Source organism: Donghicola mangrovi (assembly GCF_013377535.1).
GTDB classification, from domain to species: domain Bacteria; phylum Pseudomonadota; class Alphaproteobacteria; order Rhodobacterales; family Rhodobacteraceae; genus Donghicola; species Donghicola mangrovi.
The window spans coordinates 1-46291 of record NZ_JABCJE010000016.1 but is presented as its reverse complement, the minus strand read 5'-3'; the positions used below and the strand labels follow the sequence as shown (position 1 = coordinate 46291).

The following is a 46291-nucleotide window of genomic DNA, read 5'->3' as shown; positions in this document are numbered from 1 at the left end:
ATAGCCAAGATTCCGTTATGGCACACTGGGATTTTCGTTCTGGTCGGTTTCCCACCATTCAAATACTGCACTGGCATAGCGAAGGATATCCACGGTCCAACGCTGGACATCATCGGGACAATGGTAAGACGAATCTCGGAAGTCACCGAAGAGCGGCCGCAACATACAGTTCAGACGTGTCCCCGTTTGTGAGTCCCTCAATACATCCTGCGAATATGTCCCCAAGGGATTGAGCCGGGTATTCAGACACACTTCGATCGAGCTGCCACTCGCCGGACCGAACCTGAAAAACACCGCGTTTCCGGGCGCCAGATGTTCGAGTAGCTTTATTCGGGGGTTCGTAACAAGTGCTGACTGAACGGCGTCAAAAAGCATTTGCCTGTTTGGACAATAGGGTTGCTTGAAACTTTCAGGACCACCTCGCAAACGAGAGACAATCTCCCTTTGGAACGGACCAAGTTGAAATAGAATTTTGTTCATCTCTTCAAGCGACCGCGTGAAGTGACCGTGCGATGTCAGGAAGTAAAGTTCGCGAAGCGTCTCGGGGCTTCTGTCGATACTCGCCGAAAGTTCCTCGAATATCTGATCTAGTACGGCGGGGACCATCCCTTGAAAGGGGGAATCTCCCGCTTCAATGGCACGGGTCATTAGTGCCATCCGTGGTTTGAAGGCTTCCGAAGCGTACAGGGCTATCTTCCTTGATGTGAACTACTTCACCAAACTACCGCACAAACCGAAGAGGAGAAGCCATTCGAATTGCTGCCGCGGAAGATCTGTTTTCTGGAAGCGTCGGGGCCGCAGCAGCATCTTTTGCCCACCGCCCACCTGGCGCCTCATCAGCCTGAGCTACGTTAAACCTTGAATGTCCGGACAGCGTAGCTGCGTTGCCGCGTAGCGGCCAGAGACTGAACGGCAGCAACGGGCCGGGAACGACGGCCACTGCTGCGTGCCAAGCGCACGACCCGTCGCGTCTCAGCATAAGACCGCTTCGAGCCCAAAGCCGCCTTAGAGATGGCGCTCAATCTCGGCTACGGCTTCAGCAACATTCAGTTTGGCCGTGTCCAGCTTCACATCTGCCGTAGCCCATGGCGTGTAGTCGCGGGATAGCACCTTTTGCCAGTCGGGTTTTTCGAGGCCGGGCACATCCATCGTGCGTTCTTCGACCCTTGCCCGATGGATCACCGGATCAGAGCAAATGGTTTCAACGCCAAGAATTCTTACCTTTGACCGCTTTGCGGCGGCAGTGAAGATCTCGCGTGTGATCACCCAAGGGTTCACGCAGTCGATAATTGCCGTGTGCCCCAGAGCAAGGTTTGAGGCCGCAAGGGCTGCTGCGATATGGTAGCTTTCTGGACCGATGTCCCGGTCGGGATCAATTTCCCAGATAGCGGCGTCGATCTCATCAATCCGCAGATATACCGCCCCCTTTGCGACCGACAGGGCGCGTGAGATTGTGCTCTTACCAGTTCCCGGCAAGCCTGCGAATGAAATGAGGGTAGCCACAATTATGCCCGTGATGCCTGTTCGTGGTGCTCATCTAGCTCATAGCTGAACGACAGCAAAGTCCGCCAACCGGACATCAATCGGACTTGAGCAATCGAACCGCGATGATCGATCTGGAGGGCTGACTTAGTTCAATCGCAGCTTGGCAAACGAACAGGTGATGAATAGTTCTCAGGGCTTTTTCTGGCCCCGCTGCGCCTCATTCAAGGTGACGAGGGTTGCGCTCAAGCGCGTGAGATCGTGAATGAGGCGTTCTATCTCCTCAGAGCTCCAATCCAGTAGTAGCTCGTGAAAAGCAGGGCCAAAAGACTGCTGCATGGCAACAAGCCTTGTGCGCCCTACCTCTGTGATCTCTACCAGCCTATTGCGCCCGTCGTTTTGATCGCTCCGGACGAAAACCATCTGCTGTGCTGAAAATTTTTGGACCACTTTGGTCACGGCAGGTTGGGTCAGGTTCACGGCTGAGGCGATCTCGGAAATTCGGCTCGGGCCGCTCCTCCGAGCAAGATGGAGAAGCAGACTGAACTGCGCCCAGGTTACATCGTGAGGAACAAGCAGGCTTTCGATCAACGACCGGTACAGGGTGCTGACAACCCCAAGCTGTTGGCCGAACTGTGCGGAAAGCGGCGGGTGTTGCATCGAAACCTCTTGATTTGCATTCCGAGGAATGTAAAAAGCATTCCATGGAATACAAAGTGGGAAATTTTATGCTTAATCGACTTCTTCGAATGCCCCTCTTCGTACACTTGGCGGCAACCTTTCTGGCATTTCTCGGCTTTCACTGGATCAAAGGACGCCTCGACGCCAGCTATGCAGCATCGCTTTATCCGGTTGACTATGCGTCGGGCCAACTGGCGTTCGATGCCAAGCTCATCGAGGCATACTATGCGCATATGATGGATGCCGGGACCCTGCACATCTATTGGCAGACTCAATTCCTCGACTTTGGCTTCATCGCAGCGGTGATGGCCGTCTCGTTGCTGTTGGGAACTTTGGCTGCGCGGCTTGGGGGAAAGATCAACCTACTCGGTGTTTGGAGCTGGCATTTGGGTCGCGCCGCAGCAATTTTAGGTGTGTGCGGCGCCTCATTCGATGTACTCGAAAATCTGCTGTCGTTCGGAATGCTCGCACGCCCTGATGCAATTTCTGCATCTCTTGCGATGATTTACTCAGCCGCAGCGGCTGCGAAGTTCATATTGCTCACGTTGGCAATGTTGGCAGTGCTCATCGCTATTTTGACTGGGGTAGCTGCTCGATTGAACCTCGCCATAGCAAAAGGGCGTTCATAGCTCGACAAGGTGCGGCACTAGGGACCTGGGCCGATACAGACCGGGAAGTCCTTCCCGGATAGGCAACATCGGCGCCTCCCCCAGATGAGCAGACGGCGCTGACGCGGCAGCACGCCGGCGAACTGATCGCGGCATCGCTCGACGCCGTCGTATTTAAGGAGGTCGACTACGCCTCCAAGTTCGCCAGGGATTGCATGGCCGCCTTTGCCGCCGAGTTTAGTCAACGGTTGAACCTGACCAGTCACAGATGAAACACCCCCACGGCAGGTTTGTGGTGGCGGGACTTGCGGAGATTCCGCTGGGCTGCGTTGTCATCAAGGGCCGCGGAGGGACGCTCGCAGAGGTGAAACGCATGTGGGTTGCCCCTGCAGCGCGCAACCTTGGGCTGGCCCGAGAGCAAGAGAATTAATGACGTCCCATATCCGGACCTGTTCTTTGAAAAGAAGCTTTGATCGGACGGGTTCGGGACGTAACGCCGCGCAGTCGCGTGACCGTTTCTGGTCCTGTGTTCTGGCCCCGAGTGGCCCTTGTCGCTCCGCCCTGACGGGTTACATGTCGAGAAACAAAAGGCGGGTTCATGCACAGGCACAGCTTCGAACACGACGGGATCGTCCTGTCCTTCCTTGACGCCGGCGGGGCGGGGCGGCCTCTGGTTGCGCTACACGGGCACTGGATGGGCGCGTCCGATTTTTCTGCGTTGGCCGACGACCTTGCCCCCGATTGGCGCGTGATCGCATTGGACCAGCGCGGGTTCGGAGAGACCGACCACGCCGTGCCACATAGTATGCCCGCCTATGTGTCCGATGTGGTTGCACTTCTGGACCAACTGTCCATCACAGAGCCGGTTCCTGTGGTTGGCCACTCTTTCGGAGGAATTGTTGCCTATCATCTCGCTGCGGCACATCCTGAGCGCATAAGCGCAATGGTCATCGAAGACATCGGTGTGACTATTCAGGACGATTAAGCGACTTATATGGGGGGCTGGGGCGGTACGCACCGCTTGCGTGAAGACCTCGAGGCGCGCCTCGGGCCTCGCCTTGCGCCCTATCTGCAAAACTCGATCCATCGCGTTGCAGACGAATGGGCCCTAAATTTCGAACCTGCGGAGTTCCTGATGTCGGAAAAGGCGACCAATGGCGATCACTGGGCCATCTGGCTGAAAAGCCAGTGCGCGGCGCTCGTCGTCTTGGGGCGTGAAAGCCGCATTTGCGATGCGGCCGAGTTACGGACCATGACACAATGGCGCACCGGCACGACCTTCGCCCAGCTCGAAGCCGGTCACTCGGTCCACATTGATGCCCCCAAAGAGTTCGCGGATCTCCTACGACGGTTTTTGACGGCCTGATCCCTACGACCGGCAGTTTTGTGCGCGATCGGCGACTTTCGGACAGTGGTTTTCCGCACCAAGCACTGAACCACCGCTTTGGGAAAGCCGCACTGCTGCATCGGCGCAGTCCCGACCGGCAGCTCAGGGCCTCCGTTGTCATGGCGGCCCTCTATTCAAATCTCAACAGCCTCTGCGATGGTCAGCGCATCTTCGAGTTCGACGCCGAGGTAGCGAACCGTGCTATCCATTTTCGTATGGCCCAACAAAAGCTGGACCGCGCGGAGGTTGCCAGTTTTTCGGTATATCTGTGCCACCTTGGTCCGCCGCATGGAGTGGGTTCCATAGGCGCTCGGCTCTAAGCCGATTGAGATCACCCATTCACGCACCAGACGAGCGTATTGCCTCGTCGAAATATGCAGACGTTCATGAAAGCGGCCCGGCCACAAATGCTCCGAGCCAATCATCATGGACTCCTCGAGCCAACTCGCGACGGCTTTCCGCGTCCCCTCGGTGATCTCGAAGCTGACAGGTTTGCGGGTTTTGCTCTGGAAGATTGAAGCGCAGTGCTTAACCTGTCCGGCTGCGTAAACGTCAGCAACCTTCAGCTTTACCAGATCGCAGCCCCGTAATTTGCTGTCTATGGCGAGATTGAAGAGCGCCAGTTCGCGTAACTTCTGGGCAATCTCTAGTCGAACCCGGATTGCCCATACGTGTTTCGGCGCAAGCGGGCGCTTCTGGCCGACGATGCGCCCCTTGTTCCAAGCAGGACGGCATGCTCGGATGCCAGGTAGATTTGTAGCTGGCATAGTGGTTCCTCCTCTCCACCACGCCCGCCACATCCTCGGCAGTTTGCCGATACCCGATCATACCAGAATTGCCGGATTTTCGAGAGTGCACGGCAGACCAGAGCCTCCCGAGTTGCGACTTGCCATGTTTGAGCCCGACTTGACCCATTCTGATTTGTCGTTGAGGGTCCGCTCGCAAAAGTTGGAAGTGTTGGAAGTGTAAGTATGATGAAATTGTTTATTCACCCAAAGCGCCATGTTGCATTGTTGGTGGCGATTTTATCTTGGGTCATTGCAGTCTTGGCGTTGTCCGTGACTTTCTTCAGCGCAGACAGTTCACAAGGCCTGTTGCGTGACTTTGACAACCTCTTTGAACGCTGCCGGTTGTCGATCGAAACGAACTCGGAGTTTGATCACGAAGGTCTGGAAGAAACGGAAGTCCTAGCGCGCGATGAAGAGTGGCACCGATCTTACAAACAGCAGGCTTGGATCCGCGCGGGATCTGAACTGTATGCTGTGCTAACGGAGTGGACATCTGCCAACGGCACCACACGGCATGTGTGTAGCGTTAAATTTGCTGATGCAAGCCGTGTTATAGATGAGGTAGAACAGGCACTTCTGTTGCGCCGCTTTTCGATCATACAGACTAAGTTAATCGGAAAGGGCACTCATGACCGTGACAGAAAGCTGTCGCCAATCCCGCCGATGGTGAATGCCGCCTTTCTTCTTTCGACCAAGAACCCGAATGGTTGTCGGGTGATCAACTTTATCACCTTCAATCCTGATGGGACCTATTTCGGCGCGACAACCGGCGAGCAGACAGTCCATCCGTGTAGACCCGAATAGACGCGGCGATCGTGAAAACGCCTCTGAGAGAACGTCAAAGAAGCCATTTAATTCAAAATTCGAACAGGAGCATCGTTTAGCGTCACAGTTCGTGGCATATCGGACTAGGCTGCATTGTGTCTCATTGGTTGGGAGGGGGGACAGCGCCGCGGCTCAGTCCAGTTGGTCAATGTCCAAAAAGGACTGATATGTAGACGCGGTGATACAGACATCTGCCGCATAACGGGTTCGAGCCCGTTTTCCGCTTCCGGCTACCGTGGCCCGAGACGTATAGTTACCCCATGGGGCGCGTTTTCAAATTTCTCATGGTGGTGCTTGCAGTGCTCGTAGCAGCTCTCGCGGCCTATGGCGGAAAGGGTTATGTCGATGCGAAGCTTGCCTCCGATGATCTTCGCATCAGGGCAAACAAGCTGATTGCGGAAGGCCGAAGCGGTGCTGACCTGGGAGCGGAACGCCTCGATTGGCTTTTGCGCGTGCAGGACCCCGCTTTCCTCGACCACGGTGGCGTGGACTTTAACACAGCCGGCGCCGGGGCGACGACAATTTCCCAGTCTGTCGCAAAGCGACTTGCCTTCAAGCAGTTCCAACCCGGGATCGGCAAAGTACGACAGACCGGCTATGCTTTGGGATTGGAGCAGAGCCTGACAAAAGATCAAATCCTTGCACTCTGGCTCGATACCGCTGAAATGGGACGCGGACCGAGTGGCTGGATGACCGGGTTCTTCGAGGCCAGCTTTTTGGTCTTTGGCGTCCCGCCGTCCGAGGTAACGGATACAGAGTTTTTGCGACTGGTCGCCGTGCTGATTGCGCCTGCGTCCTTCGATTTGCTGCAGGGCGATGAGAAGCTTGTAGATCGGACGGAGCGCATTGAGCGCATGCTCCAAGGTGATTGCGCGCCATTAGATCACGGCGACGTTTGGCTGGAAGGTTGCCGGTGACTGGCATCTTTGGTCGCATTGGCGGCCTAACCGTCCAATTGACCTCACGAGCATGAGAATGACCGTTTTTGCGACCCGAAGATGTAAAGAAATGTTCCGCATGAGATTGATGGGTGGACCTTAATGTAATTGATAATTACAAAAAACCTCAAACGGAGGGCGTCATCTTGCGAGTTTTGATTATTTTTTTCTTTAGCATTTTTCTTGTTGGTGCATGTGGGCCAACAAATCAATCAAGAGGAACAAGTGCGCAACTTCATACACAGAAATCTCAAAGGGCGGCAAATCTAGCTCGAAACAATGCAATTTGGGCCCAAAGAAGAGGGTACGTTGTATCCGGTATGAATTATGAAGTGGGTGTGTCGCCGGACTGGTCGTATGCCTTGGTTGCACCAATTGGCCAAGCATCGTTTTCTCTAGGAGAAGTCGAAACTGCCGCCAGTGCAGTTACAGGATGTGCGGCAACTGGAGATTCCTTTTTGTACCTAATCGGTGTCAGTCAGGGTACGAGAATTCCGATATCTGCCCTTGATAAACTCTCTGGAAGGACACGTGTAGAGTTGACCTGCTGAGGCTGAACAGAGCGGTGGTCTGAATAGCTCCGTGCATTTTGGACGCCTTCTTCGCTAATTTTGAGGCAAGGAGGCCATGATGGGCACAGGGAATTTCACAGACGAGTTGAAGCGCCACGCGGTCGCGCAGATCAAAGAACGATGAATAGCCCCTCTTGGGCGTCACCAACCCAAGTGAACTTACCCCTCATTCTATGCTACCTTTCCAGCTGATGAGAGGCAATATCACGTGGCGAACTGTGCAACCACCGCCTAATCAGCAATCCTCGACTTCCTCGCTCGGGACGCTGGAAAGAAAGGCGTTCAGGTCTTTCTGAAAACCGATCATCCGGCTCATCTGGTCTTCGAGTTGGGCCAGCCGCGGCTCCAACCCCATCACGGGCTCGAGCATCTTTGGCACCTGCCCGATCTGCTCCGAAATCTGGGAAAGAGTCGTGATCATTTCCAGAAGCCGTTCGTTGAGTGTGCTCTCCTCGCGCACCTCCAGAAGTTTCTCCAGAGAGTCGATCAGGAATGGCAGCCTCTGACAGGCATCCAGCAGCTGGGTCAGCCGCGCTTCTGTTGTGTTTTGCATTGAAAATGTTCCACTCCCTTTTCGAGGCCTCCAGAACCTGCAATGGCCCCTCATTCAATCCGGCAACAAGCATGTGCATGAAGCGATTTTCTTCAATCCATTGCGCACATTTCAGAAGAAGGGCCTCTAGCCTCCTCGCCACAAACGCCTTGTTATATATAGAATTTTTAGAGCACCTACCTTGCGCAGCCAACACATGGCGCGTCGGAATTGGCAATGGCGGCCCTTCGAATATTTCCTCAATATCGAACCTATGAACCGGCCAAATATTCTTGCCATATTTGTCGATATTTCCAGAAATCACGTCAGCGGCGTTGCTGTTCACCGACTTGGCCAGCTTGGGCATGTCCGGTGGTGAAGCAGCCTCGCCAAAATCAGGATAAGGCAATCGCGCGAACAGGATCCCACCCAGTTTTACCGGAACAGATCTGTGATCGACACGTAGACGGAATGCTACTGTCTTTGAGGATTTTCCGGCAACGACGATACCCTCTTTCCTGAGCCACCCAGACATCGCATTTAGCAATTCATCTCTGCCGCTGAATGATGAAGTGGTTGCCAGAATTTGTGCTCGCCGCGCGATCCGCTCACCAAGGTCTTCCTCGAGATGAACACCCGTGCGCTTCGCCTCTGCACGCTGCTTTTGGCGCCAGTTAGGCAACTTGACCAGTTGCGCCCTTGCAGGATCAAACGGGTCGGCCCAGCCAAAACGGGCATTCACACATCGCACCACATCGTCCCATAGATCCCCGAAAAGTTTCCGAGGCGGCTTGGGATTGAAGCCCATCCAGCGCCCATGTCCGGCCAGTACAGAGCGCGGCAGAATGCAATTCAATTCAAGCCGACCTGTGTGGGTGTGAGTGCCGATCAACACCGGTGGCCGTGACCGCTCCGGAACACCAGCGTAGGAAACCGCGAGGACCATCGACAGAACCCGCCCGATCGCCTCTCTCGCTCCCCCTACCCCGAGATTGAAATCCGTGGTGTTCACGTCATCCTTCTCGAAGGTCAGAACCAGAACGCTGAACTTTTTGTTCACACGCTGATGTCGAAGAAACGCTGCCATCTGATCGGGATCGCCGATCAGCAACTCTGGCACCGGATCGCGCCGCGTCTCCTGATAGATTTCACCAACCTGCTTACGATGCGTTGGGGACAGAAAGTAGCTCATCATACCGCGGGCTTGCGGATCATTTTCCCAACCGTCCTTCCAACCACACATCATGAGCGCGGTATCCTAAGGAGTAGATCGTTAAGCCTTTCACAAAGCCGCTGTAGAAGCAGGAGCTCAGCCATTGGCACCTCAGCACCGCTGGCTTCTCTCTTTCGGACCTGCTCTTCGATTTCACCGACGACATTTACAATCCCATGCACCACCTCATCCGAAAGGCCTTTCGCCTTCGGCTCAGGACGGAAGCCATCAATTCGATCGAGCATGTATTTGTTTTCACTGATCCCCAGCTTTCCTGACCAGTGCGCAATCCACTGCGCCTGCGCAGGGGACATACGAATGGTCTTCCTGATTGTCGGGGAATTTGTCTCTGTCACGTCTTTGGGCTTACCACACCTCACTTGCAAAGCATTAGGTGTAGCGTATCCCGCAGTTGCGAAAATCACGTCATTTATTTTGCAGAGATCGCAATCAGTGCGCGCAAAGCAACGCGACTTTTTTTTTCGGGCAGCACGACTTATCGTGACGTCACTCGGGGAGACTTGATGTCAGTCGCCAAGATCCTCGGTAAAATGCAGGCCGCTCCGATACACCGAACAGAGCTCGCACGTTGAGGGCCATCCCTGACCTTCATGATGTGACCGCGTCCCACAGCCCCAATCGTCGTTACGGTGGAAAAAGAAGGCCGTGCGGAACGAAGCTCCTGTTGTCCGCTCCGCTATTCTGAAAGCCTCGTTTTAGCTGTCTGTACCGCGCTGCTGAGCAATGGCCATCGCAAAGACGCCGTTCCCGACACTCCAGTCCGAGTAGTCATTCTCATGCATGAAAATGAAAACATCCTTCGGCGACACCGCGGCGTTTGCTTCAAGGTTACGCGTGATCGCAGCATATAGATCGCGCTTCATCGCATCGCTTCTGCCGCGGCGCATCGTGATTTCCACAACGATCAGATTGTCTGACCGTGCGATGCCGTTAAAGCCCCTGTCGTAAAAGAACTCCTCTGCGTCATACTCTGTGACACGGTTGAAAAGCTCGTCTTTAGGCATCCCGATGCCTTCAACCAAAGCATCATGAATTCCCTGAACAATCTTTTGCTTTTGGGCTGCGACCGTTCCTTTCGGAACATCGGTTCGAACAAATGGCATGGCTCACCTTATCAATTTCTCTCCCGCGCTCTTAGCAGCAATTCAGCTGGTTCTTTATTGACGATGTTGCCCACTCTATGTGAGGATTTCTCACATGAAAAACAGAAAGAACCTGCCTGTCGCCGCCCTACGTGCTTTTGAAGCCGCTGCGCGTCATGGTCAGATCTCTCGCGCCGCTGATGAATTGGGTGTCACCCATGGCGCGGTCAGCCGCCACGTCAGCCATCTTGAGGATTTCGTCGGCGTGCCGCTGTTCGAGGGCGCGCGGAACCGCCCGAAACTAACCGAAGAAGGACGCGTTTTTGGCTTGGCCCTGACCTCGGCCTTTGACCAGATCGAGGACGCCCTGCGTAGCATCGGGCGTGGGAATGGCGATATTCTGGATGTCGCTTGCCTGAGCACCTTTGCAATGCGCTGGCTGATACCGCGGCTTCACGAATTCACGACCATTCACCCCCGCTTCGACGTCCGCCTCGCGACAGACAACCGCCATCAACAAGTCTCTGTCGATGTCCGAATTCTTGTCGTGCCGCCCCATGCGGAACTACCCAAAAGCTGCGTTCCGCTCTTCAACGAAAAGCTGGCATTGGTGGTTGCCCCCTCGCTTGTCCCGGATCGCGTTGAAGACATGCTCACCTTGCCGCGGCTGGAGACACGCACGCGCCCGCAGGTCTGGCAGGAATGGATCGACGCGACCGGAGAAGGTGACGCGTTTGAACCGGCTACAACGCGGATTTTCGATCATTATCACATGACGATTGAGGCGGCCTTGAACAGCCTCGGTATGGCGATCGCGCCTTGGCATCTGATTTCAGGGGACATTGCAAGTGGCCGGCTGGCCGCGCCGTTCGGCAAGGTCGATAGCAAATATGTTTATGCAGTTGACGCGCCCCGACCCAACAAGGCCAAAACAAGGGATTTCGTGAACTGGCTCAAGGAAGCCACGCAAGAGTTTCGCGACTAACTATTTGGCGATACGGCTGCACGGCAGCAGTGGAATCTTTATGCGCCCGTTTCGTTGCCAGAAAATGGCCGTAGATCCCGAGTGAGATGCTCCAGAGCTTGTCCCATCGCGGCCAGAGGATCCTCTTGTGGGGACCACTCCGGAGGGGATTCAGCGATCAGCATGCGCTCAATCCGCGCCACCACCGCAGCGCTCAGGGCCATATCCATCAAATAGTGGCGATGGATTGCCGCGAGTTACCGTCCCTGGCGACGTTGCATTTCCGTTGCCGCCGACAGCATCAGAGCCTTGGGCTGGGAAGCTTCGTCGAGGTCGAGTTCAATCAGAGATTGGGTGGAAAGGTCATTCGTATTCGGAAGGATGCCTTTCCCTTAGCAACTCAAGAACTTGGAGCACCCGAAACCGTGGATACCACCAATGAGCCGCGCAACCTTGCCGTCCGCCGAAGAGCAGCGTTTCCCCCGAAACGTGACTGACAGAACTGCATTGCCACCCACCGAACAGAAGAAGAACACTTGCATTAGAGTCCGTCACACTTTAATGTCCATCAGACATGTAACACAGCGGAAACGGGCCAAAAGTTTTTCCTTTCGGCATAGTGAGTTACGGAGACCGGTTTTGTGGGTGCGAATCCTACCACCCCAGCCAGAAACGTCCACAACATGCTGATCTGAAATGCTTTAACCGTGACCCAGATTTGTCATGCGTATCACACCCTTGTCACACAGCCGCTCCGCTCCTGACAGGAGCAACGCAATGCCCCTCGCCCCAATCTTCTTCGCCGTGGTGCAAATTACTCATGGCGTCGCCGCGTGCTGACCTCGGTGCTTTGCGCACTCGAACGTTTTTGAAACGAATTGAGACAAACGACACGCATCGCCGCAAAGGCGAGTGGTGATCTCTGGTGCCTCTGCGCACCGTGCCTTACGCTCTGATAATTCGGACAAATATACGGGGCGAAACGCTCTCGCCGGTCCATTGGGAGGAAAGAATTTTATGACGCAAGAATTAGTGGACGCCATCGCCGAGCAGGAACGCCGGCTTGTGCTGGAATATTTTGACGAAGACCTGGCCTTTACCCTCGGCTGTGCTCTGCGCGAACACGCTTTGGCCAGAGCTGCCCCCGTCTCGATCGAGATCAAGTCAGCTGCCCGCCGCTACTTTTTCACCACGCTGGCCGGTGCCACGCCCGAGAACGAAGATTGGGGCCGCCGAAAGGGCAACACTGTTCTGCGGACCTTCAAATCGTCCATGCGGGCCGGTCTGGAATACGGGCTCGAAGGGCGCGAGCAGTGGCCGGATGTGGGCCTGCCCTACAGCGATTTCGTCATCCACGGCGGCGGCTTTCCGATCACTGTCAAAGGTGTCGGTGTTATCGCCGCGATCGGTGTGTCGGGCCTCCCCTCGGTCGAAGATCACGAGATGGCCACGGCCATTCTGGCAGATCATCTTGGCTTGACCGGAATCGCCCTGCCCGAGGCGCTGAAACGCTTGCCCTAAGCGACCAATCCGATCATTCAGGACGTCGTGGAAAAGCAAGACCCTCATATCCCCGCAGCATTGCATGCGCTTGGCTGGACGCCTGTCCTGCAAGACCAACTCGGCCCCGATGACGCAGGCCTTGAGGCCATGCGCATCGCGGCCGTGCATCGCTCGACGATGACGGCATTTCGCGTGGGCGGGCGCGCCAAACTCAGCCTGCCTGCGGGGATGACGACGGCCAATTTCGCTGTCGGGGACTGGGTTCTAGCCGATCCTGACGGCCTCCAGATTTCCCGCCTGCTAGAGCGTCATTCCCTGCTTCAACGTCAGACGGTCGGCGCGCGCCAGCTGCAACTGATCGCAGCCAACGTGGATACGGTGTTCATCGTCACCTCCTGCAATGACGATTTCAATCCGGCCCGACTGGAGCGTTATCTGGCCCTGACCAACGAAGCCGGAACCGGTGCCGTGATCGTCTTGACCAAGGTGGACCAGACCCCCGATGTGACCGCCTTCGAACGCACAGCCGCGGGATTGCAACGGGGGTTGCAAGTAGTCCCGATCAACGGAAAGTCACAGGATGCGATCGCCGCCCTCGCCCCTTGGTGCAGTGCCGGACAGACCGTGGCGCTGATCGGATCGTCGGGCGTGGGCAAGTCAACGCTGCTCAACACGTTGGCCCGCAAATCAGAAGAGGATGCGCAGGCAACCGGCAGCATCCGCGAAGATGACGCGAAAGGGCGGCACACCACGACCTCCCGCTCGTTGCACACAATCGAAGGCGGCGCGTGGGTCATCGACACCCCCGGGATGCGGACCCTCCACGTAAGCGATCTGTCGACCGGCCTAGATGAGCTGTTTGCCGAGATCACCGAACTGGCCCCCGATTGCCGGTTTCGCGATTGCACCCACCAGCATGAACCCGGATGCGCGGTCCAAGCCGCAGTCAAGGCAGGCACGCTGGATCCCGCGCGCCTGTCTCGGTGGAGCAAACTGCGCGAAGAGAACCAGCAGAATACGCCCGTCGTGACCGGCGCACGCGGGAACAAGAAAACCTCTGCACGGGGCCGACATCGCTAAATTCACAAAGGCGAAAGTTCCCCTACGCCTTACCTGAACGCCGAAGCAAAGATGTCCGCCTGGCGGACAGATGTGGGAAAAACATACCTTTGGACTGATGCCCCGCGGATAACTGCCTCCAAGTAGGGAGGACGTTATGAGCAATAAAACAAGGGCGATCTGCCCATCCAGCCCCTATGCGCGCCCAAGGGCGGCAGCATAATGGCTCAGCATCCCAAAAAGCTTTTTGCGACGGGTTTTCTGCTCTCTGCCGGGGTCTGTTTCATCTTTGGGACGGCGGTGACGGTCAGCGATGTGATCCTGCGGGCGACCTCTGGCACCAATGTTCCTGCCGCGATCGAGCTCACGTCGTTGTCGATTGGCCTTGGGGCCCTGCTGTCCATGCCCATCGGGTATCTCTACCGCGCCCATGTGACGGCAAAGCTTCTGTCTGAACTCTCGCCTACGCGCTTTGGCCGCCCCCTCGGGATCGTGAGCACCGCGACATCGCTGATTTTCGCTGCGCTTCTGGCGTGGATCATGGGGCGCAATGCGCTCGAGAAACTTGGCGGGCCCCAGACCACGCCCGACCTTGGCTTGCCATTGGATATGGCGCTGATCGTGGTGGCGGTGACCTTGGGGCTTGCGGTCATTGCGGCTGCCTATGGGCTCGTTTCAACGCTCCGCGGACAGGGAGAGGCTTGATGGACGGGCTTTTCCTCGGAGGGCTGGGGTTCGCTGCAGCCATCGCCATGATCTTTCTCGAAGTACCCGTGGCGGTCGCATTGGGGCTGGTCGGGATTGTTGGCTCTGGCCTGATTATCGGGTCCGAAGGGGCCATGGCCATCGGCGCAACGACGATTTGGGACAGCCTGACCAACTATACCCTGACGATGCTGCCGCTGTTCGTCCTGATGGGGAACGTCGCGGCGAATTGTGGCCTGTCTTCCAAGCTTTACCAGTCGATGTCGGTTCTGATTGGCCATCGTCGCGGGGGCCTCGCCCTTGCGACGATCGGTGCCTCGGCCGGTTTCGGCATGATCTCGGGCTCCTCACTGGCGACCACTGCCACCATGGGCCGGATTGCCCTGCCGGAAATGCAAGAGGCGGGGTATTCCCGTTCCCTGTCCGCTGGATCCGTTGCCGCGGGGGGCACTCTGGGCATTCTGATCCCGCCCTCAACGGTTCTGGTGATCTATGCCTTCATCGCCGAACAATCGATCCGCGAGCTGCTTCTGGCCACGGCTGGCCCGATTACCATCGCGGTTCTGCTCTACTGTCTGGCGATTTGGGTTCCGATTTGGATGGGCTGGTCCTCGGCCCCTCAGCGGACGCGGGCAAACCGTCAGGAACGGCGCGCGGCTTGGGCCGAGCTCCTGCCGCCGGTGGGGATCTTCGGGATCATCATGGGCGGGCTCTATTCTGGCGTCTTCACCGCGAACGAGACCGCCGCCATAGGTGCCGCCGTTGTTCTGGCTTACGGGGTCCTATCCCGCCGCCTAAGCCTGAGCAGTCTGGTTTCCGCCCTCATGGACACCGCTATGACCTGCGGGGCGCTCTATCTGGTGCTGATCGGGGCCAATCTGTTCAACTTTTTTCTGACGCTTTCCGGCCTGCCGTTTTCCCTGACCGGCATGTTCGCGGGCATTCTGGACCAACCGCTGATGGTGATCCTGCTGATGCTGGCGATCTATCTGGCGCTGGGGACGCTGATGGACAGTCTGGCGATGCTGCTGCTGACGGTACCGCTCTTTGTGCCGGTGGCGCAGGCGGCGGGGATCGATCTGGTCTGGTTCGGAATCTTCGCCGTCATGGTGGTCGAGATGGGCCTGATCACACCGCCCGTCGGCATGAACCTGTTCGTTCTGAAAACCGTCCAGCCGGACATCAAACTGACCGAGTTGTGGAAAGGGGCGACCCCCTTTGTCATCGCCGATCTGATCCGCGTCCTGATCATTATCGCCATCCCCGCGATCGTGATCTGGCTGCCGCACCACGCCATTTGAACAAGCATACATTCATGGGAGGAAACTATGCTTAAACTTCTGACTTCTACGGGCACACTTGCTCTGGCGCTTGCTGCCACCACCCTTGAAGCCCGCGAAATGCGCGTGTCGTCCTTTGAGCCGGCGCAAGGGTTCTATTCGTCCAAAGTCCTTCAGCCCTGGATCGATCAGGTGAATGAAAAGCTGTCGGATGATGCCAAGTTCAAGCTTTACCCCGGCTCGATCCTCGGCGCTCCGCCAGCGCAGGCCGATCTTGTGAAGGCGGGCGTGGCAGATGTGGCGTTGGTGGTGCCGACCTACACGCCGGGCGTTTTCCCGATGACGGGCGTGGTCGAAATCCCCGGCCTTGTCGCAAATGGTAAAGAGGGCGCAAACATCCTGAACACGCTGGCCGAGGATGGCGCTTTGGACGCGGAATACAGAGATTACAAGGTGATCGCGGTCTTCAGCACGCCTGCCTATCGCTTTTTGATGACCGATGCGGCCGCCATGATGCCCGAGGATCTGAAGGGCAAAAAGCTGCGCTCGCCCTCGAAATTCGGGTCGGACCTGTTTGATATGGTCGGCGCCTCGGGCGTGGGTGTCCCCGCCCCGCAGGTCTACGAGAACCTTGAGCGCGGTGTTGTGGACGGCGCGGTTTGGGTGATGGACGCCTATCGCACCTTCCGCCTGAACGAGGTCGCGCCCTACGTGACCACGGCAGGCTTTATGGCGCAGCCGATGTCGATCCTGATGAACAAGAACACCTACAACAGCCTGTCTGACGCGGACAAAGCTGTGATCGACAGCATGTCTGGCCGCGCGACCGCAGAGTGGATCGCCGGTGTTGTCGACGACACCGACGCCGAGGTCGAAGCGGCCTTCCGCGCGGACGACAAGGTCACCTTTGTCGATCCGGACAGTGACGCAATGCAGGCATGGGCCGCGGCCTTTACCAATGCGGCTGACACGTGGGTTGGTCAGCAAACCGACCCCGAAGCTGCGGCAGCGGCCTTGGCCCGCGCCCACGAAGTCGTCGGCGACTAAGGGCACAGCACCCCGCCTGTCCGCCCACCGGACCGGCGGGGATTGCGCCTCAGGCGGCCGCAGCAAGCGGTCTAATCTGGGGCATTCCTTAACAAATGATGGAGACGACCATGGCAATCAATGCTCTGGGCTATCTCGGTGTGCGCTCTGACAAGCTGGACGACTGGGGCGATTTCGCGGGCAAGCTTTTGGGAATGCAGAAGATCGACCGCGGCGGCAAAGCAGTGGCCTTCCGCATGGACGACAAAGTGCAGCGCCTCTTGGTGTCAGACGAGGCGGGCGAAACGCTGGCCTTTCTGGGCTTTGAGGTCGAGCACAAGGACGACCTGCAGATGTACGCTGCGCGGCTGGATGCGGCGGGTGTTCCTGTCCAACTTGGCACCAAAGAGCTGGCCGACCGCCGCTTTGTCGGGGACCTGATCTGGTTCGAAGATCCCGGCGGCAATCGGGTGGAATTGTTCCACGCCCCGATGATCGCCAATGATCCCTTCGTACCGGGCCGCCCCATCGACGGTTTCAAAACCGGACCCTTGGGCATGGGTCATGCGGTGTTGCACGTCAAAGACATCAACGTGATGATGCCCTTCTATCGCGACCTCTTGGATTTCCACGTCTCGGATTACGGGCTGCAACCCTATGGGCTGTACTTCTTTCACCTGAATGAACGGCACCATTCCTTTGCCATGGTCGGCTCGGGGCAACTGGGTTTTCACCACTTTATGGTCGAGTTCCAGAACCTTGATGACGTGGGCCAAGGCTTTGATCTGGCACAGCAGGACGAGGGGCGCGTCGCCTACACCCTTGGCCGTCACACCAACGATTACATGACCTCTTACTACGCCAACTCGCCATCGGGTTTCTTTGTCGAGAACGGCTGGGGCGGGCGTTTGATCGATCCCGCCACATGGGAGCCCCACGAGACCCACGATGGCCCCAGCTTCTGGGGACACGAGCGCCTGTATCTAACCGAAGAAGGCGGGCGCAAACGCCTGCGGGACATGCGGCTGGATGCGGCTGCGCGGGGACGCCGCTCGCCTCCGGTGGCCGAGTGCCCGTGGCTCTATTCTGAACTTGCGAAACAGGGAAATTGACGATGGACCATTACGACGTTGCCATTGTGGGCTACGGTCCGGCCGGGGCCACTCTGGCCCATCTGCTGGGACAATGCGGCCTGAAAACACTGGTGCTAGAGCGTGAAGGCGCCCACTACCATTTGCCCCGCGCCGTTCATTTCGACGCCGAAGTCATGCGCGTTTTCCAATGGATCGGGATTGCGGACCAGATGGAGCCCAAGACCGCCATTCACCCCGGTATGCGGTTCGTTGACGGACAGGGCAATCTGCTGCTGGACTGGCCCCGCCCTCAGGGCGAAGGCCCCCAAGGCTGGCGCGCGAACTTCCGGTTCCACCAGCCCGATCTCGAAGAGGTGCTGCGCGCCCATATGAGCCAGCGCCCCGAAGTCACCGTCCGCACCCGCTGCGAGGTCTTCCATATCGAGGATCAGGGCGATCAGGTGGCCCTGCGCTTCGAAGATATGTCCCGTGGCAAGGTCGAGCATGTGACGGCGAAATACGTGGTCGGCTGTGACGGGGCACGGTCCTTGGTCCGCCGCTACATCGAGAGCGATATGGAGGATTATGGCTTCCACGAACGCTGGCTGGTGGTCGATGTGATCCTGCATCAGGACAAGCCCGATTTGGGCGATCACTCGATCCAGTATTGCGTGCCAGAGCGCCCCGCCACCTATGTGCGCACCCCCGGACTGCGCCGCCGTTGGGAGATCACCGTCCTGCCCGATGAGGACAGCTTTGACATCGCCAAGCCCGATCGCGTGTGGGAACTGCTGTCCGACTGGCTGACCCCCGACGAGGCCGAGTTGGAACGCACCGCTGTCTATACCTTCCATTCGCTGGTGGCCAACGATTGGCGCAAGGGCCGTCTGATCCTTGCTGGCGATGCGTGCCACCAAACACCGCCCTTTATGGGCCAAGGCATGTGCGCAGGCACTCGGGACGTGGCGAACCTCTATTGGAAACTGGCGCTGGCCTGCAAAGGGCTGGTCGCTGATCCGGACCAGCTGCTCGACACCTACGAGAGCGAGCGCAAACCCAACGCTGCCGAATACATTAAAACCGCCGTGCGCCTTGGCGGCCTGATCAACACCGCTGGCACCGAAGAGGCCCTGCGCGCGGCGCTGCCCGCGGGTGATGGGTCGGCGCGGATGGAAAGTATTGCGCCCCCGATTGGTCCGGGTCTTGGCGATGACACCGAGCAAGCAGGTCGTCTGTTCGGCCAGCCGCGCATGGCGGACGGTCAGCGGATGGACGATGTCTATCCCCATCAGTTCGTCGTGGTCGCGGATGCCACATTGGCCGAGGGGCTGACCCTGCCGAACCATGTTGCGTTAGTCACGACTGAACAGTCGAACGCGGCAGACCATCTGGCCCGCTTTGGGGCCAAGGCCACCGTCTTGCGCCCCGACAGACATACGCTTGGCGGTGCCGATACCGCCGAAGAATTGCAGGCGTTGCTGCTGCGCGTCCTGCCCAATCCCATCACAACACAACAACCGGAAATGGCTTAACCTCATGAAACTATGTTCTTTTAAGAAAGACGGCGTGGCGTCCTATGGTCTTGTCACCGATGCGGGTATCGTCGATCTGGGCAAACGCTTTGATGCAGCGACCCTGCGGGACTTTCTGGCCTCGGGCCAGATGTCCGAGGCTGAAGCCCTGACTGGCGCGGAGGCGGACTATGCCTTTGACGATGTGATCCATGAACCGGTCATTCCCAACCCGGACAAGATCATCTGCGTTGGTCTGAACTACCACGCGCACATCGCAGAAACCGGTCGCGAAGAAACCCCCAACCCGGTGCTCTTCGCGCGCTTTGCGGGCTCTCAGATCGGGCACAACCAACCTCTGATCAAGCCGCTGGAATCCGACAAATTCGACTACGAAGGCGAGGTCGCGGTCATCATCGGCAAAGAAGGCCGCCGCATTTCCGAAGCGGACGCGATGGACCATGTTGCGGGTTACGCCTGTTACAACGATGGCTCGGTCCGCGATTGGCAGAAGCACACCCATCAGTTCATGCCGGGCAAGACCTTTGCTGGCACCGGCGGCTTTGGCCCGTGGATGACCACTGCAGACGAGATCGAGGATCACACCAAGATGCGCCTGCAAACCCGCCTGAACGGCGAGGTCATGCAAGACACCACGCTGGACATGCTGGTCTGCTCGATCCCCCGTCTGATCGCCTATTGCAGCACCATCCTGCCGCTGTTGCCCGGTGACGTTCTGGTCTCTGGCACCCCCGGCGGCGTCGGTGCCCGCCGCGAACCGCCCCTGTTCATGAAAGACGGCGATGTCTGCGAAATCGAGGTCTCTGGCGTCGGTATCCTGCGCAATCCCGTGGTCGCCGAAGCCTGAGGCTGGCACAGTCAGAGCGTGTATGAGACTGTTCCCCAATGACTGATGCGCGCTCTGACAAAACCAAATCGAACGCCGTGCGATCTCTCGCGCGGGGTCTTGCCGTGCTGAGCTACGTGAACAAATCCGGTGAAAGCCGCCCCGCCGAGATCGCCAAAGCCTTGGGCCTGCCGCGTCCGACGGTGTACCGCCTGCTCGAAACGCTTGAGGAGATGGGTTACGTCGCGTTTTCAGCCACGTCGAACTATGTGCGTGTAACACGGCTCGCCGCGTCGCTTGGGGATGGCTATGCGCTGACTTCAGAGATTTCGCAGGCGGCGGGACCGATCTTTGCGGATTATTCGCAGCAACTTGTGTGGCCTTTGGACCTGACCGTTTACAACAACGCCGCGATGGTCATTCAGGAAACCACCCACGGGCGATCCCCCCTGTCGATTGACCGAGGCATGACAGGGTATCGGCTGCCGATGCTGCGGACCTCTGCGGGCCGCGCCTATCTCTCATTCTGTTCGGCGTCCGAACGCAGTCTGATCCTCGACCATCTGATCAGGATGGATGATCCAGAGGACCGCGTTTTCCTGCAGCAACGTTGGCTCGATGGCCTCTTCGAGCGATCAAGGGCGACCGGCGTCGCCATCCGCGACAGCGGAGAGTTCAACCCCCAGACATCCTCGATCGCGGTGCCCATCATGTCTGCGGGGAATGTTCTGGGATGCGTGTCGATGATCTGGATCCGGACCGCCATGAGCTCTGGCAAGGCCGTGACAGAATTCGCGGCTCCGCTAAAGGAAATCGCGAAACGCATCGCAGGCACCTTGCCCGATTAATCAATGGGGTTGGCGACCAATTCGGCGCGGATATTGTCGTCAATCGGCACGTCATAGGTCATCAATATGGTGCCCAGGACCGAGTAAAACCCGACGGTCGCAATCAGATCAAATACACCGGCCTTGCCGATGGTTTGGCGCAACTCTGCCTCTAGTTCTGCGGGCAGCTTATGATCATCGAAGATCGCATCCACAGCACGGGTCAGCAGGGCATCTTCACCAGCGGGCGCCTCGCGAATGGCACGGATACGGTCATCGGAAAAGTCCAGAGCCCGCGCCCGCGACACGTGATGCGCCCATTCATAGGCCGACCCCAAACGCACGCCCGTCCGCAAGATAACCACTTCGGACCGCTCCAGACCAAGGCTGGTGTCCTTGACAATGTGTTGCCGCAAATTCGCCCACGCCCGCGTAAGCGCGGGATGATGCGCCATCGTTCGATAGACGTTCAACGCGCCCGCAAAGCCTTGCTTTAGATCCGAAATCTCTTCAGGCCAGAGATCGTCTGTCAGAGGGCCGATCGGGGTATTTGATTGCTTCAAGGTCTTTCTCCGCTTTGCTCAGGAGGTTCCTCGGAAGAGCGACAGCTTGCAAGGTATTTGAAACGCCTCGTCCATCTGCCGAACAGGTCGGTGGAGCGGGTATTGTGTCGTCCTGCTCTGCCCCCATACCGCCAACACAGAGTAGGAGAGTCATTGACGCATCTTTGCAAACGTTTAACTTTGGCACATAAATGCAAGCACCAAGGACGCGAGCGGCGGGCAACAGCCACTCCCTTTACTGAAAGATCATGACGATCTCGTCTTCGCTTAGCAACTTCCACTGACCGGGTGCCAAGCTATCAGGCAGCGACAGGCCGCCCATGCTTTCGCGGTGCAGTTCCTCGACGTGGTTTCCGGTGGCTGCAAACATGCGGCGCACCTGATGATATCGACCTTCGGTTACAGAAAGCAGGGCTTCGGTTTCCGAGGCGACCTCCAGTTCGGCAGGCGCCAGCGGCTTATCCTCACCCTCCAGCATCATGCGGCCCGAAGCAAACTGTTCGCCTTCGCTGCCATCGAGCGGGCGGGCCAACTTGGCGCGATAGATCTTCTTGACGTGGCGCTTGGGGCTGATGACCCGGTGAAGCAGATCGCCGTCATCGGTCAGCAACAAAAGGCCCGACGTTTGCTTGTCCAAGCGGCCAATGGTCGAGATCGCCGGAGTACGCCGCCTCCATCGCGTGGGCAGCAGGTCATAGACCAGCTTTCCGACTTCCTTGTGCGAACAGGTCACGCCCAAGGGCTTGTTCAAAAGAATGACCATGCCCGGGATGGGATCAACCGGATCGCCGTCAACCATCATGCGCTCTGGCAGATCCGGCGTTACAGGGATACGCCCGCTGACATCCAAAAGCGGGGCTGCGTCCAGAGTGATGCCCCCCGCAATCGCCAAACGTGCCATTTCCTTGCGCGAGCCATAGCCCATCGAAGAAAGCAGTTTGTCGACGCGAGATGTTGGGGTCTTAGCCATAGCAAGTCATTCCTTATGTAGCTGAATAGCACCGCGTTTCTTAGACGCCTTTGTTGTTCAGTTTCTGCTGCCGTTCGAACTCAATTGGTGACAGCATTCCATTGTGTGCGTTCTGGCGTTTCGGGTTGTAGAACATCTCAATGTAATCGAACACATCCAGCCTTGCTTCTGCGCGCGTTCGGTAGGTTCGCCGACTGATCCGCTCGCGCTTGAGCGAGTTGAAGAAGCTCTCGGCAACGGCGTTATCCTGGCAATTACCTCTTCGGCATCATCATGCATCGCCAGAAGCAGATCAATCGGTCACAGACCGCCGCGTGACTCTTAGAAGGGCACCAATTGTATGGCTATCCGAGTGAATCAGGACTGAGCTGCCCACCGAAATTCGGACACAGACATAAGCTACTACTTGCAGTCTGCTAGTCTTCGACGAGAAGGAGATCAGAGATGTCGAAGCGGAAACAGCATGCGCCTGAGTTCAAGGCGAAGGTCGCGCTGGAAGCCCTAAAGGGTGAGGAGACGGCCGCCGAGCTTGCGAGCCGGTTTTGTGTGAATCTGTTACCGGCAGGTGATTGCGAAGCAAACACCGAGAGGCGACTAATGATCCATCAGTGGAAACGCGCTCTACTCAAAGGCGCTTCTGGCGTGTTCGAGCACGGGAGCAGCAAGAAGGCTGCGATTGACGCAGAGCAGGTGAAGGAACTTCACGCCAAGATTGGGGATCGAGCCATTGGGACGCCATTGGTCCGAGAGACAATGGCGAGACGGTGGCCAATTCTTCTTGGAGCGAAAGCTGAAGCCTTGGGGAGGGAAGTGAGGCGTGACATGATCGAGCCGAACCATCCGAACTTGTCCATCGGCCCGCAATGCAAGCTGCTGTCGATCGTACGCTCATCCTATTACTACGAGTCGAAGGGCGAGACCGAACAGAACCTCGACCTGATGCGGCAGATCGACGAGCCGTTCTTGGAGACCCCAATCTTCGGCGTTCGGCAGATGACCTGGCATCTGCGCAATGACGGCCAGATGGTGAACGAGAAGCGCATCCGGCGACTAATGCGGCTGATGGGCTTGATGCCGATTTACCAGAAGCCCAACACGAGTAGTTCGGCGAAGGGCCACAAAACCTATCCCTACCTGCTCAGAGGTCTGCGGGTAGAACGCCCAAACCAGGTCTCCCTCTCGGGATCATGCTGCGCATGACCCTGACGGGCAATGGGTATTCAGACATCACCTATCTGCCCATGCGGCGCGGGTTCCTCTACCTGGTGGCGATCATGGACTGGCATACCCGCAAGGTTCTGTCTTGGCGGATCTCGAACACACTGGAGGCGGACTTCTGTGTTGACGCGCTGAACGAGGCCATCCACAAGTTCGGGCCGCCCGAGATAATGAATACCGATCAAGGATCCCAGTTCACATCCTTTGCCTGGACGGATCGGTTGCGGCGATCTGGCGTGCGGATATCCCCTCTCGGGACATTGCTATGCAATGCCCTGCCGGGCAGTGAATGGAAGGGAAAGGCCGGTTCCTCCCCTCTCATGGTTTGCAGGCAAACCATTGCCGGGCAGCGGACAACATCTTCATCGAGAGGCTCTGGCGCACCCTGAAATACGAATGCGTCTACCTGCATGCTTGGGAAACCGGATCAGAGACGAAAGCGGCCATTCGGAAATGGATGACCTTCTACAATCACCGGCGCCCGAATTCTGTTTTGGACGGCAGGCCATCGGCGCTGGTATATTGACAGAGAAATAATATCAGCAAACCGGATCTGCAGGTGCAAAGAGTAGCTTAATTTACGCCAGATCCTGTCCAATAGATGGGGAGTAGCTCAGAGCGCACTGGGCTGGATCCGCGGGCAGCGGCACATCGCCCGAAGCGAGAATAGTCCGCGATGCTCGGCAACGAACGCGTATCTCACGTTGCATCCCTGGCGAAATACGCGCTCGCCATTGTCCTCGGACCTAAGGCGGGCACTGGCTCGCCCATTTTTAAGATATCCCGCTCCTCTGTCACACGCAGAAGCTCGCGCTTCAGACGACGGATCTCGGCGTCCTTCTCGCTGTCGCCTGACACCGGCTTCGCAAATTTGCGCTTGCACGCATAGAGAGAATGCGTGCTCACACCCAACCGCTCCGAAGCCGCCTTCTCGGGAAAGCCCCGTTCGGTGATTTGCTAGACAAGGACATGCTTGAACTCGTCTTCGAAAAAACCAGTGCCCATCATCGCCGCCTTGCCTCAAAATTAGCGAAGAAGGCGCCCACAATACACGGGGCTATTCAATGCACTTCAAATACCTAGACCGAGCCTCGCTGCGACATTGGAGCGGATACCACCAGCAGAGCTGCGTCGAGACGAGGATAAAATGTGTGAAGCTCCCGAACTGGCGCCTCATGCCACAGTACCTTTGACTTCAAGTCGCCGAGATTGAGGTCAGCATCGCCATCGTGAACGGCGACACTTCACTAGGCGAACCTGCCTCAGGGACCGTGCAATGAGGCCGTCTGGGATAATGGGAACCTTGAAGCGCCGTCGATTTATGCAATGGATTCATCCCGATCTAACTAGCTGTGATCGATTTTTGATCGTCATGGAAATCCTTACCATCGAATTTCGCTGATAATAAAAACATTTCTTATCTCCCCAATAGAAGGTCATTGCGATTTTGCAAATATCTAATTAATACTCCCCCATAGGGAATCCTTTTTTGTTTTTTTCGTGCCCTGTTTGATTCCAAATAATGTAAGTGTAATTTAATTATATAGGAACTCGATATGGCGGTCGATGAATATAGCAATACCTCAGCCGTAGCTGCTGGGCTGGACGAATTGGGTATCCGTGAGGATCTGGTCGCGAATATTCTGGAAGATTTGGGTGACGGTACAACTGTAGTTGTACTTAATCCTGGTGATGCAGTCCCCGAGGATGCCGATCTCGTCGTGCGTGACAATGGTAATGGCACCATCACTACTGAAGTTGTTGGCTCGGGTACGGCTACGACAACAGGTAACTCCGATGACAACGTTATCGATCTTCGATCGACTGGCGCTAAAGGGACCGATATTCCTGACGCAGTTGTTGCCAGCGGCGCGGGTGATGACGTCATTAAATCTGATGCCGGTGATGACGAAATTCTGGCCGGTGCGGGTTCGGATAAAGTAGACGCCGGTAGTGGTGCAGACTTTGCCTTTGGGGCAAAGGGCGACGACGCCCTGCTCGGCGGCAATGGTAATGACACCCTGAAGGGTGGCGCTGGCGACGACGTTGTTCGTGGCGAAAAAGGTGCCGACGAGCTCTACGGTAACGGCGGGAACGATACCCTTTGGGGTGGCGATGGCCACGATATGTTGGACGGCGGCAACGGTGACGACCAACTTGGTGGCGGCTCGGCAAATGACACTCTGTTTGGTATGAACGGTGAAGACCTGCTTAACGGTGGCGGCGACGATGACGCGCTGTACGGCGGTTTGGGTGACGACACTCTGAACGGTGACGCTGGCAACGATTGGATCGAAGGCGGCGGTGGCGATGACGAGTTGAATGGCGGCGCCGACAGCGATACGCTCTATGGCGGCAACGGTGATGACTGGATCCGTGCTGGAGGTGGAGACGATCTCCTGTATGGCGATAACGGTGACGACGTCCTAGATGGCGGCGCTGGTAACGATACCCTCTACGGTGGTTCGGGCAACGATGAGATGTATGGCGGCCGTGGCGACGATACCTTCTATGTATCGGCAGACGGTGATGACCAAGTCTGGGTTGACGGTAACGGTGGCTACGATGTCGTTTATATCGCCGGTAGCTCTGCAGATGCATACATTGACTATCAACCCGATACCATTACGACTATCGCTTTCGAAAATGGCAATGTGTTCGCCTTCGTTTCGGTAGAGGAATTCGTCTTTGAAGACGATATGGACACCGACGCATAAGCTGTGTCTTTCAAAAATCAGAGCGAGGCTTCGGCCTCGCTCTTCTTTTTATTTTAAATAATCATGTGGTGTAATGGACACGGCCCATATTTTGAGCCTGTTTAAAAAGGGCCAGTACCTCAGAGCATTGATTTGCTTTCATCAGGTTCACAAGGATACGAAGCAGCTTTCTGCGCGTGACCTGATGCTGCGTGCGCGCATTCTTTCTAAGCTGGGGAAAACAGCTGAGGCTCTGGAAGATATAGACAGTGCGCGGCTGCTAGAAGGAGCTGACCCCGATATTCAAGTTATCGCTTGCGCGCTTGGCCAAGAAAAGCGGCCGGAGCAAACTCACGACATAGCGGTTCAGATCCTGTTGTCGGAAGTCAGTCTGCCATCTCATCGTAAAGCAGCGATACGGTTTTTATTACCAGAACGTTTGCCGCTGATCCTGCAAACGCCATTGAAGGTTGTAGATCGGATTACCCTTGTTTTTCCCGCCGGAGAGCAGGCCAAAATCACACCTCGTGAGGAGGGTGATTTCCCAGAGGTCCTCGGAGCACATCGAAGTGGGGATCAATATATTGTCGCGCAGGATCATTATGTTGCCAAAGGAACCGATGCCGAGCGGATCGTTCAGATAGAAGTTGGCGCACGAGAGAAAAGCATTACGGTCCTGCCATTCGTAGAACTGGACCCAGCATTGATAGGGGCCGGGTCTAAGAAGAGAAGCCGCCTCTGGATTATCATGCCTGTTCATGACGGCGGTAAGGTGCTTGAGCGCTGCTTGGACAGTGTCTTGAAAGAACTGAAGCGCACCGCAAAGGTTCGGCTGGTTATCGTGAACGACGCATCGAGGGAGCGCTCAACAGAAAAGCTCCTACGAGCAGTGTCTGAAAATCGCAGAGTTACAGTCGTCCACTCCCCAAGATCTCTTGGATTTGTAGGGGCAGTAAACTTGGGGCTTCGCTCAATCGGAACGGGTCCTGTCTTGCTTTTGAACTCTGACACGTATCTGCCCAAGCACACGCTTTCGCGAATGCTAGAGCACTTGAATGAACCTGATGTGGGAACTGTAACGCCGCTTTCCAATAACGCGGGAAGCTTCTCAGTTCCCGAGCCTCTGACAGCTTATAAGATGCCCTCACCGGCGACAGTCGAGGAATTGGCCAAGTTAGCGTACAAGCAAAACGCCGGAATCTCCGTTGATGTTTTGAACGGAAACGGCTTTGCCATGATGATTTCTGAGAAATGCTTACACGACACGGGCTTTCTCTCGGAGGATTTTGGCGCCGGATACTACGAGGAAGTGGACTTTTGCATTAGAGCATCCGCGAAAGGCTATCGCCACCTCGCAGCGGTAGATTGCTTTATTGGTCATGTTGGTGGTGTGACTTTTGGAGAGGAAAAGAAAAATCTCATTTCGAAGAATGGCCTAATTCTTTCCAGGAAATATCCATTTCATCATCAAGCCTACGCTCGATACGCACTGATCGATCCTCTGAAGATTTATAGATCACATCTTATGGCCTCCACTAGTTGGCGGCCCCGAAAGCACTCTGGGGATGATGCTCTAAAGCCGCAGATAATAAGAGAAATTGATTTGATCGATAAAGTTGTCATTCCCGTATTAGGGGAAGTCGATGATGTATTTTACTCCAAGCCATTTTCAGAAATCATAGTTCTTCCTGAAGATGTAGCTGAGGTTGGCGCGCAAAAGTTACGATCCCCAAAAGTGATACATTTACAATATTTAAGAGAGTTTTCACAGTTGACCCTATGGGGCACTGAAGTGGAGCCAATAGCTTACTTGGATCTAAAAAACTCGTCGCAGAAGTCAGTAAACGATTTTGAAGAAATCGCCCTAAGGTTACTGGGGGTGCGCCAAGATGCAGCTTGAATCGAACGTAGAATTCTACAAGCCAGGATATATCCGGGGATATGTCATTGACACTGAATCCCAAGGTGTCCGTTGGGCAGTTGGCCTGTATCACAATAATATACTGTTCGGTACGTACTATGCAGACGAATACTTTGAAGATTTGAGCTTCAAGGATACCGAGATGAATTTAGATCGCATTCCCAGAGATTGCGCATTTGAATTCAATCTGAATAAAGCTTTTTTTGAGAAAAAAGACAGGCTCTCTATTAGAGTTATCAACACTGATCACATAGTTTGCGACATCTGCCTATCAGACCACACAGAGTGGTGGGATGTAGATGGGCGGTTCCCGCTCGGCCATGTTCGTCATGCGAATGGTCTGACGCTGACCGGATATCTAAATGATGCAGTCACTGAGCATCCTTCTTATGAGATCTTAGCCTATGATGGGGATACTGTTGTAGGTCGATCGCGAATGTTTCGCTGGCAGCATATTGGAAACCCGCGCAGCCCGCACGGTCAGCGCGTTGGATTTGACCTGCTCGTAGATCCAAAATTGGCAGACGGCGTCCCGAGAAAGCTAAGAGTTGAAACCTCGACTGGTCAGCCGCTCAACGGTAGCCCAGTCGATTTTCTTGCATTCCCGAATAGCATGCGGAACGCTTGGCTGGATGCTGATGGACGTCGAAAAACGAGCGCCTCCGACATGGCGTTAGACAGGATCCTCGAGAACAGTGTCCCGCTCACCTGCTATAGCGACATATATTCAGGGCTCTCTAGCTCCATCATCTCTACAGAAGAGCTAGTTCGGTTTGGCTCGGATGGGTTGATTTGGGATATCCCAGAGAGCGACTGGAGCCTTATTTGCAGTTCAGCCGTCACCCCGAGCAGAGGCATTCTTCAATGGCTGCCAACTGAGGCATTAGGCATTGCCTACTTTGATCTCTGCGCGTGTAAGGGCGATGTATACTTCCCAATGCTCTTTCCAGCCTTCGATCTTGAGAGGCTGCTTGAACAAGGCTACGCTGCGCAGTGCTTTGCTGTTCCCAGTTGCGAAGTCGGCAAAATACTTTCCTTCAATCCAAGATCATCGTTCGAGTTCTTTATTAAGATGATGACGGATTTAGACTCCGACAGCATACTTCACATCCCACATCCCGGAGGTGTTCTTAAGGAGGATTTGATTAATCGCTCTGCGAGTTTACACAAAGAAGTCTTGCAAGATTTTCTAGCCACATCCCTAAATCCAACTCACATAGTGGAGCTAGAGGGTGTTGTATTTCCCGCTGTTCAGATCAGCAGAGAATCAAAAGACCATGCAATTAGCGTAATCATCCCAACACGCGATGAAGGTGAGATGCTGAAGAAATGTATCTCAAGCCTGATCTCGAACAACGCAGCATATGATCTTGATATTATCGTTGTTGATAACTGCTCAAAAGACAAAAAGACCGCAGCCATATTCCTAGAGCTTGAAGCTCAAGGTGTACGCATTCTAGAATATGATGATGGCTTCAACTTTTCGCAGATGAACAATCTTGCAGTTGAATATGCACGCCATGAACAGCTTTGCTTCCTGAATAACGACGTGTTTTTCCCAGAAGCGGGAGTATTTGAGGAACTCTGTGGTCGTCTGAGCGACCCAACGGTAGGGGCAGTGGGACCTCTCATGGTGCGAGGCTCCGATATTATTCAGCATGGTGGAGTCGTGCTCGGACCGCATAGCGGAGCAATACATGCTTTCGAGGACCGTATGCGAGGGGACCCTGGGTACGGGGAAATGCTACGCGTAGCTCATGAATGCAGTGCGGTCACTGGGGCTATGATGCTTACTCGCAAGTCATTGTTCCAAGCTCTTGGTGGATTTGAAGAAGCCCTTTTCGCCGTGAACTTTAATGACGTCGATTATTGCTTGCGCTTAAGAGAAGCTAATTATCGAGTAATTTTCAGCCCTCATTGCTATGTTCAACACTTTGAATCTGTTAGCCGTGGTGCCGAAATTCGAAGCCCGTCCGCCAATCGCATGCGCCGAGAAATAGATAATCTAAGGCTTCGTTGGCGAGATGTAATTTGGAACGACCCGTTCTCTCATCCACTCTTATCAACAGATACTATGCCGTATCGGGCTTTAAGTTCGCAACATCGAGCACCAAGCATCCGTTCTAATAAGATAAAAAAGAACGTAGATTTGCCTGCCTGGATTTAGGAATAACTTATGTCGAAAATTTTTTTGAATCTAGGATCAGGTCCTCGGGCTGCAATGCCAATAGGAAGCGAACTTTTCCAAGGTTGGAGAGAGGTGCGCGTAGATGTCAATGAGGAAGCTAAACCTGATCTAGTAGCATCCCTCGTGGACTTAAAAAGCTTCGTACAAGATAAGTCCGTAGATATTGTGTACTGCTCCCACGTGATTGAACATTTTTACTCACATGAAGTACCGATTGTACTTTCTGAGATTTCGCGCATTTTGAAAAATGACGGCATTGCAGTATTTAAATGCCCAGATTTATCCCAGGTTAAAGATCTTCTAGACGCTGATAACCTAGAGAAGACATTATACGAGTCTCCTGCAGGATCCATTTCTGTCTTAGATGTCCTTTATGGACATAGGCAATCGATATCCAACGGCAATCCGTTTATGGCACACAAATCTGGATTCACGGAAGAGTATTTGGCCAAGCTTCTATTAGATGCCGGATTTTCAAAGATCAGCACTCAGAAAGGGAAGTCTATTGACTTCTCTGCGAAGGCAAGCTTTCAAGAAAGTGTATATGAAAGTCATTATCTGAAGCTTATTTAAAACAAGGTAATTAAGAGCATAGGCATATATAATGTTGCACCAAAGAAGCAAACTCTCCCTGCCTGCCGGATTTGATCGCATTATTCTTTACCCTGACTGCGCATTTGCATGGGGCGACAAGAAAATTGTTGCGGATTCGTGTTTATCAATTAATGGAAATATTTACAAATTTTCGGAATCTGGAGAATGTAAAGAGCTTGCAATTGAGCAGGCGCACGACATTGCATTCAAACTAAGTGAAGTATCAGCTCGCGACATTGTATCAAGAGAAGTCGCGAAAGTTACTGCGTTTGTAAATAAGCTTGAGGATTGGTCGCTACCTGATTCCAATACTTTACAAATTCTTGTTAATGATTCCCATCGAAGTATGGAAATACAAATTTTACCACTAACGACGATTTCCATGCAGCCGGGCAAGTATGAGTTAAGCTTTCTTGCTGCGACCCATCATTGTGATGTTACGGTGATTTTAGAATACCTCGCGGATGGAAAGCTTGTCAAAGAAGACACTGTTCGGATTGAAGCAAGTTTCATTGGTGGCCGCGTTAGGGAGAAATATCAAGAAATCGTCTTTAATACCGAAGTTGCAGACCCAGGCGTCACTTATCAGTTTCGAATGAAATTAATTTCATCTGGACAATTGATCGATAGCAATCCCAAAAACCCATTTATCTTTCTCGCAGATTTAAAATTTTGCAGCAGGAATAGCGGTACTAACTTAGCCTCAGGCGGACTAGAATTTGGATTCGCAAAAATCACCGGAAAAAGCAATTTTATTAGCACTGCTCCAATTTCGTCAGAAGCCAACGTTAACGGCATACATCTACGATCTCCTTCAGGGGAAGTGTGTCTACTGGATTCCAAGTCTTTGAAAATAAGTATGCTGGAAAATCAGGGGCATACACTTATTTTTTCATCAGATTCTCCCGGAATTTTTAGTGTATTTATAAATAACAGACTTTCAACAAAGGTTTCCTTTGGGGACGCTCCCTGCTCTATAAAGTTGCCTAACGAATTCTTAACAGGGGAGATGGTTTTCCTTAAAATATGTGACGAATGGGGAATTCGTACATTCTTCCAAGACTACATTGTTCTGCCAAAGATACTTACGCCTCACGAAGTTATGTTGCGTGAAAGTCGTCCGCCATTTCCCAGCGTTCCAAGCGCAATAGAAAATTTTAGATACAAGAGCTTAAAGGAGCATCTCAAGGCAGGCTCTGACAAGGAAATACTTGATCAATTGCCATGGGCACTACAGGTGCTTGAAGGAGGGTATGAAAATGTACAAATCAAGCCATTGTCTTTTCCCAAGGTAGACCAACCTGATGTATCTATCATCATTCCAGCCCACAATAAGGTAGAGGCGACCTACACAGCGCTGTGCGCATTATTACTTTCTTATAACAAGTCTAAATTTGAAGTAATTGTCGTTGATGATGCTTCCGATGACGATACCATGAGCCTGCATGAATACGTCAAGAACGTGACCTTTATAAGAAATGACGTTTCTCAGAGGTTCATTAAGTCATGCAACGCTGCAGCTAAAGTAGCGTCTGGAAAATTTTTGGCATTGCTAAATAACGACACAGAGCCAACATGTTTTTGGATAGATGAGTTACTTGAAGTATTTAACCGCTTTGAAGACGTTGGGCTTGTAGGGTCTAAGTTAATATATCCTGATGGCAACCTCCAAGAAGCTGGTGGAATAGTCTGGAAGAGTGGCAACCCTTGGAACTATGGAAAGGGGAAAAATCCTTGGGATCCAAGGTTTAATTACGCTAGAGAGGTAGACTACGTTTCTGGTGCAGCTATGCTGGTAGCCAAAGATTTATGGGAAAAACTTGACGGGCTTTCGTCTTATCTGGAACCCATGTACTTTGAAGATACGGACTTCGCCTTCAAGGTGCGAGATGCTGGCCTAAAGGTATTTTTTGCCCCGTTCTCTGTCGTATATCATCATGAGGGATTGACTTCAGGAACAGATCTTAATTCAGGGCTCAAGTCCAATCAACTTAAGAATGCTCCAAAATTCAAAAAGAAGTGGATTCAAAAGTTTAGAGACCACCCCAAGGAAGGCACCGATCCAGATTTTGCCAAAGATAGTGGTATTCTTGGTCGTGTCCTTTTTTTAGATTACGCCACTCCCAGACCAGACTTGGATGCAGGATCATATGCCGCGCTTCAAGAAATGTCCCTTGTTCAATCTTTGGGGTATAAGGTCACCTTCCTTCCAATTAATCTAGCTCACCTGGGCGAATATACCTCTGAGCTTGAAAAATCTGGAATAGAAACAATTTACTCCCCGTTCGCATTGAGTGTAGATGACTTCTTGAAATCGCGCGGTGAGGAATTTGATATTGTTTATATAACGCGATATCATGTTGCAATTGACTTCATTCGGAAAATTCGAGAGAGCTGCCCACATGCAAAGATTCTCTTTAATAATGCTGATCTGCACTTCTTAAGAGAGCTTCGTGTCGCGAAAGCAAAAAGCGATCCTGAGCTACTTAAGGCAGCAAAAAAGACCAGGAAAGAGGAAATGTCTGTCATTGAAAATGTTGATGTTGTCTTTTCTTACAATGAATTTGAACATGTAGTTATTGAGAGCCATACAAATAAGAATGTTAAGGTTCTACTTGCGCCATGGGTGGTATCCAGCCCAAGCGAAGTTCCAAGTTTACACGGGCGTGTCGGATTATCTTTTGTTGGAAGTTATCAACACTATCCAAATGAAGAGGCCGTAAAATGGTTCGCCTCAGAAGTTTGTCCACTTTTGAATGGGAATAGGCAAGATACGCATCTGCATGTATATGGCTCCGGCATGAAAAAAGGTCTTAAAGACCTTAATTCAGATTCTATTTTTGTTGAGGGATACGTTTCCAATATATCTGATGCCTACAACAAGCATAAAATTTTCATTGCACCTCTAATCTCTGGCGCCGGAATAAAAGGGAAGGTTCTTTCGGCTATTTCTCATGGCATTCCTACTATCGTGAGCCCCATCGCGGCTGAGGGGATAGGACTACGAGATGGCTCAGAGTGTTTGATTGCCAGTTCTCCACAGGAATGGATTAACTGCATTAATAGACTTAATACAGATGAAGACTTATGGAGCGATCTTTCTAATGCTGGACGGAAGTTTACCTTAGATCGATACTCCTTTGAAAGAGGTCGAGTTCACATGAAAGCTGCTTTCGATTATCTAGGGTGCTTTAATTATCTAGAATAATCGCTTTGATTTTTTTGGTGTGGATATTTTCAAATTTACTTCACAAATTTCTCAAGGTAAGATATGTTTGCAGTCACCCCCGTTATCCTCTGTGGCGGATCTGGCACGCGGCTGTGGCCGCTCTCTCGAAAGAGTTTTCCGAAGCAGTTTTCACCGCTGATCGACGGAGGAAGTCTGTTTCAGCAGACAGCGAAGCGTTTGAGCGGTGTTGATGGACAGATCGGCTATGGTAAGCCGTTGATCGTCACAAATTCTGATTTTCGATTCATTGTTGTAGAACAGCTGACAGAGTTCGGTATCGATCCGGAGGCGGTCTTGATTGAGCCGGCTGCGAGGAACACTGCGCCCGCAGTGCTCGCGGCAGCGATCTATTTGCAGAGACAAAATCCGGATGCGATCATGTTGGTCGCTCCTTCTGATCATGCGATGCCGGATGGCGACGCGTTCCGTGCTTCGGTTGCCAAGGGCATCGAGCCGGCGAAGGAAGGTAAGCTTGTTCTTTTTGGCATCCAGCCAGACCGTCCTGAAACCGGATACGGCTATCTCGAACTGGATAGCGTTTCGGATGAGGGCGTTTGCTCATTGAAGCGCTTTGTCGAGAAGCCTGATGCGGAGAACGCGACACGGATGTTCGCCGAGGGCGGCTACCTGTGGAATGCGGGCATTTTCCTATTCCGCGCCTCTGATATTATCGCGGCGTTCGCAGAGCATGCGCCGAAGCTCATGGCGCCTGTGGAACAGTCGGTCCACTCGGCCAAAGCTGATCTTGGCTTCCTGCGTCTAGCGGCCGAGCCTTGGGATCAGGCTCAGGATGTGTCGATCGACTACGCGATTATGGAAAAAGCGTCGGATCTTGCGGTTGTCCCCTATGACGATCTGTGGTCCGATTTGGGCGGCTGGGATGCGGTCTGGCGCGCGATGGATCAGGACGATGACGGGGTGGCTGTCACCGACCGCGTCACCGCGATCGACTGCAAGAACTCGGTCCTGCGCTCGGAATCACCGCAGCTGGAATTGGTCGGCATCGGGGTCGAGGATATCGTCGCCATTGCCATGAACGACGCCGTGCTCGTGGCCCACAAAGACCGCGCCCAAGACGTCAAACTGGCGGTCTCCGCGCTGAAGAAAAAGGCCGCGATCCAAGCGGAATCCTTCCCCAAAGACCACCGTCCTTGGGGCTGGTTCGAAAGCCTGGCTGTTGGCTCGCGCTTTCAGGTCAAACGGATTCACGTGCACCCTGGCGCGTCGCTGTCGCTACAGAGCCACTTCCACCGCTCCGAGCATTGGATCGTGGTCGAGGGCACCGCACAGGTTACCGTCGATGATGAGGTTCGCCTCGTGACCGAAAACGAGTCCATCTACGTGCCGCTTGGGTCCGTCCACCGGATGGAGAACCCCGGCAAAGTTCCGATGGTACTCGTCGAGGTGCAAACCGGCTCCTATGTCGGCGAAGACGACATCGTCCGTTACGACGATGTCTACTCTCGCGGGCAGGGTGCCAAAGGGTAAACACTGCAGCCCTCAGTATACGATACCTGTCGCGGAAAATGACATTTTTGGAAGACTCAATATGAACGAACATCCCACGCATAAAATTTCTGACATTAGCTATACTTGGAATATGGGTGCCTACGAAGATGGGTGGATCGCAACAGCTGCAAGCATGACTCTTCACAGAGCGAAAGGCCTCACAGCTAGTCTATGGTTACCGGAATTAGACGAGGCAAGAGAAACGAAACGCGTACAATTTCTCCTTAATGGCCTGCTTATCCATACAGCAGAAATTGCTCGTGGCGAGATATCAGAGGTAAAAATTGAATTTCCAGATCCTGTAGTCGGATCTGCAAATATTGAAATTCTTTCGGAGTACAAAGAAGATGCTGAGGGAGATGCCCGAAGGCTAGCGTTCCACTGCAGAAGCATTGACATCGATTTTTTGGATGGTGACGGCTTGGCTTCTCTCGAAGCTGGCAATTCTAATGTATCGGGGACCACGAAAAGAAACAAAATTATTAATGAAAAGAGGAAGTACTTTGTATTTCCTGATTATCGCGCGACCAACCCATATCAGAAAATGATTGAGCAACATCTACCTGAATCATACGACATCAGATATAGCGATATTGATGGCGCTGTCGAGAACTTGATGGCAAGTCAAATTGTTGCTCAACACCCTGCGACTTTTCACCTGCATTGGTCTACCTCTGTAATAGCTCCAGCGGAAAACGGACCTGATGCAAACCGACGTGTGACTGCATTCCTTACCAAACTTGATTCTTTCATCAAGCTTGGGGGAATATTGATATGGACTGTCCACAATACTATTCCGCACGACGCAAAGTATTTGCAAGCCGAAGTCGAATTAAACCAAGGGATATCGGATCGAGCGCACCGTGTGCATGTGCATTCAAGGGCAGCGTTGACTCAAATTGAAGAATACTTCTCTATTTCGCCTGAGAAGGTTTTGGAAATTCCACATCCTAGTTATGTTGGCGTATATCCAGATTATGTTTCACGCGAAAGCGCGCGACGCGCATTGGGCATTAATCAAAGCGTCCCAACATTCGTTTTCTTTGGTCAGCTACGCCCCTATAAAGGACTCTCACAACTTCTGGCGTCTGCAAAATCACTGAGAATAAAAGGCTATGAATTTCATTTGATAATAGTCGGCAATCCTGTCCACCCTTACACTATTGGAACAGTATCTCAGCTAGCGGCGGATATGGATAATGTCACGATAATTGAGAAGTTTGTTCGAGACGAAGAAATCCAAGTTTATTATCGTGCAGCGGATGTTGCAGTCTTTCCATATAAATCGATCCTGACCTCGGGATCCGTCCTTGGTGCATTATCGTTTGACACACCAGTTATAGCCCCAAACTTTCCAGCAATTTCAGAGCTCTTGAAGTGTGGTGAAATAGGTTGGCTTTACGATAGATCGGCGCCAGGTGCTCTAACGGGCGCTATGGAAGCAGCCCTAAATGAACCGAGTAGCTATCTTAAAATGGCGGATGCAGCAGGGAAACTTTCTCATAGTTTGAACTGGGGCTCTTTTGCGCAGAAACTTGATGGCGCAATACAGTTAAGCAGTGCCAAGGCATTGAAGACAAGGGTCAATGGTCAAGAACGTGTGGTATTTCCAATTTTGCCACACAATCGAGGCACTGCTTCCGAGGGCACAGGAGTAGTAATCTTAACCTATCGGGAGCTTGATGATCTCCGTCGTTTACTTGAAACGTTGAATAACTCTGAGGAGAAAGATTTCCGAGTTTACGTAGTTGACAACGGATCCAATAATCTCTTCGATTATGAATTTAGAGAGCTAATTGATCGATATGACTTCATCATAGAAATCTATCGAAGCCATGAGAATTTAGGATACGCTGCGGGTAATAATATCGGCATTTGTCTGGCTAAAGAGGCTGGGCACGAATTCGTATGGATTCTGAATCCAGATACTGAAGTTGAGCCGACTGCCTTTGGAAATCTACGTAGTTATGCGCTGTCAACCCCAGATGCCCACGTAATAGGACCTAAAATATTAAAAAATCGCAAGAGTCGCTTGGTGTGGTCTGCCGGAGGGCAAGTAAAGTTCGCAGGTGGTACTCGGACTGACCATCTCTATAATGGTATGGATGAAGGGGTTGTACCTGACACCCCTTACACAGTCGAATATCTAACTGGTGCAAGCCTTTTTTGTCGATCAAAGATCTTCGAGGAAGTTGGTTTGTTTCCTGAAGATTATTTTTTGTATTTTGAAGAAACCGACTGGTGTTTGACTGTCAGGCACGCGCTTGGAGATGTTTTACATGTATGTCCAAGTGCAATACTGTTTCACGACAAGACGTCAGAGAAGGGAAATCTCCCTGCAGACTACTATTTTTATTATTTAATCAGAAATATAGTAACATTTACACGTAAATTTTCACCTGCGCATGAGGTTGAAACAATTGATTATATCAAAGCGACCTTCGTTTCGGATTGGCTAGAGCGTATTAAGAGTCGCGATCCATCAAGGTACGTCGAATATAAGAAGATTTCTGAAGCAGCTTTGATGGACGGAGAAGATGGTCTCACTGGTCCAAAATGGAACTTTACGGTTCCGGAAAGAATGTCTTATGGCTACTACTCCGGAAACTTGAAGGCCACCAAGGGCGGTAAAATATTTGGATCTCTGACGCGAGAGGATAATGGAAGTGCTCCAATTTCTGGTGTGGTTTTAATTGATGATCAAGTCATTTCGGCAGTTGGCAACGCAGCTAACTCACACGATATAAAATCTGTTGATTTCGAGATCTCAGGGGGAGCGTATCTTAATGATGGGCTTCCGCACGAAATAAAGCTAGTCTCAGGCTTGGGAGAGATCATAGCTGAAACGAAATACTATGTACCACATGATTTCGAATATCGAAGCCGAATTGAAGGTATTCGTAGTATGGCCATTCGCGGCTGGGTTTTAAACAGTACAAACTTTAACGAGCCCGTCGAAATAGATGTCTTTGAGGGTGATCGCTATCTAGCGAGTGGTTCTGCCAACCAATTTCGAGCAGACCTTCAACAAGCAGGCAACGGACGTGGACATAATGCCTTCATTATCAGGCTTCCTTTGTGTGTTCTTGATGGAAAGCGCCGCACCCTGACCATAAAGCTTGCAGCAACAGGACAGGTTCTCCACAAGCGCGAAGTAGATTGCAACCCTCCCGCCAAATCTCTTCATGGCAATAATTTTTATCAAAAAGAAGAATGGTTATTTCACCACCGAGAAGCGCGATTTGATCAAAAGGATTCCTTGGTAAGTAGCTATATCGATGCTCGCAATATTAATCCCATTCCCATTGCGGAAGAAAATATCCCTAAAGTAAGCGTCATAATGCCCGCTTATAATCGCGCTGAAACAATTGTTGAAGCCATGATATCTGTCTTCCAGCAGTCCTATCCAGACGTAGAATTGATCGTTGTTGATGATGGAAGCAGCGATGATAGCGCCGCTATTGCTATTTCGACGGCCGAAGAGCATGGTGACGGTCGCTGTCGCGTAATTAGTTTGGAAAAAAATTGCGGCGTATCTCATGCACGAAACGTAGGTTTGGAGAACGCGCAAGGGAATATTATTGCATATTTAGATAGTGATAACACTTGGCAGAAAAACTACTTATCGGTCATGATCGCGCGAATTCTAGCGTCCGGCGCGCAAACTGCCTATTGCGCTCAACTCATTCACCAAGTGCGTTACGATCGCGACGGATCGGTTTCAGAGCCAGTCGTAATACGGGGTGGTGAGTTTAGCTTGGCTCAGATTGAAAACCGTAACTTCATTGATTTGAATTGTTTTGTCCACAGCAGAAATCTATTCAAGCTCTATGGTGGTTTCAACGAAGGTATGACGCGACTTGTCGATTGGGAACTAATCCTGCGTTACTGCAGGGCCTCTAAGCCAATTTATGTAAGAGCACTTTTGTCAGACTACTTTATGGACAAGGTCAGCAATCAAATTACGCGAATAGAAGATCATGGGTCAAACCTATCCATCTTGAAGCAAACAATTAATAGTGCTGCACCTTTCATTCTTTCGAACGTGCAAGACAGCGATATTGCTGCACATCTCATTATACCGATCTCAGATCGCTCTTCTTGCAATGATACTCTTGTTGAACGCTTCTCCGGGAAATCAGGTGTTGAGAAAGTCACTTTGATATATGTTGGGGAAAGTGACCAAGGCCTTCAAGATACCTATAATAAGTTAGGTAATTCCCACTTTGAGGTAGCAAAGTTAGAATCTTGGGAGTTGCTGTCAAAGATGTTAGTTTCTGATTGGACTGGAGAGCAAACGCACATCATTTTTGCGCAACCAAATGTGATTTTTGAACAAAATGCGATAAAGTTTCTATGTGATGCTTCAGCTGGAAAATCACGTGCGAGCTTGGCTTTGCCAACAATAATGGGCCCGATCGGTGATCACTTACGTCAGCGTTTTTCTTTTGCTCAAGGCCCTTTGACCTTTCCGCAAAGGCCACGAGAGTACGCGTCGAAGGGACCGGAAAATCAGGACTATGTTTTTTACACTGATCGCATTCAAGAATATTGTTTCGCCATGCGGTATTCTTGCGCGGATACAATACTGAATTCTATGGCGCCGCCATCATCTTGGATAGATTTCTGCGATCAGATTGAATCAGGAATTCATCAAATCGGAGGAGACTTATTGATTGATCAACGTGCCCGTATGAATTTAAATTGACACGGAATTCTATATGTAGAATAGGTCTTTCCCTCTCGTCCTTGAACTGGCTTTACTTGACCCTTGTAGAAGGACGCCGATCACCTTTCGAATTCAAGTAAAGCTTGAAAGTAAAGGTAGGACGGGAGGAAAATGGAGTGTTTAATTGTTCCAAGTCGTTCTTTCTGTTTCTGGCAGCAGAATTTTCTCGGCATTCAGATATTCGAATAGAGAGAATTATTGAGTTTTTGCGTTGCGATAGGCCTAAGGAAAGTAAGATGGCTTGGCTTTGTCAGAGACATTTTTTACTTATGATTGGATGAATTTTATTTCCTAGAGTTATCGAAGTTATGTACTAAGAAAGGCCCAGATGGTTCAGTCTGTTATATCTGAAGTCGAAAATCGAAAGAATATCGTAGTGTATCCACATGTGAGCACTTTTTCCGGCGGGCCAGAAGCTGCTGGCCGGCCTTGGCATGCAGATAAATTCGTTTTGGGGAAACCAATTAATGCATTTGCGGTCACGAATGAAAACCTGAAGGTTGAGAGGAAGCTTGAGGGCCATTATCTATATGGCGGTCCGTTGAAAATGCATTTCGGCCACTTCATTATAGATGCTTTGCCTCGGCTCTATGCCTACGATCAAAGTTATGATGGGGTAGTTTTTTCATGTTTTCAGAACGAAAAATTTACGCCTGGATTCATTTTTGAGTTTTGTGAACTAGCTGGCGTACCAAAAGAAAAAGTTTTTTTTCTTCGCACTTCGCATTTGGTACAGTCTCTAGACTTCCCTTTTCCTGGTCTTCGTGCAGGCATGATGCCCGAATCTTGGTATTTGAAGTGGCTGGAGAAACATTTTCCTCCTGACAGTACAATTCCTGAGCCATTCCTTTTTTACGGCCGAACCCATCTTGCAAACAAAGGATCTTTGATCGGTGAAGGCTATTTTTCAAAAATGTTACAGGACAACGGTTTCGTATACACGAGGCCTGAGGATTCTCCGAGTATCCGTTCACAGGTCGCAATGATCACGCGTGCTAAGAAAATCGTATTCACGGAAGGAAGTGCGATCCATGGAATTGACCTGTGTGGCTCGGTGGGTAACAGCATTTTCATGATTCCTAGAAGACCACGCGGAGATCTGATTTTCGGCCCAAGCATTTCAAGCAGAGCCAGTTTTTTCTATCTTGGACACAGCGCAACAATCGTCAGAACGGTGGGTCGCAACGGCAAAAATGGTCCTAACTCTCCAAGTTACTGCTTGAACCCCGATTCAATTTTTTCTGAGATGAAAGCGCATGACCTTGTCATGGGGCAATTTTCTCTACGAGATTTTCTTATTTTTGAACGGCGCGAAGCGGAGAAATATTGGGAAGATACAGTCGTTGCCGAACAGGAATTGCAGAAAATCCAAACTATGCGTGCTGAGTGCTTTAATTAAGGTCAAGACAGAGGCGGAAGGTGCTTGCGATGAAAGTTTTGGTCGTCGGAACCTCGAATTCCCTTTTGAGTGGGGGGTGGTATGATGGTTTCTGTGCTGAATTGCCATCGGGGTATGAGGTAAGCCGTATCGCCTTAGGAGGTGCTCCGTTCACTCAATTCTTTTCCACTTTGAGTGACATTGAAAAAAGTCAAGCTGATCACATCATTTTGGAATGTTCAGCCAATGATGAATCTTACCCAACGCACGTTGGCAGCGAAATTTTCTTTGATAGGCTTTATTTCATGCTTTTGTCGAGTTTGCGATCATTTGCGCCGGTCACAGTACTGCGAATTCCACCTCTTAAAACGCTTGACACTATGCCACCGCTAGTAACTCGTCAGTTAGATTTATGTCACCAGACCGGTTGCGGCATTTTTGATGCTGCGCTGAGAATTAGGAATCTTAGGAACGATAATGTTCCCCTTTATATTGACAAGCATCATCCCAATATCCCAGTTGCCAATCAAGTGGGCCGCGAATTTGCCGTTTGGCTAAAGATGCATTTTGACGGTGCCCCAGCGCCGAGCGAATTGCGCAACTACACGAGTTCTGTACGTGTAATTACCTTCGATCGACCCGATCTCGCGGATAGTCGAATTGAAAATAGCTTAATTCAGGAAGATTTCAAGATTTTGGCGCCCGGCAGCGTCGTGCGACTCGCCCAAACTGAATTCATTCTAGGATTTTTCGTGAATTCAGGTGAAACGCGAGGTGTCTTGCGGCTTCATGGTCCAAAGGATACCAAAGATCTCTTCTGCTACTACATGGATCCGTCGAACCAGAACGTGAAACGTTTTGTCCCTCTACCGAACGGGATGTATATTCAAAAACTTAGTAGCCATTTTGCACACCAAGCTGTTTCCTTAGCCTTGCATACAGATATGTTCCATATCGAGCATAAAATTGCTTTGGGGCAAATTGTTGCAATTAGGCTTGTATGAAACCGCCATCCTCATCAAGTCCTCGCCATGCGGACGCCTGCTTAAACTGAGCAGAAAACGCTGGGTCATTGCATTCGTTTGCAACTGAGCCCCGGTTTCGATACCACTGATACGCAGAGAGATTTTTTAGACGAAAAATCGTTTGCAGACCCCAAGAACAGGAGTGGGCGCATGACACCCAGAGTCGTTTATCTTCATGCTGGGCACGGAAAGACCGGCAGCAGTTTCCTGCAATCCTGTCTGGCGATGTCTAGCGATGTACTGGCGGCCCAGAAAATCCATTATCCGGACCTGACGAACAGCTTTGCCAATGCGCGGGCCGGTCGGATTACGGCGGGGAATATTCATACCGGAAAAATGGCCTTGCTGGAGGCAGTGGAAGAAACCTGTCGACATCTGTCCGAAGATCAGGCCGTCTTGTTCTCGCATGAAGAGTTGTTCGCCTACCTAAACGGCGGGAATGCAAAAGCGTTTCTCGAAAAGGTCCGGGATGGCGAATTCGATCTGCGCGTTCTGTGTTTTATTCGCGATCCGCTGGAACATGCGGTTTCCTTGTACCAGCAGACGGTCAAGCGATCCGGTAATACCGACAGGTTCTCCCAGTTTCTGGGAAACTACAAGGTTCCCCGGGAAGTCAAGAATTTCGTGACCACGCTGAATGAGGCGGGAGCGAAAGTCTCGATCCGAAATTACTCTCGGCACAGCAAACGTCTGGCCGGCGTGACCGAGGATTGGCTGGGGCTGCAACAGGACAGCCTGAACCAGCCCGAACGTCTTGTAGTCAACCGCTCGGTTACCAATGGGGAGCTGGCGCTGCAAATCGAGTTCAGCAAGTTTCTGGGACGGCGTGCCTCGGTTTTGATCAGCGACCCCTTGTGCAACAACCTGCCTGATGTTCGGTCGGAATATCCGGCGATCTCCCGCGAAGAACTGGAACCCTTTTTGGCCAGAATGCGGTCTTCGATCAGCAAGGTGAATCCTGTCATCCCGGCGGACGAGGTCTATTCGGTACCAAGCACAGACGACGCGATCAAGCGTTTCCCGGACCCCGATGACTCAATGCTTTACAGCTTTTCGCGTGAGCAGCTTGAGGTGATTGCACGGAAACTGTCCCGAGAGCTGACCAAGCTGAATTGGTAGAAATATTCTGAAACTCAGGTCTCTCGTAACCGGCAGGTTACTCTGTATCCGGCGTCTGCGTCCCATTGAGATTTGGGGTTTCCGATCTGCGCCTGAATGAATAGTCCCTAGTTTTTTAGACGCCTTTGTTGTTCAGTTCCTGCTGCCGTTCGAACTCGATTGGCGACAGCATGCCGTTATGCGCGTGCTTGCGCTTCGGGTTGTAGAACATTTCGATGTAGTCGAACACGTCCTGCCTTGCTTCTGCACGCGTTCGGTATGTTCGCCGTCTGATCCGTTCGCGCTTGAGTAAATTGAAGAAGCTCTCTGCGACAGCATTATCGTGGCAATTGCCCCTTCGGCTCATCGAGTGTTCCAGTTTGTGGGCGCGTAGAAACGCAGCCCAATCCATGCTGGTGAATTGGCTGCCCTGATCCGAATGAATCAGGACCTTGTCGCGGGGTTTCCGACGCCAGATCGCCATCAGGAGTGCCTGCAGAACCACATCGGTCGTCTGCCTGCTTTGCATCGACCAACCAACGACCCTTCTGGAATAAAGGTCGATGACGACAGCCAGATACGCAAAGCCTTCTTGGGTTCGGATATAGGTGATGTCTGTCACCTGTTACCCGGCAGGCGATTGCCTAATCGCCGTAAGGGCAAACATTGTCCGCCGCGGCAACGTCAAACTGGCGGTCCAGTGTGTTATCCACGATGATTGATGGCTTGCCACCATACCTGCCGGGACGGCGCTTGTAGCCAATCTGCGCTGTGATCCCGGCCAGTCGGGTCAGACGTGCCACACGGTTCAGGCAGATGCTCTCTCCTTGCTCAAGAAGGTCGTCATGCAGTATCCGGTGCCCGTAAACCTTGCCGCTTTCAACCCATGCTTCTTGCAGCATCGCAGTCTGGCGTTGGTCTTCGATAGCCCTGCGGCTCAGAGGGGCCTTCAGCCACGCATAGAAACCACTCGACTGGATCCGCAAGCAGCGGCAAATCGCCCGAACCGAGAATAGTCCGCGATGCTCGGCAACGAACGCGTATCTCACTTTGCATACCTGGCGAAATGCGCGGTCACCTTTTTTAGGATATCCCGCTCCTCCGTCACACGCAGCAGTTCGCGCTTCAGACGACGGATCTCGGCATCCTTTTCGCTGTCGCCTGACACCGACTTCGCAAACTTGCGCTTCCACGCGTAGAGCGAATGCGTGCTGACACCCAACCGCTCCGAAACCTACTTTACCGGATAGCCCCGTTCGGTGATCTGCGCGACCGCATCGCGCTTGAAATCGTCTGTGAAATTCCCTGTGCCCATCATGGCCTCCTTGCCTAAAAGTTAGCGAAGAAGGCGTCCACAATACACGGGGCAATTCACAGCTCAATATTGAGCTGGAGGAAATACGATTCAAACTAGATCGCGGGTTTTTAACCTCTGCATCAAATACGCACCATAATCGTTCTTTTTGAACAGCTCTGCACGCGCTTGCATCTGCTCTCGATCAATCCACCCTGCGTCATAGGCAATCTCTTCTAGGCAGCCTGTTTGCAGTCCTTGGCGCTTGGTCAATGTCCGGACAAAGTTCCCCGCATCCAACAGTGATCCATGGGTGCCAGTGTCTAGCCAAGCATAACCGCGGCCCATTGTTTCGACACGAAGCTTGCCTTCGTCCAGATACATCTGCAACAGATCGGTAATCTCCAACTCTCCGCGGGGAGAGGGTTTGACTTGGCGAGCGCGTTCTGGCGCAGAGCTGTCCAAGAAATATAGACCTGTGACAGCGTAGTTCGACGGCGGCACAGACGGCTTTTCAATGATTTCACGTGCAGTACCGTCTGCGTCGAAATCAACCACACCATATCGTTCGGGATCAGACACGTGATAGCCGAACACGGTGCCACCATCTGCATTTGCATCAGCTTGGGCCAATAGACCTGGCAAGCCATGACCAAAGAAGATGTTGTCGCCAAGCACCAATGCGGACGGAGCACCATTCAGAAACTCTTCAGCAAGGATGAATGCTTGTGCCAGACCATCTGGGCTAGGCTGCACGACATAGGTCAGTGAAATGCCCCACTGGCTGCCATCCCCTAGGGTGCGTTTGAACTGATCCTGATCCTGAGGCGTGGTGATGAGGCAGATCTCGCGGATACCGGCCAACATGAGCACCGAAATCGGATAATAGATCATCGGCTTGTCGTAGATGGGGAGCAGCTGCTTACTCACACCCATCGTCACCGGATAAAGACGG

Annotated in this window: 37 protein-coding genes and 4 pseudogenes; 28 read left to right on the top strand and 13 right to left on the bottom strand. The window is 52.8% G+C overall.

Translation table 11 applies throughout. The annotated features are described in order from the left end of the window. Positions 1-15: 15 nt before the first annotated feature. The 3 genes from HJ536_RS19285 to HJ536_RS19275 all read right to left on the bottom strand — a co-directional run bounded on the left by HJ536_RS19285 (position 16) and on the right by HJ536_RS19275 (position 2142). Positions 16-648 (bottom strand): hypothetical protein, encoded by a 633-nt coding sequence (locus tag HJ536_RS19285; RefSeq protein ID WP_177159043.1) that lies wholly within the window; start codon positions 646-648, stop codon positions 16-18. Between the two features lie 357 nt (positions 649-1005). Beyond that, entirely contained in the window at positions 1006-1503 is a 498-nt protein-coding gene (locus tag HJ536_RS19280) for an AAA family ATPase (protein WP_177159042.1), read from the bottom strand. A gap of 171 nt (positions 1504-1674) precedes the next feature. After that, positions 1675-2142, bottom strand: a complete 468-nt coding sequence (locus HJ536_RS19275) for a MarR family winged helix-turn-helix transcriptional regulator (RefSeq protein ID WP_177159041.1) — start codon at positions 2140-2142, stop codon at positions 1675-1677. A 44-nt stretch (positions 2143-2186) separates the two neighbouring features. On the opposite strand from HJ536_RS19275, the gene HJ536_RS19270 reads away from it, so the two are divergent. The 4 genes from HJ536_RS19270 to HJ536_RS21015 all read left to right on the top strand — a co-directional run bounded on the left by HJ536_RS19270 (position 2187) and on the right by HJ536_RS21015 (position 4137). Next, complete coding sequence (locus HJ536_RS19270) at positions 2187-2792, top strand: hypothetical protein (protein ID WP_177159040.1); 606 nt, start codon at positions 2187-2189, stop codon at positions 2790-2792. 247 nt (positions 2793-3039) lie between these two features. Then, positions 3040-3201, top strand: a complete 162-nt coding sequence (locus tag HJ536_RS21290; protein WP_420811103.1) for a GNAT family N-acetyltransferase — start codon at positions 3040-3042, stop codon at positions 3199-3201. A 168-nt stretch (positions 3202-3369) separates the two neighbouring features. Further along, the gene (locus HJ536_RS21020) at positions 3370-3756 is read left to right on the top strand and encodes an alpha/beta fold hydrolase (protein WP_228028826.1); all 387 of its coding nucleotides are present in this window, start codon (positions 3370-3372) and stop codon (positions 3754-3756) included. Between the two features lie 9 nt (positions 3757-3765). Then, positions 3766-4137, top strand: coding sequence for an alpha/beta fold hydrolase (locus tag HJ536_RS21015; RefSeq protein ID WP_228028825.1), 372 nt, complete (start codon positions 3766-3768; stop codon positions 4135-4137). Positions 4138-4292: 155 nt separating this feature from the next. On the opposite strand, the gene HJ536_RS19260 is transcribed toward HJ536_RS21015, so the two are convergent. Beyond that, entirely contained in the window at positions 4293-4925 is a 633-nt protein-coding gene (locus HJ536_RS19260; protein WP_177159039.1) for a tyrosine-type recombinase/integrase, read from the bottom strand. A gap of 204 nt (positions 4926-5129) precedes the next feature. Here HJ536_RS19260 and HJ536_RS19255 point away from each other — a divergent pair, with 204 nt between their 5' ends. The 3 genes from HJ536_RS19255 to HJ536_RS19245 all read left to right on the top strand — a co-directional run bounded on the left by HJ536_RS19255 (position 5130) and on the right by HJ536_RS19245 (position 7260). Then, a complete protein-coding gene (locus tag HJ536_RS19255; RefSeq protein ID WP_177159038.1) occupies positions 5130-5750 on the top strand; it encodes a hypothetical protein in 621 nt (206 codons plus the stop codon). Positions 5751-6031: 281 nt separating this feature from the next. Beyond that, positions 6032-6688 (top strand): transglycosylase domain-containing protein, encoded by a 657-nt coding sequence (locus tag HJ536_RS19250; protein ID WP_177159037.1) that lies wholly within the window; start codon positions 6032-6034, stop codon positions 6686-6688. Positions 6689-6801: 113 nt separating this feature from the next. Beyond that, complete coding sequence (locus HJ536_RS19245) at positions 6802-7260, top strand: hypothetical protein (RefSeq protein ID WP_177159036.1); 459 nt, start codon at positions 6802-6804, stop codon at positions 7258-7260. A gap of 197 nt (positions 7261-7457) precedes the next feature. Here the strand turns inward: HJ536_RS19245 and HJ536_RS19240 are convergent, their stop codons facing one another. From HJ536_RS19240 to HJ536_RS19230, 3 genes are all read right to left on the bottom strand, one after another. Beyond that, the gene (locus HJ536_RS19240; RefSeq protein WP_177159035.1) at positions 7458-9059 is read right to left on the bottom strand and encodes a hypothetical protein; all 1602 of its coding nucleotides are present in this window, start codon (positions 9057-9059) and stop codon (positions 7458-7460) included. Continuing rightward, positions 9056-9340 (bottom strand): hypothetical protein, encoded by a 285-nt coding sequence (locus HJ536_RS19235; protein ID WP_177159034.1) that lies wholly within the window; start codon positions 9338-9340, stop codon positions 9056-9058. The genes HJ536_RS19240 and HJ536_RS19235 overlap by 4 nt, the downstream gene beginning before the upstream one ends. Before the next feature lie 402 nt (positions 9341-9742). Continuing rightward, on the bottom strand, positions 9743-10150 hold the full coding sequence (locus tag HJ536_RS19230) for a tautomerase family protein (RefSeq protein WP_177159033.1): 408 nt from the start codon (positions 10148-10150) through the stop codon (positions 9743-9745). Between the two features lie 94 nt (positions 10151-10244). Here HJ536_RS19230 and HJ536_RS19225 point away from each other — a divergent pair, with 94 nt between their 5' ends. The 10 genes from HJ536_RS19225 (at position 10245) to HJ536_RS19180 (ending at position 20945) form a co-directional block, all read left to right on the top strand. Further along, on the top strand, positions 10245-11114 hold the full coding sequence (locus HJ536_RS19225; RefSeq protein WP_177159032.1) for a LysR substrate-binding domain-containing protein: 870 nt from the start codon (positions 10245-10247) through the stop codon (positions 11112-11114). Between the two features lie 996 nt (positions 11115-12110). After that, on the top strand, positions 12111-12614 hold the full coding sequence (locus HJ536_RS19220; protein WP_177159031.1) for a heme-degrading domain-containing protein: 504 nt from the start codon (positions 12111-12113) through the stop codon (positions 12612-12614). Positions 12615-12641: 27 nt separating this feature from the next. Then, positions 12642-13676 carry a ribosome small subunit-dependent GTPase A gene (gene rsgA / locus HJ536_RS19215; RefSeq protein WP_338082463.1) on the top strand — a complete coding sequence of 345 codons (1035 nt, stop codon included), beginning with the start codon at positions 12642-12644 and terminating at the stop codon, positions 13674-13676. 201 nt (positions 13677-13877) lie between these two features. Then, entirely contained in the window at positions 13878-14360 is a 483-nt protein-coding gene (locus HJ536_RS19210; protein WP_177159030.1) for a TRAP transporter small permease, read from the top strand. Further along, positions 14360-15661 carry a TRAP transporter large permease gene (locus HJ536_RS19205; protein ID WP_177159029.1) on the top strand — a complete coding sequence of 434 codons (1302 nt, stop codon included), beginning with the start codon at positions 14360-14362 and terminating at the stop codon, positions 15659-15661. The genes HJ536_RS19210 and HJ536_RS19205 overlap by 1 nt, the downstream gene beginning before the upstream one ends. Positions 15662-15688: 27 nt before the next feature. Next, complete coding sequence (locus HJ536_RS19200; RefSeq protein ID WP_177159028.1) at positions 15689-16687, top strand: TRAP transporter substrate-binding protein; 999 nt, start codon at positions 15689-15691, stop codon at positions 16685-16687. A gap of 110 nt (positions 16688-16797) precedes the next feature. Next, the gene (locus HJ536_RS19195; RefSeq protein ID WP_177159027.1) at positions 16798-17778 is read left to right on the top strand and encodes a VOC family protein; all 981 of its coding nucleotides are present in this window, start codon (positions 16798-16800) and stop codon (positions 17776-17778) included. 2 nt (positions 17779-17780) lie between these two features. Beyond that, the gene (gene mhpA, locus HJ536_RS19190; protein WP_177159026.1) at positions 17781-19271 is read left to right on the top strand and encodes a bifunctional 3-(3-hydroxy-phenyl)propionate/3-hydroxycinnamic acid hydroxylase MhpA; all 1491 of its coding nucleotides are present in this window, start codon (positions 17781-17783) and stop codon (positions 19269-19271) included. Between the two features lie 4 nt (positions 19272-19275). Beyond that, entirely contained in the window at positions 19276-20118 is an 843-nt protein-coding gene (locus HJ536_RS19185) for a fumarylacetoacetate hydrolase family protein (RefSeq protein ID WP_177159025.1), read from the top strand. 38 nt (positions 20119-20156) lie between these two features. Then, positions 20157-20945: a DNA-binding transcriptional regulator gene (locus tag HJ536_RS19180; RefSeq protein WP_177159024.1), complete on the top strand. Its 789-nt coding sequence runs from the start codon at positions 20157-20159 to the stop codon at positions 20943-20945. Here the strand turns inward: HJ536_RS19180 and HJ536_RS19175 are convergent. The 3 genes and pseudogenes from HJ536_RS19175 to HJ536_RS19165 form a co-directional block, all read right to left on the bottom strand. After that, positions 20942-21487: a carboxymuconolactone decarboxylase family protein gene (locus HJ536_RS19175; protein ID WP_177159023.1), complete on the bottom strand. Its 546-nt coding sequence runs from the start codon at positions 21485-21487 to the stop codon at positions 20942-20944. The two genes, HJ536_RS19180 and HJ536_RS19175, sit on opposite strands and share 4 nt — an antisense overlap. 235 nt (positions 21488-21722) lie before the next feature. Further along, positions 21723-22457 (bottom strand): pseudouridine synthase, encoded by a 735-nt coding sequence (locus tag HJ536_RS19170; protein WP_177159022.1) that lies wholly within the window; start codon positions 22455-22457, stop codon positions 21723-21725. A gap of 40 nt (positions 22458-22497) precedes the next feature. Next, positions 22498-22722, bottom strand: a pseudogene (locus HJ536_RS19165) (IS3 family transposase); the annotation flags it as partial. Between the two features lie 179 nt (positions 22723-22901). On the opposite strand from HJ536_RS19165, the pseudogene HJ536_RS19160 reads away from it, so the two are divergent. Further along, positions 22902-24201, top strand: a pseudogene (locus HJ536_RS19160) (IS3 family transposase). A 96-nt stretch (positions 24202-24297) separates the two neighbouring features. Here HJ536_RS19160 and HJ536_RS21010 read toward each other — a convergent pair. Further along, a pseudogene (locus HJ536_RS21010) lies at positions 24298-24629 on the bottom strand (IS3 family transposase); the annotation flags it as partial. 602 nt (positions 24630-25231) lie between these two features. Here HJ536_RS21010 and HJ536_RS19150 point away from each other — a divergent pair. The 10 genes from HJ536_RS19150 to HJ536_RS19105 all read left to right on the top strand — a co-directional run bounded on the left by HJ536_RS19150 (position 25232) and on the right by HJ536_RS19105 (position 44063). Beyond that, positions 25232-26392, top strand: a complete 1161-nt coding sequence (locus tag HJ536_RS19150; RefSeq protein ID WP_177159020.1) for a calcium-binding protein — start codon at positions 25232-25234, stop codon at positions 26390-26392. Positions 26393-26465: 73 nt separating this feature from the next. Next, a complete protein-coding gene (locus tag HJ536_RS19145; protein WP_177159019.1) occupies positions 26466-28271 on the top strand; it encodes a glycosyltransferase family 2 protein in 1806 nt (601 codons plus the stop codon). Continuing rightward, a complete protein-coding gene (locus HJ536_RS19140) occupies positions 28261-30459 on the top strand; it encodes a glycosyltransferase family 2 protein (protein WP_177159018.1) in 2199 nt (732 codons plus the stop codon). The genes HJ536_RS19145 and HJ536_RS19140 overlap by 11 nt, the downstream gene beginning before the upstream one ends. 9 nt (positions 30460-30468) lie before the next feature. Then, positions 30469-31053, top strand: a complete 585-nt coding sequence (locus HJ536_RS19135) for a class I SAM-dependent methyltransferase (protein WP_228028824.1) — start codon at positions 30469-30471, stop codon at positions 31051-31053. A 31-nt stretch (positions 31054-31084) separates the two neighbouring features. Then, complete coding sequence (locus tag HJ536_RS19130; protein WP_177159017.1) at positions 31085-34282, top strand: glycosyltransferase; 3198 nt, start codon at positions 31085-31087, stop codon at positions 34280-34282. Positions 34283-34345: 63 nt separating this feature from the next. Next, positions 34346-35791, top strand: coding sequence for a mannose-1-phosphate guanylyltransferase/mannose-6-phosphate isomerase (locus HJ536_RS19125; protein WP_177159016.1), 1446 nt, complete (start codon positions 34346-34348; stop codon positions 35789-35791). A 61-nt stretch (positions 35792-35852) separates the two neighbouring features. Further along, positions 35853-40520: a glycosyltransferase gene (locus tag HJ536_RS19120; protein ID WP_177159015.1), complete on the top strand. Its 4668-nt coding sequence runs from the start codon at positions 35853-35855 to the stop codon at positions 40518-40520. A gap of 349 nt (positions 40521-40869) precedes the next feature. Beyond that, a complete protein-coding gene (locus HJ536_RS19115) occupies positions 40870-41940 on the top strand; it encodes a glycosyltransferase 61 family protein (RefSeq protein ID WP_177159014.1) in 1071 nt (356 codons plus the stop codon). 29 nt (positions 41941-41969) lie between these two features. Next, positions 41970-42923 carry a hypothetical protein gene (locus tag HJ536_RS19110; RefSeq protein WP_177159013.1) on the top strand — a complete coding sequence of 318 codons (954 nt, stop codon included), beginning with the start codon at positions 41970-41972 and terminating at the stop codon, positions 42921-42923. Positions 42924-43094: 171 nt separating this feature from the next. Next, the gene (locus HJ536_RS19105) at positions 43095-44063 is read left to right on the top strand and encodes a hypothetical protein (protein WP_177159012.1); all 969 of its coding nucleotides are present in this window, start codon (positions 43095-43097) and stop codon (positions 44061-44063) included. A gap of 115 nt (positions 44064-44178) precedes the next feature. Here the strand turns inward: HJ536_RS19105 and HJ536_RS19100 are convergent. Continuing rightward, positions 44179-45357, bottom strand: a pseudogene (locus tag HJ536_RS19100) (IS3 family transposase). A gap of 90 nt (positions 45358-45447) precedes the next feature. Continuing rightward, positions 45448-46291: glucose-1-phosphate thymidylyltransferase RfbA (gene rfbA, locus HJ536_RS19095; protein WP_177159011.1), on the bottom strand; the 844-nt coding region annotated here is incomplete at its 5' end.

Bases quoted from the DNA above. Each gene is read 5' to 3' on its own strand.
- HJ536_RS19210 (WP_177159030.1), top strand. From the start codon at position 13,878: ATGGCTCAGCATCCCAAAAAGCTTTTTGCGACGGGTTTTCTGCTCTCT.
- HJ536_RS19180 (WP_177159024.1), top strand. From the start codon at position 20,157: ATGACTGATGCGCGCTCTGACAAAACCAAATCGAACGCCGTGCGATCT.
- mhpA (WP_177159026.1), top strand. From the start codon at position 17,781: ATGGACCATTACGACGTTGCCATTGTGGGCTACGGTCCGGCCGGGGCC.
- HJ536_RS19220 (WP_177159031.1), top strand. From the start codon at position 12,111: ATGACGCAAGAATTAGTGGACGCCATCGCCGAGCAGGAACGCCGGCTT.
- HJ536_RS19200 (WP_177159028.1), top strand. From the start codon at position 15,689: ATGCTTAAACTTCTGACTTCTACGGGCACACTTGCTCTGGCGCTTGCT.
- HJ536_RS19255 (WP_177159038.1), top strand. From the start codon at position 5,130: ATGATGAAATTGTTTATTCACCCAAAGCGCCATGTTGCATTGTTGGTG.
- HJ536_RS19230 (WP_177159033.1), bottom strand. From the start codon at position 10,150: ATGCCATTTGTTCGAACCGATGTTCCGAAAGGAACGGTCGCAGCCCAA.
- HJ536_RS19105 (WP_177159012.1), top strand. From the start codon at position 43,095: ATGACACCCAGAGTCGTTTATCTTCATGCTGGGCACGGAAAGACCGGC.
- HJ536_RS19115 (WP_177159014.1), top strand. From the start codon at position 40,870: ATGGTTCAGTCTGTTATATCTGAAGTCGAAAATCGAAAGAATATCGTA.
- HJ536_RS19170 (WP_177159022.1), bottom strand. From the start codon at position 22,457: ATGGCTAAGACCCCAACATCTCGCGTCGACAAACTGCTTTCTTCGATG.
- HJ536_RS19195 (WP_177159027.1), top strand. From the start codon at position 16,798: ATGGCAATCAATGCTCTGGGCTATCTCGGTGTGCGCTCTGACAAGCTG.
- HJ536_RS19135 (WP_228028824.1), top strand. From the start codon at position 30,469: ATGTCGAAAATTTTTTTGAATCTAGGATCAGGTCCTCGGGCTGCAATG.
- HJ536_RS19110 (WP_177159013.1), top strand. From the start codon at position 41,970: ATGAAAGTTTTGGTCGTCGGAACCTCGAATTCCCTTTTGAGTGGGGGG.
- HJ536_RS19120 (WP_177159015.1), top strand. From the start codon at position 35,853: ATGAACGAACATCCCACGCATAAAATTTCTGACATTAGCTATACTTGG.
- HJ536_RS21290 (WP_420811103.1), top strand. From the start codon at position 3,040: ATGAAACACCCCCACGGCAGGTTTGTGGTGGCGGGACTTGCGGAGATT.
- HJ536_RS19260 (WP_177159039.1), bottom strand. From the start codon at position 4,925: ATGCCAGCTACAAATCTACCTGGCATCCGAGCATGCCGTCCTGCTTGG.
- HJ536_RS19125 (WP_177159016.1), top strand. From the start codon at position 34,346: ATGTTTGCAGTCACCCCCGTTATCCTCTGTGGCGGATCTGGCACGCGG.
- HJ536_RS19205 (WP_177159029.1), top strand. From the start codon at position 14,360: ATGGACGGGCTTTTCCTCGGAGGGCTGGGGTTCGCTGCAGCCATCGCC.
- HJ536_RS19250 (WP_177159037.1), top strand. From the start codon at position 6,032: ATGGGGCGCGTTTTCAAATTTCTCATGGTGGTGCTTGCAGTGCTCGTA.
- HJ536_RS19140 (WP_177159018.1), top strand. From the start codon at position 28,261: ATGCAGCTTGAATCGAACGTAGAATTCTACAAGCCAGGATATATCCGG.
- HJ536_RS19145 (WP_177159019.1), top strand. From the start codon at position 26,466: ATGGACACGGCCCATATTTTGAGCCTGTTTAAAAAGGGCCAGTACCTC.
- HJ536_RS19275 (WP_177159041.1), bottom strand. From the start codon at position 2,142: ATGCAACACCCGCCGCTTTCCGCACAGTTCGGCCAACAGCTTGGGGTT.
- HJ536_RS19235 (WP_177159034.1), bottom strand. From the start codon at position 9,340: ATGTCCCCTGCGCAGGCGCAGTGGATTGCGCACTGGTCAGGAAAGCTG.
- HJ536_RS19185 (WP_177159025.1), top strand. From the start codon at position 19,276: ATGAAACTATGTTCTTTTAAGAAAGACGGCGTGGCGTCCTATGGTCTT.
- HJ536_RS21020 (WP_228028826.1), top strand. From the start codon at position 3,370: ATGCACAGGCACAGCTTCGAACACGACGGGATCGTCCTGTCCTTCCTT.
- HJ536_RS19270 (WP_177159040.1), top strand. From the start codon at position 2,187: ATGGAATACAAAGTGGGAAATTTTATGCTTAATCGACTTCTTCGAATG.
- HJ536_RS19240 (WP_177159035.1), bottom strand. From the start codon at position 9,059: ATGATGTGTGGTTGGAAGGACGGTTGGGAAAATGATCCGCAAGCCCGC.
- HJ536_RS21015 (WP_228028825.1), top strand. From the start codon at position 3,766: ATGGGGGGCTGGGGCGGTACGCACCGCTTGCGTGAAGACCTCGAGGCG.
- HJ536_RS19150 (WP_177159020.1), top strand. From the start codon at position 25,232: ATGGCGGTCGATGAATATAGCAATACCTCAGCCGTAGCTGCTGGGCTG.
- HJ536_RS19285 (WP_177159043.1), bottom strand. From the start codon at position 648: ATGACCCGTGCCATTGAAGCGGGAGATTCCCCCTTTCAAGGGATGGTC.
- HJ536_RS19130 (WP_177159017.1), top strand. From the start codon at position 31,085: ATGTTGCACCAAAGAAGCAAACTCTCCCTGCCTGCCGGATTTGATCGC.
- HJ536_RS19225 (WP_177159032.1), top strand. From the start codon at position 10,245: ATGAAAAACAGAAAGAACCTGCCTGTCGCCGCCCTACGTGCTTTTGAA.